Raw genomic sequence first — 57,671 nt, forward strand, 5'->3', positions numbered from 1 at the left:
CTTGCTGTTGTACGCGCACCTTCGACAAGATAGTAATCACATCGGTTTTTAAAGAATTCAGTAGTTCTTCAAACAGCTCAAATGACTCACGCTTGTACTCTTGTTTTGGGTTTTTCTGCGCGTAGCCACGTAGGTGGATGCCTTGGCGCAAATGATCCATCGCCGCTAGATGCTCTTTCCACAAGGTATCCAGAGTTTGTAGCATGACCGATTTTTCAAAATTACGCAGAACAGAAGCCCCAACTGCTTTCTCTTTTTCACGATACACACTAACCGCTTGTTCAAGAATACGTTCGCGCAGCGCTTCTTCGTACAATTTATCATCAGCATCTAGCCATTGCTGTAATGGCAGCTCTAAATCAAAATCGTTTTTCAAACGATCTTCCAATCCTTTAACATCCCACATATCCTCAAGTGATTGTGGCGGAATGTATTCGTCAATAACGGAAGTCAGAACATCTTGACGATTCTGCTCAATCATTTCGCTGATATCGTCTGCTTCCATGAGCTCATCACGCAGCTCATAAACTACTTTACGTTGATCGTTAGCAACATCATCGTATTCAAGAAGCTGTTTACGAATATCAAAGTTACGTCCTTCGACTTTACGTTGTGCTTTTTCAATCGAGCGAGAAAGCATCTTACTTTCGATCGCTTCACCTTCATCCATACCACTTTGGATAAGGCTTGCCATACGATCTGAGGTGAAGATACGCAGCAGTGAATCTTCCATCGATAGATAGAAACGTGAAGAACCCGCATCCCCTTGACGACCAGAACGACCACGTAACTGGTTATCGATACGACGAGATTCGTGGCGTTCAGTACCAATAATGTGCAGACCACCAGCGGCTAACACTTGGTTATGAACCTCTTTCCACTTCGCTTTGATCTCATCGATCTGCTCTTGTGTTGGATTCTCTAGCTGCTCAATTTGTGCCTGCCAGCTGCCGCCCAATACAATATCAGTACCACGACCAGCCATGTTAGTCGCAATCGTCACCGCGCCCGGAATACCCGCTTGCGCTACAATTTCTGCTTCTTTTTCATGGAATTTCGCGTTAAGCACGTTATGTTTCACTTTAGCTTGCTTCAACGCATTAGAAAGTAGTTCAGATTTCTCAATCGAAACCGTACCGACTAGGGTTGGTTGACCTTTTGCAACACGCGCTTTGATGTCTTCAATGATCGCCGCAAATTTTTCAGCTTCAGTGCGATACACCACATCAGGCATATCATCACGAACCATAGGTTTATTGGTTGGGATCACCACGGTTTCCAAACCGTAAATCGATTGGAATTCGAACGCTTCGGTATCGGCAGTGCCCGTCATACCAGAAAGTTTTTCGTATAAACGGAAATAGTTTTGGAAGGTGATCGACGCAAGAGTCTGGTTCTCGTTTTGGATTTTAACACCTTCTTTCGCCTCGACAGCTTGGTGTAAACCTTCAGACCAACGACGACCTGGCATGGTGCGGCCAGTGTGCTCATCAACGATGACCACTTCGCCCTCTTCTGTCACGATGTAATCAACGTTTTTCTCAAATAACACATGCGCACGCAATGCGGCATTGACGTGGTGAAGTAAGCTAATGTTCGTGGGTGAATAAAGAGTATCGCCCTCTTCCATCAAACCATTTTTCACCATTAACTCTTCAACAAATTCTTGACCCGTTTCAGTCAAATGGACTTGTTTTGATTTTTCGTCAACCGTGTAGTGACCATCACCACGATACTCTTCAGAATCTTCTTTATCTTGCTTTTGCAGAAGTGGAATGAGGGTATTAATGCGGATGTACAACTCAGAACTATCTTCTGCAGGACCTGAGATGATCAACGGCGTTCGCGCTTCATCAATAAGAATCGAGTCCACTTCATCGACTACAGCAAAGAAACGTTCACGCTGTACACGGTCTTCTTTGCGGAAAGCCATGTTGTCGCGTAAGTAATCGAAACCAAACTCGTTATTGGTCCCGTAAAGAATATCGGCTTGATAAGAAAGTTTTTTCTCTTGTGGTGGCATATTGGGTACGTTAATACCGACCGTCATGCCTAAAAACTCAAACAGTGGGCGGTTTGTTTCTGCGTCACGTTTAGCAAGATAATCGTTGACAGTAACAATGTGCACGCCTTTGCCAGGCAAGGCATTGAGATACGCAGGCAAAGTCGCGGTTAACGTTTTACCTTCACCAGTGCGCATTTCTGCGATTTGACCCGCATTGAGAACCATACCGCCGATCAACTGTACGTCGAAGTGACGCATACCATATACGCGCTTGGACGCTTCACGCACGGTGGCAAATGCTTCAGGAAGTAATTGGTCTAAGGTTTCACCTTGCTCTAAACGTTGACGAAACTCAACCGTTTTGGCTTTTAATTCTTCATCAGTTAGTGCTTCAAAAGTAGGCTCGTAGCTGTTGATCTCTTTGACAATTTTTTTAAGGCGGCGCAGCGTTCTGTCATTGCGACTGCCAATAACCTTTGTCAGTAGCTTAGTTATCATGTGTCAGGAATCTCTCTTTATTAGATCGTTTTCGATCTACTCTTAATGCCGTCAGTCTCTACCAGTTTTGAACTAAGGATACTGAGATAAATCATGTATCACAGATATTGTGACGGTGAGGTTTATTTTCAAGGTATTAAATAATTATGTAACGCATAGTGTAAGGAATTTTTGCGGCAACAACCAATAGCAAAACTATTTGTTTGAAGCACACTTAATATTTTTACGCTTTTTGAGCACTGTTTAAGCAATAAAATGGATTTATTACTATACGCATCATAGGCACCACAATAGAATTGAATGGCAACTTAAGAGGGAGACACCATGCGCGATCACCGTCCCACGTTAACGAAAGAGCTGATCAGCGATTCATCTCTGAAAAAAATACAGCAACATGCCACCGAGATCCTCGCTTTAAATAAAGTGCTCAATAAGTTGCTTCCTAAAGGTACGGCCGATCATGTCCGAGCCGCTAATGTGCGCGGTGGTCACTTAATCGTTGAAGTGGCCAGTGCATCAATAAAAATGAAGCTTGATTATGACCGATTACACATTTTGAATCAGTTACGCAACCAAGGATTTGCCAAATTGATCAGCATTGAGCTCAAGATAAACCCAGCGCTCTATCGTAATCGTGGTATGAAAGAAGAAAAAGAAACGGTCGCTCGCCCACCACTATCTGAAAATACGGCCCAGGCATTACTGATGGTGGCGAGTAGCGCTTCCCCTAAAGTCAAAAAACGTTTGGAAAATTTAGCGAAATTGGCTAGGCCCAAATAAGCGTCATCAATGAATTAGTACAAATAAAAAGGCCAGACAGTTGTCTGGCCTTTTTATTTAAAAATTGCGATTAAGCGATAACCATATTTGGTTCAGCAAACGCCACTGGAGAGCCAACTTCTTCTTCAAAAGTAGCCCATTCCCACGCCTCTTGGTCGGCTAAGACCGCACGCAGTAGCTGGTTATTTAAACCATGGCCTGATTTATAAGCACGGAACTCACCCACAATGGAATGACCACACATGTACAAGTCACCAATGGCATCCAATACTTTATGAGTGACAAACTCATTGGCAAAACGCAAACCTTCTTCATTAAGAATACGGTATTCATCTAATACGATGGCGCAATCAAAGCTACCACCTAAACAGAGGTTTTGCGATTGTAGGTACTCAATGTCACGCATGAAACCAAAAGTACGAGCTCTTGAAATTTCTTTGACGAAACCTTGCGAGGAAAAATCAAACACCATGCGTTGTTCATCAGAATCGATAGCAGGATGTTGAAAGTCAATCTCAAAATCCATACGAAAACCGTTATGGGGTACAAGTTCCGCCCACTTATCACCATCTTCAAATCGAACTGGTTTCTTAATTCGAATAAAACGTTTTGGTGTATTCAGCGTTTGAATGCCCGCTTGTTGTAGCAAGTAAACAAATGGGCTAGCACTACCATCCATAATAGGAATTTCAGGTGCGTCAACTTCGATGATAACGTTGTCGATTCCCATGCCCGCTAATGCTGCATTTAAGTGCTCAACAGTAGAGATACGAATACCTTCATCGTTGACCAAAGCAGTACATAGCATGGTATCGCGAACAGATTCAGGGTCCGCAGGGAAGTCTACTGGAGGATTGACATCAGTACGGCGGTAAATGATCCCAGTGTTTGCAGCAGCAGGGCGAAGCGTTAATGTGACTTTACGACCAGAGTGTAAGCCCACCCCAGTTGTTTTCACTATTTCTTTCAGAGTTCGTTGTCTGATCATCTACTTGCCTCTATGTCAGTGCGACAAAACACGGTCGGTAAAGCACCGACCGCGAATGCTACCATAATTTTGAACAGTGTCAAATTATGTCTAATTGTTAATCAGCCTGACGACGTAAAAATGCTGGGATATCAAGATATCCATTTTCCTTATCTGCTTTCGGTGCCGTATTTTGGCTTGCACCGGAAGAAGATGAAACAGTTGACGACGATGCTGATTGCGGTTTCACTTCTGCTCTTTCTTGCAAAGGCTGTGCCGTTTTTTCTTCGATTTTCGCTGCTTGTTGAACCATTTGTGGTTGAACTGCTGGTGCGACTTTGGCTTTACCGCCTGCAACTAAAGTAATGTCTGGCTTTTTTTCATTGCCAATACCCGTTGCAACGACAGTCACGCGAATTTCGTCTGCCATATCAGGATCTAACGAAGTACCGATGACAACTGTCGCATTGTCAGACGCAAACGCCTTAACAGTATTGCCGACGGTTTCAAATTCGTCTAGTCGCATATCCAAACCAGCAGTAATATTGACCAACACGCCACGAGCACCTGCAAGATCAATATCTTCCAAAAGAGGGCTAGAAATTGCCATCTCTGCCGCTTCTTCAGCACGATCTTCGCCGCGAGCCACTCCACTACCCATCATCGCGTGGCCCATTTCTGACATCACAGTACGTACGTCAGCAAAGTCCACGTTAATCATGCCTGGGCGTGTAATTAGCTCTGCAATACCTTGCACTGCATTTTTAAGCACATCATTCGCACTCGCAAATGCTTCAAGTAAGGTAATACCACGACCTAACACTTTCAGTAGTTTTTCATTAGGAATGGTAATCAAAGAGTCAACGTGTTTTGACAACTCTTCAATACCTTGCTCAGCAAATGCCAAACGTTTTTTTCCTTCAAAACTGAAAGGTTTCGTGACAACCGCTACGGTTAAGATACCCAGTTCTTTGGCAACTTCTGCAATAACAGGAGCAGCACCTGTACCTGTACCACCGCCCATACCAGCTGCGATAAATACCATATCGGCACCCATCAGAACTTCTTTAATTCTTTCTCGGTCTTCTAGAGCTGCATCACGTCCAACTTGCGGGTTTGCACCAGCACCCAAACCTTTAGTGATATCACCACCAATTTGAATGACGCTACTTACGCTTGTTTTACGAAGTGCTTGCGCATCGGTATTGACACTGATGAATTCCACGCCTTCGATGGACTCACGCACCATGTGTTCAACAGCGTTACCGCCACCACCACCAACTCCAACGACTTTAATTACAGCATCGTCAGACATTTCCATCATCGGTTCAAACATGTGTTATCTCCGTTTTCCCTGCAACTCAGGTTAAAACTCTTTTTGTATCCAGTTACGCAAACGACCAATTAAGCTCGACATGGATTGGCGTTTCGGTTCGCTGTATTCCGTGTCGTCATTAATTTGGCTCTCTTTCGCATAATGAAGTAAACCAACCGCCGTAGAATGATACGGCTCTTTTACATAATCTGTAAGACCACTCACCTCTAAAGGCTTGCCTACGCGAACTTGATTGCGGAAAACGCGTTCCGCACACTCAACCAAACCTTCAATTTGCGCAGCGCCGCCAGTTAAAACAACACCAGCCGCTAAATGGTGTTTAATACCATTTTTGCGCAATTTGTCTTGGACAGTATCTATAGTTTGGTTAACTAATCCCATTAATTCAGTGTAGCGAGGTTCAATCACTTCCGACAAGGTTTGTCTTTGCAAACTTCGCGAAGGTCTTCCTCCTACACTTGGGACGTTAACGGTATCATCCTTGCTTACCAATTCACTCAGCGCACAGCCATATTTTACTTTAATCTCTTCAGCATCACTGACTGGTGTGCCAAACGCAAAAGCAATATCACTGGTTACTGCGTTTCCTGCATAAGAAAACACTTCAGTATGTCGTAACGCACCACCGGTCCAGATAGCAACATCCATAGTGCCTGCGCCTATATCAATCACGCACACACCTAACTCTCGCTCATCTTCCGTAATAACTGCATTACTTGCCGCTAAACCAGAGTAAACCAGTTGTTCAACTTTTAAACCACAGCGTTCTACCGCTTTGATAATATTTCTCGCCATATCATTATGACAAGAAATAAGATGCACGCTCACTTCCATGCGCACACCTGATAAACCAAGCGGGTTTTTAATTCCCTCTTGGTAATCAATCGTAAATTCTTGAGGAATGACGTGCAATATTCTTTGCTCTTCCCCAATTTTTATTGATTTGGCGGTATGAATCGCTCGATCCATATCTTCTTGAGAAACTTCTTCATCTGAAATAGTTCCCATGCCTTTTTCAATACGGCTCGCAATATGTCGCCCAGATAGAGAGAGAAACACATTACTAATTTGGCATTCCGCCATTAATTCTGCTTGGTCAACCGCTCTTTGGACAGACTTAACGACCGATTCAAGATCATTAACTCCCCCTTTATCCATCCCACGGGATGGGCTCGTACCAGCGCCAATAATATTAATTTGACCGTCAGGCAGTATTTCACCGACTAAAGCTGACACGGTGGCTGTGCCTATATCAAGACCAACAATAATGTTGTCATCAGCGGTCTTAGTCATTTTTACTCTCTTGTGCTTCTTGTTCAGGGAACCAACCTACTGCGGCTCCTGTATCATATCTAAGATCGATATAGCTAACTTGTTCAGCTTTATTACCTAAATTCTTATACAGCGAAATAAAACGTGCAACTCGCTCATCTAGTGATTCTTTACCTAACTCTAAGCGGATGCCATTATCTAAAATTATTTGCCACGCTCGACGATCGTTGAGTAACAGTGACGATATATTTAAGTTTAATGATTGAAACTTAGGGTTCGTTTTATTCCAAACATCCAGTACTTCGTGACTGGTTCCTTGCGGGCCATAAAGTTTCACTCTATCGCCGTTCAATTGACCAATATCACCATTAAATACCGTGCCATATCCGTCTAACAAAGCGTTGCCATTCCAAATCGCTACCGCTCTATACTCTGTCAGAAACACTTTTATTGTGTCAGGCCATTGTTTACGAATCGATGCATGGGCCACCCACGGGATGACCTGTACACTCGATTGAAGTACGTTAATATCTTGCGACATGAAAGTACCGATATGATCCAACTGAGCAAAAGCGCGCTGCACATCTAGCGAAGATACGTATTGCAAGTCACCTTGTAGAACAATTTTTGAAAGCGGTAGCCTCTGTTCGTCCCACATCCAACTAAGTGTTGAATAAATGAGTGAACTTATCAGCAACAACACCACAAATAAAAAAATAGCGCCAGCGGCGTGATCTTTTATGAGTGGCGAACGGGACACAGCTCGGCTTTCATCGAACACATTCATTAACAAAGCCTGATGTTCCTGTTTCTAAATCGCAATCGCATGCCCTATTTGGTTCACAATAGAGGTAAAAGCACTGACTTTAACCTCCGGATTATACTGAGGTCGCTGAAAGTATCAAACATTGAAAGTAATAAATCTGGACTGGATACCATGTTATTCAATATTGATACACAAATAAGCCATTTAAATTAAACCTGTTGCATTTTACTGATATTCAGTTCGAGTCCCGCTAAATGTTTCGCTACCTTGCCGATATCCCCAGCACCTTGCGTCAGCACGAGGTCACCATCTTGTAATACATTAGCCAGAATCGAAGGCAGTATGGTGCTGTCGGGAACAAAAATAGGATCAATTTTACCGCGACTGCGTATCGTTCGGCACAACGATCGACCATCGGCTCCCGCAATCGGCTTTTCTCCTGCGGCATAGACATCGAGCATGATCAGCACATCGACTTGCTCCAGTACATTGGCAAAATCATCATACAGATCGCGAGTTCGACTGTAGCGATGAGGTTGGAAAATCATCACTAGCCGTTTTTCTTGCCAACCACTACGCGCCGCCTTAATAGTCACGCCCACCTCGGTCGGATGATGACCATAATCATCAACAAGCATCGCAACCCCATTGCCCGTATCAAACTCGCCCAGATGATCAAAACGACGTCCCGTACCTTGGGTGCTAGCCATCGCTTTTAAAATCGCTTCATCGCTGATGTCGTCTTCCGTTGCCACTGCAATAGCCGCGGAGGCATTAAGCGCATTATGACGACCTGGAATATTAAGCGTGATATCCAGATTGGCTCGTCCCTGTCTGACGACCGTAAACTGGCCTTGTTGCCCCTGCTGATGGTAATTCTCAATCCTGACATCTGCATCATCGGCAAAACCGTAGGTGATCACTTGACGGCTGATACGTGGGATGATTTCACGCACAACAGGATCATCAATACATAATATCGCCTGACCATAAAATGGCAGGTTGTGTAAGAAATCGATGAAGGTCTGTTTGAGCGTTTCAAAATCACCGCCATACGTATCCATGTGATCAGCTTCGATGTTGGTCACGATACTAACCATAGGCTGAAGATGAAGAAATGAAGCATCACTTTCGTCAGCTTCAGCAATCAAAATCCGACTTGAACCCAAACGCGCATTGGTGCCGGCGCTTTTGACTAACCCGCCATTAACAAACGTAGGATCTAAACCAGCCTCAGAATAAATTTGCGTAACCAATGCCGTAGTCGTTGTTTTACCATGCGTACCAGCCACTGCAATGCCATGACGAAAACGCATTAATTCCGCCAACATTTCTGCACGACGAACAATAGGAATGCGTCGCTCACGCGCCGCTTTCAGTTCAGGATTTAGCTCATCGATTGCAGTAGAGACTACCACCACGCTGGCGTGTTCAATATTAGTGGCTTGATGACCGATATAAATGATAGCCCCTTTATTTGCCAATCTTCCAGTCACAGGGTTGGAAGCGAGATCTGAGCCGGTAATTTGGTAGCCTTCATTGAGCAATACTTCTGCAATTCCGCTCATTCCCGCCCCACCAATACCGACAAAGTGAATACACTTGACGCGGCGCATCTCTGGCACCATGGCACGGATTTGAGCTAAATCTTGAGTATGTTTAATGGTCATGAAAAATTTCTCGTTATTGGGTAAGTGCGATGATAGCGTCGGCAACGACTTTATCAGCATCCAGTTGTGCGGCTGCACGCGCTTGTTGCGCCATCAACAGCAGATCATGACGCTCAAGAGAAGCAATCTCTTGCGCTAGTTTTTCTACTGTGAGCTGCGGCTGTTCAATCATTTTGGCCGCACCACAAGCGACTAAGTGATCCGCGTTAAGCGCTTGCTGTCGGTCTTTATGCATAAAAGGGATAAATATAGCGCCAACACCGGCCGCTGCCACTTCAGAAACCGTTAATGCTCCCGAGCGGCACACCAGTAAATCAGCCCACGCATAAGCGCCAGCCACATCCTCAATGAACTCAGTAACGTGTGCATTTTTGATCTGAAGCGCGCGATAAGCTTGCTCAACCGACTGTTGATTATTCTTGCCTGCTTGATGGCAAACTTGGTAATTATCGCCAAGCATAGCTAGCACATCAGGCAAAGTTTGATTGAGAATCTGCGCACCTTGGCTGCCGCCCATCACGAGAATGCGGATCGGTTCATTTCGCTCAGCAAAGCGTACTTGCGGTGCGGGTAATGTAGCGACATCTTGACGTACAGGGTTACCTACGACTTGTGCCTCAGTAAAGGCACCGGGGAAGGCTTGAAATACGCGTTTGGCAATTTTCGAAAGCCAACGGTTGGTTAACCCTGCTACGGCATTTTGCTCGTGAAGCACAACGGGAATTCCCATAGACCACGCTGCCACGCCACCGGGGCCACTGACGTATCCGCCCATGCCGAGCACCGCATCAGGTTGCCACTGCTTCAAATAACGACGCGCTTGAAAAATCGCGTTCACAATTTGAAAAGGCGCTTTCAGCAAACGCCCTATGCCTTGGCCACGTAAACCTTTGACCTGAATAAAGTCGATCTCAATACCATGTTTAGGCACTAATTCTGCTTCCATCCGATCCGCAGTCCCTAGCCAGCGGATCTGCCAACCTTGCTGTTGGAGCTGTTTAGCCACAGCGAGACCGGGAAAAACATGCCCCCCCGTGCCACCAGCCATAACCATTAAACGTTTATTGTTTATCATTGGATTCTTTTTCTATAGACACTCGATTGCGATCTTTGAGTCGACATTCATGATCAATTCTCAATAAGATCGACACCGCAACCGACATAATAATTAAGCTTGAACCGCCGTAACTGATCAAGGGCAGCGTTAGGCCCTTAGTCGGCACCATACCCGCTGCAGCACCCACATTGACGAGTGTTTGGAATGCAAACCAAATTCCAATACCAAAGGCCAAATAGCCACCAAATTGCTGATCATGCTCAAAGGCTTTTTTACCGATAAACACCGCTTTAAGCACCAGACTAAAAATCAGCAGTAGAACCAGTACAACGCCAACAAAACCGAGCTCTTCAGCCAGCACTGCAAATACGAAATCAGTGTGCGCTTCAGGTAAGTACTCTAGCTTTTGAATCGAGTTACCAAGCCCTTGACCAAACCACTCTCCACGACCAAAGGCCATCAAAGATTGAGTCAATTGATAACCGCTGCCAAACGGGTCTTCCCACGGGTCAAGAAATGAAGTCACACGGCGAATACGGTAAGGCTCTGCCGCAATCAGTGCGATTACCGCAACAATTCCAGCCACCATGAGCGCAATAAATTGTGACAGTTTGGCCCCAGCAATAAACAGCATACCAAACAGAGTCACTAGCATCACAACCACGGTTCCCAAATCTGGCTGACCAAGTAGCAAGATAGCCAAGGTTCCAAACACCATAATCGGTTTCATAAAACCACCAAAAAAGGTTTGCCTCACTTCATCTTGTTTACGAACTAAGTAACCAGCCATGAAAATAAACAGTGACAGTTTCGCGACCTCTGCTGGTTGCAGGTTAAATAACCCCAAAGGGATCCAACGCGAGGCACCATTGACCGATTTGCCCGCGAGCAAAACCACAATCAGCAGCATAAAAGAGACGCCAAGTAGCACCGAGCTGTATTGCATCCAACGTTTCATTGGCACTTGCAACACCACACTTGATGTTACGATGGCCAGCATCAAGAAAATGGCGTGACGAAACATAAAGTGAAACGGTTGATCCGTTAAACGCGAACTGATAGGAAACGAAGCCGATGTCACCATCACAAGCCCAGTAAGCATCAAACCTAAAGCAATCCATACCAATTGACGATCAAACAAGGCTTCAGGCGCTTGGCTCTGAAACCATTGACGAGTCATTTTGATGAGGCTTGAAAAGGACAAAATGCAATTTCCTGTTGATTAAGCGTAACGCTGCGCAAGCTCGGCAAAGGCGTCACCTCTGGCCATAAAGTTTTTAAACTGATCAAAACTGGCACAAGCAGGCGAAAGCATCACCATATCACCACGACGCAGCTGCGGTTTGATCGATACGATAATCTCTTCCATCGATGAATAAAACTGAGCCGATGGATGCAGTGGCATGAATTGCCCACCGTCAACGCCAAAACAGCACAGTTTTACGTTCAATGTTTTTAGTATCGGTGCTAATGGCGAGAAATCAGCGCCCTTGCCAACGCCCCCCACAAGCAGATACAAAGTCCCTTGGCAATTTAACCCCGACAACGCCGCTTGAGTGCTTGCGACATTGGTCGCTTTCGAGTCATTGACCCATTTTACGCCGTGATTATCAGCAACAACCTGACAACGATGTGTCAGCCCGCGGTAAGATTTCAATGCATCAAGCGCAGATGAGTAATCAACACCCGCCAAATCGAGCAGTGCGAGCACAGTGAGCACGTTAGCACTATTGTGTCGTCCCACTAAGCTGAGTTCTTCGCTTGCTAACAATGGCGTGCCTTTCGCCACTAAGAACGATTTGCCATCAATCATTTGCGTGCAATAGTCCGCGTCATGTTCAACGGAAAAACGTGCGATGTGACCTGAAAATGAGGGAGGTTCCGTCTGGCTATCATCGGCGTTCACGACCGCCGCTTGCGCATACTTAAAAATGCGCAATTTAGCTTGGCGATACGATTCCATACCATCGTAGCGATCCATATGATCTTCAGTCAGATTGAGAAAGGCAGCAGAGACGAGTTTTAAACTTGAGGTCGTTTCCAGCTGGAAGCTTGAGAGCTCCAGCACATAAAGATCGGCCTCTTGCTGAAGTAGATCTAAAACAGGCACACCAATATTGCCGCCAACGGCAACCTTAACCCCAGCAGCTTTAGCAAGTACTCCGGTTAAATCCGTCACAGTGCTCTTGCCGTTGGCTCCTGTGATAGCGATAACAGGCTTATCCACCTGCCAAGCAAAGAGCTCAATATCGCCCACCACGGGAATATGTCGTGCTAACGCCTGTTGAATCTCTGGCGTAGCTAAAGCAATACCCGGATTAGTCACAATCAGGTCAGCGTCAAATAGCCAAGCTTGGTTCCAGCCACCACAATGTAGCTCAACTTGCGAGCTTAAATGCTCTCGACCTGGCGGGTTTTCCCGTGTGTCGATCACCTTAATCGTGAGCGAGCGATCTAGGCTCAAAAGGTAGTTAACCACCGAGAGGCCCGTCATACCCAGCCCCACGACCACCACATTATTAACAGTTTGCCAACGATCCATCTTCATTCCATTCAACACCGTTTTGCTCTACACTAGCGCACTTTTAGTGTAGCCAAACCCACTAACACCAACACAATTGAGATAATCCAAAAACGGACGATCACGCGTGGTTCTGGCCAACCTTTCAATTCATAGTGGTGATGGATAGGAGCCATCCGGAAAATACGTTGACCACGCAATTTGTAGGAACCGACTTGTAAAATCACCGACAAGGTTTCCATCACAAACACGCCACCCATGATCACTAACACAAACTCTTGACGAACCAACACTGCAATTGTACCGAGTGCACCGCCTAAAGCGAGTGAACCCACATCGCCCATAAAGACTTGCGCAGGATAAGTGTTGAACCACAGAAAACCTAAACCGGCCCCCACAATTGCAGTACACACCACCACCAACTCTGAGGCATAAGGAACATAAGGAATATGCAGATAACTGGCGAAATTGACGTTCCCAGTTGCCCATGCAATCACAGCAAAACCGGCAGCAACCAAAACAGTCGGCATGATGGCTAAACCGTCCAGACCATCGGTTAAGTTCACCGCGTTACTGGTTCCGACGATGACAAAATAGGTCAGCACAATGTAGAGCAAGCCCAGTTGCGGCATCACATCTTTAAAGAAAGGCACCACAAGCTGAGTAGCTGCGGTATCGTTGCCATGTGCATAGAGAGCAAACGCCACTATCAACGCAATGGCCGACTGCCAAAAGTATTTCCAGCGTGCGATCAATCCATCACTGTTTTTACGCACCACTTTGCGATAATCATCCACAAAACCGACGACGCCATAACCAAGCAGCACCGCGAGTACAGCCCACACGTAAGGGTTTGAGAGATCAGTCCACAGCAGTACGGTAATAATGATAGAGGCGAGGATCATCACTCCGCCCATGGTTGGCGTACCGCGCTTACTAAAATGTGATTCTGGACCGTCGTTACGCACTACTTGACCAATTTGCAGTAGTTGCAAACGTTTAATCAAGCGCGGCCCCATCCATAACGACAGAGCAAGTGCGGTTAAAATACTGACGATGGCCCGAAATGAGAGATATTCGAACAGACGAAAAAAAGAGAAGTATGGCTGGAGTAGATCCGCGAGCCAAATAATCATGAGTATTTCTCCTTGAGAGCAGCCACAATTTTACTCATACCCGCACTGTTTGCACCTTTGACGAGTAAGGTATGAGACTCTTGATCGAATTGTGATAATTGCTGCTCGATATAAGCAATCATGTCCGCATGGCTTTCAAAATGGAGGCCATGGCATAGGTCACTGATCACTTTTGCATCGCGACCGTAAGTAAGGACATAGTCAAACTGGAATGGTGCAGCATGTTCACCGACTTGACGATGAAGTGCAAGGCTTTCATCGCCCAACTCAGCCATATTACCTAAAATTAACCAACGCCTTGCAGAGAAAGTGTTAAGTAGATCAACCGCCGCTTTCATCGCTGGAACACTGGCATTGTAACTGTCATCAATCAGTTTCACAGTCGTGCTCAATTGGGTGACATCAACACGCCCTTTCACCTGAGCTAGATGCGCAAGTCCGTACTGCACCTCTTCAAGATTTGCACCCAACTCAATGGCTAATGCCGCCGCCGCCAACGCATTGGAAACGTTATGTTCACCCACAATATTGAGCCCAATGTCAATATGACCGACGGGTGTGATCATTTCAAACCGGGCTTCACCTTGTTCATTAAGCCTAATACCACGGGCGTAAAAATCTGCAATTTGACGGCTGGAAAAGGTTTTAACGGTTTTGTCCGCTAAAATAGCACTCCACCGCTCACCACCGTGGCTTTCTAAATTAATAATGGCTGTCGCACCTGAAGCAAGGCCTTGATAAATTTCACCTTTCGCCTGTTTTACACCCTCAATTGAGCCAAAACCTTCCAGATGCGCCGCGGCAACATTGTTCACCAATGCGACATCCGGCTTCACTAAAGAGGTGGTATAAGCAATTTCACCAATATGGTTCGCCCCTAACTCAATCACCGCATACGCATCATTAAGATCAGAGCGAAGCAGAGTGAGCGGCACGCCGATATCATTATTAAAATTGCCAGCAGTAAAGAGCACGCGCCCTTTGGCTGATAAAATATTTGCCACCATCTCTTTAACTGTGGTTTTACCGCAACTGCCTGTAATCGCAGCGGTCGGTGTTTGACACTGTTGATGAACCCAAGCACCAAGCTGGCCTAACGCCAGTTTGGTGTCGGTGACCACCAGTTGAGGAACCGAAACCGCCAAAGGGCGCTGAACCAATAACGCCTTTGCACCAGACGCAACCGCTTGTGCAGCAAACTCATGAGCATCAAATTTATCACCGACCAAGGCAACAAAGAGCGCACCGGGTTTGATTTGACGCGTGTCGGTCGAGACCTCAGACACGGTGACATCACAACCAACCAATTGTGCCTGCAAAACGTGCGTCAATTGCTGTAAAGAGACTTCTATCATGCACTTATCTCCAGTAACGTTTGCGCCGTTTCGCGATCCGAATAGTGAATAGTTTGATGGGCCATCACTTGATAATCTTCATGCCCTTTGCCTGCCAATAAAATGATGTCTTGCTGATCAGCATGTTGCAGGGCGTATTGCACGGCAGCGTAACGATTGTGTTCAACGTGTGCGTGACTTGCAAACTCAAGCCCTGCCACCATATCTTGCACAATGTCTGCCGGTTTTTCGCTACGAGGGTTATCGTCGGTCAAAATGACCTTATCGGCGCAGCGCTCTGCAATTTCGGCCATCATCGGGCGTTTGCCTTTATCACGGTCGCCACCACAACCAAAAATCGCCCATAGCTGACCTTGGCAATGAACGCGAAGTGCTAATAGTGCTTTTTCCAAAGCATCAGGCGTGTGTGCATAATCGACGACGATCTTCGCACGATTTGGCGCTTGAAAGAGCTCCATTCGCCCTAAGACTGGCTGCAGTTGAGAAGCCGTTGTCATCAAGGCTTGTTTATCAAAACCTAAAGTCAGCATAGTGGCAAAAGCGAGTAGAAGATTGCTGGCGTTAAATTCGCCAATCAACGGCACGCTCAATTCACCTTGACCATAGTAGCCGTCGAAGGTTAATGAAATACCATTATCACTGTAAGAGACCGAGCTCGCCCACAGCGCTTTAGCGCATTGCGGTTGCTGCTTTAAAGAGACGGCAATCGGTGCTTTCAGCTGTGCTAACCAACTCGCCCCCACCGCATCGTCGGCATTAATGACAGCGTGTTGGCAGTGATGAGCGGTAAATAAGGAGAGCTTTGCTTTGGCGTACTCTTCCATGGTGCCATGATAATCGAGATGATCGCGGCTCAAGTTAGAAAACACGCCCACAGCGAACTTCAATGCTTGAACTCGCCCTTGAACTAATCCGTGCGAAGAGACTTCCAGAGCGGTATAGCGAGCGCCCTGTTGCGCTAATTGATAGAGTGTTTCTTGGACCTCAATGGCATTACCTGTGGTATTGGCGGCAGGCTGCAAATGGTTAAGAAAACCATTCCCCGTCGTACCCAGCACCGCCGCTTTCTCGCCCAACAAGTCAATCCACTGCGCAATTAATTGAGTAATGGTGGTTTTACCGTTGGTTCCCGTAACCCCAATCAACGTGTTGGTCTTCGAACGATAAAGCCGCGATGCCAGTTGAGATAGATGTTGGTTTAGATCAGCAAGGTAAATCACTAACACGCCATTGACGGTAGTCATACTGCCATGCGGATGCTGCCCACACGCTTGAGCCAATACCAGATTCGCCCCAGCTTGAGTGGCGTTATCAATAAACTGCCTTCCGTCGATGGTATGGCCGACCACTGCAATAAAGGTATCATTGGGTGATATTTTACGGCTATCGAGCACTAAACGAGTCACCGACAACGTTGAAATAGAATGGCCATCGAGGTCAAGCCAAGGGGCGATGAGATCTTGTAAACACATACTCGGCGTCATTGTGCTTCTCTCTTAATTATTTTTGGAATCGATTTTCATCAGGAGCGACATTGAGGATCTGCAACGCTCCTTTCATTATTTCGGCAAAGACAGGGCCGGCAACGGAACCGCCATAATATAAGTCACCTTGAGGTTCATTCACCATCACCACTAACGAGACTCGAGGGTCGCTCACTGGAGCCACTCCTGCCGTGTAAGCAAAATATTCATCACCATAACCGCCGGCAATCGCTTTGCGCGAAGTGCCTGACTTGGCCGCAATACGATAGCCCGGAACCGCGGCTTGAGTTGCTGTGCCACCGGGTTGGGTAACGGTTTCTAACATTTCCAACACTTTCTTAGCATTAGTTTTATCAACCACTTGGCGTGATAAATCTTGCTGGTTGCTGTCAATAATATGGATTGGTTGGTACTGACCTAAATTGCCTAAAGTGGCATAAGCATGAGCCAACTGAATGGGGGTAATTGACAAACCATAGCCAAATGCCAAGGTGGCAATTTCAAACGGTGACCAACGGCGGCGATTCGGGAAAATACCCAAAGTCTCACCGACGAGGTTTAAACCGGACATTTCACCAAGCCCTACAGAGGTATACATACCTAATAGGGCTTCGAGAGGCATTTCAAGCGCCAGCTTAGCCACTCCGATGTTACTCGATTTTTTCAGAATTAAGGTTAAATCGGCTTTGCCGACTTTTGAGGTATCACGCACTCGACTGCCGCCGATTTGCATGATGCCATTCCCTGTATCAATCACCGTTTTGTCATTCGCAACGCCATTTTCAAGCGCGGCCAATACCACAAAAGGTTTAACAGTTGAGCCCGGCTCAAAGGCGTCCGTGATCACGCGGTTACGCATTTTAAAACTTTGCCAATCGGAACGGTTATTGGGGTTGTATGAAGGGGCGTTAACCATCGCTAATACCGCACCCGTTTTCACGTCGAGCAAAATGGCCGATGCCGAAGTGGCACGATAGTCCGCCACAGCTTGCTTGACCGCACGAAAGGCGATCGCTTGCAAACGTTGGTCAATGGTCAACGCCAGTGGCTTGCCCTCTTCACGCTCTTCAAGCGAGATATTTTCCACCACTCGGCCATACCGATCTTTGCGGATCACCTGTTTGCCAGCTTCCCCCGTCAGCCATTTATCATAGCTGCGCTCAACCCCTTCTAAACCGTGGCCATCGATGCCCGTCACACCAATTAAGTGCGCACTCGCCTCACCGGCTGGATAGTAACGGCGAGATTCGGCCTTGAGCCCCACACCCGCTAATTTAAGTTCGCGAATATAATTGGCCATTGCAGGGCTAACTTGACGCTGCAAATAGATAAAACGGCGGGTTTGGTTCTCTTCAATTTTTTTCAGCAGCTCACTGCGCTTAATGCCTAACACATCAGCCAGTGCGTACCAGCGTTCACGTTCAACTAAGCCGCCGGCTTTAAAAATAGCTACAGGATCAGCCCATACTGCATCGACAGGAACACTGACTGCGAGAGGTTCACCATTACGATCTGAAATGATTCCGCGTGCCGATGGCAAGGTTTTGGCTCGGACAGAGCGCATATCCCCTTCGCGGATCAAATTATCCGGTTCGATAATTTGGATGAAGGCAACGCGCCCAACCAATAAAGCGAAAGCAACGAATACAAAAAAGAGGATGAGATAGAATCGCCAACGGATCAAAATAGGAGATGTCGCTTTTTCTTGACGAGGTGCCGCTTGGGCTTTGTCTTTGTTTTTTTTCATTTGAGCGTAATCACCACTTCTTTATCAGAATCAGGTCGCTTCATTTCCAGCTCTTGTTTGGCAAGGTTCTGCACGCGGCTATGTTCTGCGAGGGCCGTTTCCTCAAGAATGAGGTTACGCCATTCATTATCGAGCCGCTCGCGCTCAACTAAGGTTTGATCTTTTTCTGAAATCGCCTGCCTAGAATGGTGGGTAATAAACACCACTCCCATCGCACTGGCAAAAATTAACATTAACAAAATAAGCGGCACTCGACCCACCGTAAACAGGTCAAGTGCAATCAGTTTGGTTAAGTTAGGCGGCGACTTAGACATGGACTACAGTTTTTCAGCAACTCGTAATACTGAGCTGCGTGAGCGGGGATTGAGTTCCACTTCTTCTTTAGTTGGCATAATCGCTTTCCCAACTGGTTTTAAGTTGGCTGAGCCCAATGCCTGAATTTGTATTTCTGTTAACGGCAAACCATGTGGAACCTCTGGGCCTTTACTCTCTTTACGAATAAAGCGTTTGACCATGCGATCTTCAAGCGAATGGAAACTGATCACCGATAAGCGCCCTTGTGGGGCTAAGATCTTAGCTGCGCCTTTTAATGCAGTGTCGATCTCTTCTAATTCACTATTGATATAGATACGAAATGCTTGAAATGAGCGCGTAGCCGGGTGTTTTTTCTCTTTAAAGCTTTTCGGCGCGGCTTCTGAAATCAGTTTAGCCAATTGACTGGTACGCGTCAGAGGCTCTTTTTCATCGTCTTCACGGTAAGCGACAATCGCTTTGGCAATACGGCGCGCGTGCTTGTCTTCACCAAATTCACGAATCACCCAAGTAATGTCGTCCAAATCGGCTTGCGCAAGCCACTGCGAGACAGGGATCCCTGACGTCGGGTCCATACGCATATCAAGCGGGCCATCTTTCATGAAACTAAAACCGCGCTCGGCATCGTCCAATTGCGGCGAGGAAACGCCTAAATCAAGTAGTACTCCATCCACTTTCCCGACCAGATCGTAGCGCTCAGCGTATTGTGCCATGCCAGAAAATGGGCCATGGATGATAGTAAAACGCGGGTCGTTAATTTTTCCAGCTTCAGCAATCGCTTGTGGATCGCGATCTATGCTGTACAGACGACCATTGTCACCCAACTTAGAGAGAATTGTACGACTATGACCACCACGGCCAAACGTGCCGTCGATATAAATACCGTCTGGTTTGATAGCAAGGCCATCAATGGATTCATTCAGTAGTACAGAAATGTGTTGAAAAGGTTCAGTCATCGTTTTCTCATCGGGCTAAAGCTGAAATATAGCAATCGGCTACGGCGCAAGTATTCAGTTTACTGATTTAACGCCGCATCGCTACCACTTGACGTTGGCATCACGTGATATTGCGCTAAGTTTAGTGCTTACGAAATAATTTTCGTCAATAAAAAGCAAAAAACCCATCATAACCGCAAGAGTTATGATGGGTCTGCAATAGGTGGAGTTGACGTATAAGCCGGGTTCTGTTCCGCTTGCGCGGCAGTAGCCATTCGTCTAGGCCAGCAATCACTCACTGGCTCAAGCAACCTACCCGCTTCCTTACGCGAGCAACGCAATGTGGAAGCCTATTTGGTCTTGCTCCGGGTGGAGTTTACCTTGCTACGAACTGTTGCCAGACGCACGGTGCGCTCTTACCGCACCCTTTCACCCTTACCTGTGCTCATTCCGAAGAAATTGGGCCATCGGCGGTCTTCTCTCTGCTGCACTTGTCGTAGGCTTTCGCCCCCCAGGCGTTACCTGGCACCCTGCTCTATGGAGCCCGGACTTTCCTCCCCTCCATCAGTCTCCCCAGCACAAGGCTAAAGGACATCAATGAAGCAGCGACTACCCAGTCAACTCCGAGGGCGGATTGTATAGAGAAAGATAGGTACTGTCTAGGCTCAAACAACTTCTGTGTTTAATTCACGCTTAAGCGTTTAATTATCCATCGATTTAAAACATCAAGATGCCGCTGGCTAATTTAAGCAGATAGGTTTTCAAGCCCCCACTTATAAAGGGCATTTTTCTTAAGGTTATAAATTTCAGCCGCCAATGCGGCCGCTTTTTTCAGAGGCAGCTCTTTTGTCAAAATCGCTAAACTGCGCAACGCTTCGTCCGGCAAGCTATCGTCCACGCTTTCTCTGTAACCATGGATCAGTAACACCATTTCACCACGCTTGCGGTTCTCATCTTCATTAATCCAATTAATCAGTTCGCCTAACGGCAAACCTTGAATCGTCTCGAAGGTTTTGGTGAGCTCGCGGGCTAGCACCACGTTACGATCTGGCCCTAAGATAGCTAACATATCTTGCAGTGATTCGCTAATTCGGTGTGGTGACTCATAAAAAATACAGGTGCATTCAGCCTTAGCGATCTCTAGGAATTTATCTTTACGCCCTTTGCTTTTCGGCGGCAAAAAACCTTCAAAACTGAAACGATCAGAAGGCAAGCCTGATGCACTGAGCGCAGTAATCACAGCACAAGCGCCCGGAAGTGGCACAACTCTCACACCAGCTTGACGACATTGATTGACAAGATGGTACCCTGGATCACTGATCAGTGGCGTTCCTGCATCAGAAACCAACGCAATAGATTGCCCTGATAATAATTTATCGACTAACACTTGTGCTTTTTGCTGTTCGTTGTGATCATGCAAGGCAAAGGTTTTAGTCTGGATATTGAAGTGAGCGAGAAGTCTGCCAGTATGGCGTGTATCTTCCGCAGCGATAACATCAACACTTGAGAGTACTTCAATGGCTCGCTGGGTAATATCACCCAAATTGCCAATTGGCGTAGGAACAATGTAGAGAGTTGGGATCTCTGCTGGCAAGGTTTTGCTATCTGTCATTTGTTTACCATCACTTCAACGATTAATATAGAGACAATTTTACACGGAATAACGAAAGAACTCATGGCTATGAAGAACCATCCGAGACTCAGTGTACCACGCTTATTCACGCCCGTTGCATTAGCAATGGCTTTGGCGGCGTGTTCGTCTTCACCGTCGACGCCCACCTCAGTCGATATTACGCAAGATCCCACCAAGTCAGCGCAAACTTACTTGATGCAAGCAGATAGTAGCCAAGGTTCACTGCAAAATGATTGGTTGATCATGGCTCTTAAAGCCGCCATTAACGAAAACAACAGCGAACAAGCGCAACTGTTGATTATGCGCTTAGCCAAACAGTCGCTCTCTGAAGCGCAACAAGCTGAATGGCAAATGGCTAAGGCGCAGTTGTTGAGTAATGCGGAACAGTTTTCACAAGCGCTCTCTCAGCTTAATTTTCAGGCTTGGTGGAAGCTAAGCCCTGAAACATGGGCTCAATACCATCAAATGCGCGCCGATATTTTTACCGCGCTCAGCCGCCCTTTTGATTCAAGTAGGGAGCTTATTGCATTAAGCACTTACGTTGATGATGCCGAGCAAGAGGCGATTGCTGATCAAATTTGGCTCAATTTCAATCACTATAGCGAGCGTGAAATTACCCAATTAAATCCAGAGCCTAACGAAAACGTGCTCGATGGCTGGCTACAACTGGCTGTATATATGAAAACGCTCAATAGTAATATTCCGCAGTTGAAGAATACGCTCGAAAAATGGCTTGCGGAAAACAGCAATCACCCAGCGGCTCGTTATACACCTAAAGCGATACAAGATATTTTAGCGCTGGAAATCATCAAACCCACTAACACCGCGTTGTTACTTCCTCTTTCCGGAAAATTTGCCACGCAAGCTCAACTGATCCGTGATGGCTTTATCATGGCGATGATGAATGACCGTAACCGTGACCTCAATGCTACCTTGACTGTGATTGATACCAATGCCGAAGACGCCGCGCTCATAGACAAGCAACTGATTGAAAAAAACATTGATTTCATTGTTGGGCCACTCATCAAAGAGAACATCGAGAATCTACATAAGCTTCAACAAGCACGCTTAGCTTCTATCCCTACGCTGGCGTTGAATATTCCAGACCAAATTGAAGATCACCCCAACACTTGCTATCTTGCACTTTCGCCAGAGCAAGAGGTTGAACAAGCCGCTAAGTATCTGTTTAGCCAAGGCTATCAGTACCCTTTAATACTCGCTCCTCAAGGTAATTACGGCCAGCGTGTAGTAGAAGCGTTTAACGCAGAATGGCAAAAATACAGCAAGAATAAAGTATCGGTGAACCTATTTGGTGATAAGCGTCAATTGCAACGCAACATTAACTCAGTATTTGGTCTGCAAGATAGCCAACAAAATATCGCGCAAATGGATGCGTTGATGGGTATTGATTTACAAAGCCTGCCCCGCAGTCGTCGTGATATCGATTCGGTTTATATCGTGGCTAACAGCGCAGAATTGACTTTAATTAAACCCTTTATCGAGGTCGCAATTAACCCTGACACTAAGCCACCTAAACTGTTCTCAAACTCTCGTAGTAACAGTGGTAACACACAGTATGAAGACCTCTCTGGTGTAACTTATAGCGATATTCCATTACTCATTCATCCCAATTCAATGCTGGATAATGAAATGAACCAATTGTGGCCAAAGAACTCCAATAGCGAGCGACGCTTACAAGCATTAGGTATGGATGCTTATCAGTTAATGATTGAGTTACCACAAATGAAAGTCGTCGAGGGGTATAGTATCGATGGCAAAACAGGCACATTAAGTATTGATGAGCAATGCGTGGTACAGAGAGAGATCAGTTGGGCGGTGCATGGCGCTCTTTAGTCGCCGCGCAGTTGGTCAACAGTATGAAACCGCAGCCAAACACTATTTATTAGGTTGTGGTTTGGCTTTTATTGAACAAAACTTCAATACCAAAGTCGGTGAAATCGACCTCATTATGCGAGATAAAAACACCTTAGTGTTCGTAGAGGTTAAATACAGAAAAAACCAATGTCATGGGCATGCCGCAGAAATGGTTACTACCGCAAAAATGGCAAAGTTGATGAAAACCGCGAATTTATGGCTACTGAAACATGGCCTATCGCCCTATGACACCGATTTTCGTTTCGATGTGATCGCCATCCACCAAGATGTGCACCACATTGAGTGGATTAAAAACGCAATAACTCAAGGATAAACGATGCTCGACAGCATTAAAGACAGTTTTACCGAAAGCATCCAAATTCAAATTGCGGCTGCTGAAGCACTACCCCATGCGATCACGCATGCTGCACAAGCCATGGTGGCAACGCTACTTAACGGTCATAAAATTCTCTGTTGCGGTAATGGTGGCTCTTCGGCCAATGCCCAGCTTTTTTCTTCTTGCTTACTGAACCGTTTTGAAACTGAACGCCCGAGTTTACCCGCCATTGCATTAACCGCAGACAATACCACGTTAACCGCAGTTGCTAACGACTATCACTACCAAGAAATATTCTCGAAACAGGTACGTGCATTTGGTCAACCTGGTGATGTTTTGTTGGCTATTTCAACCAGTGGTAACAGCAAAAACATCATTAAAGCGATGGAAGCGGCTGTGACTCGTGATATGACGATTATCGCTCTCACAGGCAAAGACGGTGGAGAAATGGCTGGTCTTCTAGGTGAAAATGATGTGGAGATCCGCATCCCCTCGCAGCGGACGGCTCGAATCCATGAAGTTCATATGGTCACCCTACACTGCTTATGTGACTTGATTGATCAAGTCCTTTTCCCTTCTCATGAAGAATAGACAATGAATAGATTAAAACTTTCACTCATTCTACTGTTGAGCTTTGCTGTATCAGGTTGTGCAGGAGTTATCCTTGCTGGCGCGGCGACAACAGCGAGCCTAGTAACAGACCCTCGAACCACTCAAGAAATTTGGAATGATAATAACATCGAATTTGAAGTAGCAGGTATCGCCAATAAAGCCCCCTTTAACGGAAAAACTCGCATTACGGCCAGTTCTTATCAAGGGATTGTCGTATTGATGGGACAAGCTGAAAACTCCGGATTACTCAATGAGTTTGAAAATAAAGCACGTGAGACAAAAGGGGTCAAAACCATTCATAATCAAGTCAGAATAAAAGCGCCTTTATCAATTGGCGAAATCAGTAACGACAGTTGGATTACGACTAAAGTAAAATCAGCGCTGTTGGCCAATTCTGAACTGAACACAATCAAAATCAAAGTAATCACAGAAAATAGAGAAGTATTTTTACTTGGCTATGTCTCGGCAGAACAGGCTAATCTAGCCAGTGATATTGCCCGAAACATATCAGGCGTAAAACAGGTGATTAAGGCATTTCAATACAGCGAATAACCTCGGTTATCCTTTGTTTTTTTTAGAAAAAAAGCAGCGAATATCGCTGCTTTTTCGATCATGACTGCTTAATGTGTGAAAATGAGTTACTTAATAACTCTTAAGCTTGGTTTTCCCTTCGGCCGAGAGGTTTCTTGTGCTCGAGTCTCTGATAATTCCTCATCTTCTTGAGAAGCAACGCTTAACATCGGCTCTTGTTCAGATTCCTCTGTTATGCCCGCTTCTAGATAAGGGATATAGGCCTCTTCAGGTTCAAACATAGTACCTGCACCGTTTTCACGTGCATAGATAGCTTGCACTGCGTACAAAGGCACTATGACCGAATGAGGACGTCCACCAAAGCGAGCATTGAACGTAATCGCTTCATTGCCAAGCTCAAGGTTACCTATCGCTCTTGGGGCAAGATTAAGGATAATTTGTCCATCTTGCACAAACTCCATCGGCACTCGTACACCCGTAAGAGTGGCATCCACAACAACATGAGGAGTCAATTCATTTTCTAATAGCCAATCATAAAATGCTCTAAGCATATAAGGTCGGCGAGGAGTCATTTGAGAGATATCCATCAAACTGCCTTAACGAACTAAACGCATCTCACGTTCAGCTTCTGTTAAAGAAGCCAAGAATGAATCACGCTCAAAAACACGATTCATATATACTTTAAGCTCTTTAGAGCCAGGACCAATCAGATCAATACCCAAAATAGGTAAGCGCCATAGTAATGGAGCTAAATAACAGTCAATGAGGCTAAACTCTTCACTCATGAAATATTCGTATTCCGCGAACACAGGACCAAGAGTAAGCAGATCATTGCGTAATTTATTACGAGCTGCTTCTGACTCTTCCGCATTACCCTTCACGACTTTCTCAGCCAGTGAGTACCAGTTTTTCTCAATACGGTAAATCATCAAACGGCTATTACCACGAGCCACAGGATAAACAGGCATCAGCGGTGGATGAGGGAAACGCTCATCTAGGTATTCCATGATGATCTTTGAGTCATAAAGAGCAAGCTCACGATCAACTAACGTTGGTACTGTCTTATATGGGTTTAGCTCAATAAGGTCAGCTGGCAGATTGGTTTCATCAACTAATTCTACTTCAACACTGACACCTTTTTCCGCTAGAACAATACGTACCTGATGACTATACATATCAGATGCACTCGAAAATAGCGTCATCACAGAACGTTTATTGGCAGCTACAGCCATGGAGCCCTCCAGCACACTTACAGATATAAAAACAATGGAGGCCAAGCCTCCATTGAAGATTCTAAAAATTAGAAATTAACGCCGCATGGTAGCACAATTAATGCACATCACGCCAATATTCTTTCTTCAATAGAACAACCACGATAGTAAATAGCACAAGGAATGCCATTACCCACCAACCTAAAGTTTGACGTTCAAGCTTGACTGGTTCTGCTGAATATTCAAGGAAGTTAACAATGTCACGGACCGCTTGATCATACTCACTTTGGCTCAGCTCACCCGTTCCATCAGACTCGGCACCAATAACAGCCTTGACTTCCTCGCCATTGACAAGATGAGTACCATAAACTGGTTGTGGGATCCCTTGTAGCTCTTCAAGCACATGAGGCATACCGACACTTGGGAATACGATGTTGTTTACGCCAAAGGGCCGGCTAGGATCGGCATAAAATGAACGAAGGTAAGTATACAACCAATCTGTTCCTCGAACACGAGCCACAAGCGTTAAATCTGGTGGTGGTGCACCAAACCATTTCGCTGCCGACTTATCTGGAATCGCATTCTCCATCAGTTGACCAATTTTGGCATTCGGATCAAAAATCAAATTCTCTTTCATCAAATCCGAGGGAATATTCAAATCATTCGCTACACGCTCATAACGCTGGTACTGAGTTGAGTGGCAACCAAAACAGTAGTTCATGAATAGCTTTGCACCATGCTGCAGTGATGCTTGATCTGTTAAATCATTATTTGCTTTATCTAAATGTACATTTGCGCCAGCTGCCAAAGCAAGAGATGGCAGCATTGCAAACAAAATTACAATCCACTTTTTCATTTAAATGTCACCCTCTCTGGTAATGGTTTCGTTGCTTCATTTTTGCTGTAGAAGAACAACAAAACAAAGAACATGAAGTAACCAACGCTAAATATACGTGCAAGCATTGTGTAAGTGGCTGTCGCAGGTAACGCACCTAAAACACCTAACGCAATAAAGCAGATAGTGAACTGAATAATATTGATTAAGTGGAACTTACTACGATAACGGTAAGAACGAACCTTACAACGATCCAGCCATGGCAATAAGAACAACACCACAATCGATGCACCCATCGCAGCCACACCAATTAACTTATCAGGAACAGCACGTAAAATTGCATAGAAAGGCGTGAAATACCAAACAGGTGCGATGTGTGCTGGCGTTTTTAGTGGGTTTGCCGCTTCAAAGTTAGGCGGCTCAAGGAAGTAGCCCCCCATCTCTGGGTTAAAGAACAACACATAACAGAACAGGATTAAGAAACCGGCTACACCAATAAGATCTTTCACTGTCCCGTAAGGATGGAATGGAATCGAATCAATGATGTCGTATTTCTTGGTGTAGTAGTCGTGAAATTTAAACTGCGTTTTATAATCATCGCCCATCGACCCTTTTGGTACTTTGGTTTCGATACCGTCAGGGTTATTAGAACCGACTTCATGCAGTGCTAATATATGGAGAACAATTAGCAACAATAAAACAATAGGTAAAGCAATCACATGCAGTGCAAAGAAACGGTTCAGAGTGGCACCTGAAATAACGTAGTCACCACGTATCCATAGAGTTAAATCATCACCGATAACGGGGATTGCACCGAACAAAGAGATAATAACTTGCGCTCCCCAGTAGGACATTTGTCCCCATGGTAGCAAGTATCCCATAAAGGCTTCGGCCATCAACACTAAGAAGATCAGCATGCCAAATAGCCATAGCAGTTCACGAGGCTTCTGATAGGAACCGTAAATTAAGCCACGGAACATATGTAGATAAATCACCACAAAGAAAGCTGAAGCGCCAGTGGAGTGCATATAGCGCAGTAACCAACCATACTCAACATCACGCATTATGTATTCAACAGATGCAAAAGCCCCTTCACCTGATGGCACATAGTTCATGGTTAGCCACACACCAGTGAGCAGTTGGTTAACAAGAACCAACATGGCTAACGATCCAAACAAATACCAAAAGTTAAAGTTTTTCGGCATTGGATATTCAGATAGGTGTTTTTTGTAAGCGTTCATTGCAGGTAAACGCTTTTCTACCCAATCAAGTAAAACTTGCATTATGCAGCCTCCCCGGTCTCATCTAATCCTATGACAATACGAGTATCGCTAAGATACATATATTGAGGGATAACCAAGTTTAGTGGTGCCGGAACACCTTGAAAAACTCGACCCGCCATATCAAATTTCGAACCATGGCAAGGACAGAAAAAACCAGATTTAACCCCTTGAACTTGTTCACTAAAAGAATCAGGCAAATAAGTAGGTGAACAGCCAAGGTGAGTACAAATACCCACAGCAACGAAATATTCAGGTTTAATCGATCGATAAGCATTTTGCGCATAATTAGGCTGCTGCTGCTCATCCGATTGAGGATCTCGAAGTTGGTTTTCGATATCTTTTAGCCCATCGACCACTGATTGAGAACGACGAACAACCCAAACAGGTTTTCCTCGCCACTCAACACGAACCATTTGCCCCTCTTCAAGTTTACCGATTTCAACTTCAACGGGGGCTCCAGCCGCTTTGGCTTTGGCACTTGGGTTCCAAGATTTAATAAAAGGAACGGCGACAGCAGCGGCTCCTAACCCTCCGACAACGGCTGTTGTCGCGGTTAAGAAACGTCTGCGACCGTTATTTAAAGGCGCATTGCTCATCCAAACATTCTCCCATTTGCTCCCTGTGGATTATTATTATTCCGCTTATCAAGAGCATGGCTAACAAAATACGAATCTAGTTGTATTTATTTGATGGCAAATCATAAATAAAACCCTACTTTTTGACAAGATAAAGCTACCTTTTCGTAACATTCGTGAAGTAAATCGCACGTGAGGTCACAAAAGGAAGATTAAAGAGCAACAACCAAATGATGTGATTAAAAAAGTGAGTGTTTGCTAACACCAAAAAACAAAAAGCCCGGTATAAATACCGGGCTTTTGAACCACAATCCAGTAACACTGGAAGCGAATCTTTTGAAAAAAGATTAACGCTTAGAGAATTGTGGTTTACGACGTGCTTTACGCAGACCAACTTTCTTACGTTCAACGCAACGAGCGTCGCGAGTAACGTAGCCAGCTGCACGTAGAACAGGACGTAGTGATTCGTCGTATTCCATTAGAGCGCGAGTGATACCGTGACGGATAGCACCAGCTTGACCAGAAATACCACCACCTTTAACAGTGATGTATAGATCTAGTTTCTCAGTTAGTTCAACTAGCTCAAGAGGTTGTTTAACAACCATGCGAGAAGTTGGACGACCAAAGTAAACATCAAGGCTACGCTTGTTGATTACAATGTTGCCGCTGCCTGGTTTAATAAAAACGCGTGCAGCTGAGCTTTTGCGACGGCCAGTGCCGTAGTATTGATTCTCTGCCATTTTCGAAATCCCCAATTAGATGTCTAGTACTTTTGGTTGTTGAGCAGCATGGTTGTGCTCAGCGCCAGCGTAAACTTTCAGCTTACGGTACATAGCACGGCCTAGAGGACCACGTGGTAGCATACCTTTAACCGCTAGCTCAATAACCATCTCTGGCTTACGAATAATCAGCTTGTCGAAAGTGATTGATTTTAAGCCGCCTGGAAATTCAGTGTGACGGTAGTAAGTTTTAGCTGCTGCTTTGTTACCAGTTACAGTAACTTTCTCAGCGTTTACAACGATGATGTAATCACCAGTGTCTACGTGAGGAGTGTATTCAGCTTTATGTTTGCCACGTAGGCGAGATGCAATTTCACTTGCTAGACGACCTAGAGTTTTACCCTCAGCGTCTACGATATACCAGTCGCGTTTTACAGTTTCTGGTTTAGCAACGAAAGTTTTCATGCTAATAATAACCCGTTAAATAAAATTTACACTAAAAGGAGCATTAAAATGCCCCCACTGTCTAAGAGTCCAAAGTTGCCCCTTCGAGCGTTTGGTTTCTCTCGGCCTCTCGTTTCACAGAAACAGGCCTGCAGTAACGGTGGGTCGCAGGATTATAGGGAAGTCAGTAGAAAAAATCACCTCTTTTTGAACAAAATCACGAATTTTTTATTTTGCTTTAAAAGTGTTCGGATTGAGCTAGGCCAGATGTTCCCTTGATAAATACTCATGACTTTGCATTTCAATTAACCGCGACTGACAACGTTTGAATTCAAACTCCAGTTGCCCATGCAGATACAGATCGTCCAGCGCCACTTCGGCGGAGATAATTACTTTGACATGTCGTTCGTAAAATTCATCAATCAACGCAATAAAACGCCGCGCTGCATCATCGATGGCGCGATCCATTTGCTTCACATCAGCCAGCAGTACTGTATGGTAAATTTTGGACAACTCAATGTAATCGTTTTGGCTTCTCGCCGTTTGGCATAACTGTTCAAATGTCGCATGTAAAATACCATCACTAGCCTTTACAACAGGGAGGGTGCGATGGTTGATTTCAATCTCACTGCGTGCTTCTTTTTTCTCGTCACCAACCAATTGCCGATAGTAATGTTGTAAATTGTGGCTTGCTGCTTCATCCAATGGATAGTGGTAAATTTCCGCTTGCTCTAATGTTCTTAAGCGATAATCAATGCCACTATCGACGTTCAACACATGACAGTGTGATTCAATCAAAGCAATTGCAGGGAGAAAGCGTGCTCGCTGCAAGCCGTTGCGGTATAAGTCGTGCGGTGGAATGTTCGATGTCGCCACTAAGATAATACCGCGCTTAAACAGTGCTTGAAACAAGGTACCCAAAATCATCGCATCGGTAATATCTGATACAAAAAATTCATCAAAACAGATAATTTCCGTTTCAGACTTTAAAATATCGGCAACCTTTTCTAAGGGCTCTTCAACTCCAGCCAGCGCCTTCAGCTCATCATGAACTCGATACATAAAACGGTGGAAATGCACTCGCATTTTGCGAGTGGTTGGCAGAGCTTCAAAAAACGTATCCATTAGATAGGTTTTTCCTCGCCCGACACCGCCCCAAAAATAGAGCCCTTTAGGTAAGTTAGGCTGTTTAGGTTGGCGGCCAAGCCATTTGGTCCAAACCGCGGAGGGCTTAACTGGTTGGTTAAGATAATCCTGAAACTGATGGTAGAGTAAATCCAGCGCATCGACGGCGCTTTCTTGGGCAGAGTCTCGCTGAAAACCGAGTTTTTTTACATCGTGTTCATATCGCTGTTTTGGTGTCATGACCGCCTACTGCACTAAAGAAAATGGAAACTGCTATTTCGTGTATTTCGCTTTATTGGCTAGAGCAGTCATAGTAACATGTCCAAGCGACGTGTGTAACCAACAGGTAAAAAACATGTTAAATAACAACAATAAGGAGCTGTTATGCCTTGGATATATGCCATTGTAGGCTTGCTAGTAGGGGCCGTGTTGGGAATGGTCATTTCACGATTGACTACGCCTCAATATAAAAACCAAAAGTCTCTACAAAAAGAATTAGATAACGCGAAATTTAGTTTGGAACAACAACGCCAAGAATTGTCGGATCACTTTGCTCAAGCAGCAGAAATACTCGATACACTAGGTAAAGATTATACAAAACTGTATCAACACATGGCCAAAACATCGTCCGAAATTTTGCCGAATATGCCAGAGCAAGATAACCCATTTATCAAAAAAATCGCTCTGCATAATGATACAGATAAAAGCAACGATGACATTTTGGAACAGCCACCGAAAGATTATGCCAATGGCGCAACAGGGCTTTTTAATACCCCCAAAAAAGAGATCATTCATTCTGCAGACGTGGTTAAGGTGAAAGCCGTTTAATCTGAATTCATGAACTTTATAAAGGTTTTTGAGTCATAAACCTCACGAGAGTGTTGAAGTTTTGTCTTTCGTACAAATATTAAACTTCGAACACAGTTATTCCAAAGGAGCTTATGATGAAAAAACCTTTACTTCTTTTAACCGCTCTATCCTTAAGTTTAAGTTCAATCATCACCCCACTACCCGCAATGGCAGCGCTACCCTTTTCTGTCAGTGGTGAGCCATTGCCGAGCTTAGCACCGATGCTAGAGCAAGTGACACCGGCGGTTGTGAGTATCTCAGTTGAGGGAACTCAAGTTTCCCATCAACGTTTACCCGAGCAGTTTCGATTTTTCTTTGGTCCTGACTTCCCAATCGACCAATCGCAAGAGCGGCCATTTAGAGCATTAGGCTCTGGTGTCATTACTGACGCAGACAAAGGTTATGTTGTGACTAATTATCACGTCATCGATGGCGCTGATAAGATTCGCGTCAAATTATACGACGGCCGAGAATACGATGCGGAGCTCGTCGGTGGCGATAAAATGTCCGATGTCGCGCTGATCAAACTAAAAAAAGCAAAAAATTTAACCCAAATTCGTATCGCGGATTCAGACAAACTGCGTGTAGGTGATTTCACGGTCGCGATCGGGAACCCGTTTGGTCTTGGTCAAACGGTGACTTCCGGCATTGTTTCTGCGCTAGGACGAAGTGGACTTAATCTTGAAAACTTTGAGAACTTTATTCAGACCGATGCCGCGATTAACAGTGGCAACTCTGGTGGTGCCTTAGTCAATCTCAATGGTGAATTGATTGGGATTAATACCGCGATTCTTGGGCCGAATGGTGGCAACGTTGGGATCGGTTTTGCAATACCATCAAATATGATGAAAAACTTGACCGAACAGATCTTAGAATTTGGTGAGGTAAAACGTGGCGTGCTCGGCGTTCAAGGGGGTGAAATAACCTCTGAACTGGCTGAAGCGCTAGGCTATGAGTCAAGTAAAGGGGCGTTTGTTAGCCAAGTTATCAAAGATAGCGCCGCCGATAAAGCAGGGATCAAAGCGGGTGATGTCATCACAGCTATTAATGGAAAAAACGTTTCTACCTTCAATGAATTAAGAGCCAAAGTGGCAACATTAGGTGCAGGTAAAAAAATCACAATCGATGTTATCCGCGATGGTAAAAGCAAAACCTTCGACGTAACCTTGAGTGAAAACAACACCACAACCAAAGCAGAGCAACTTCACTCGGGGTTGACTGGTGCGGCACTGACCAATACGACGGATCAAGACCCAATCGCTGGCGTTAAAGTGACTGCTATAGAGAAAGGGTCAGCGGCAGAAGCGTATCAACTACAAAAAGAGGACATCATCATTGGTGTTAACCGCCAACGAGTGAAAAACCTCGCACAATTACGCGAAATTTTGGAGAAAAAGCCGAGCATACTTGCGCTGAATATCCAACGAGGTGATAGAACCATTTACTTGGTTATTCGCTAATTAGTGAGAATCTCTTGTCGAGCGATCAGGGCAGCATTTGAATGCTGCCCTTTTCTTATTCAATCATGTAGTGCTATTCTTCCTCTCTCAAGCTCAGGTGTAAAATAAGCTGAGTATATAGCGGGTTTTGTTTGGGGAAGATATGCTTAACTTTTTACTTCGTTCAGTGGGGCTTGGGCTTCTCGCTGCTGTTGTTATTTTACTAGCGGTTCCCTCGCTACGTTCAAATGTTCTCCCGCAAATCGCGGCCGAAGAGTCTCCCAATGCGCTCTCTTTGCAAATTTCGTTTAACCAAGCCGTTCGCCGCGCCGCACCTGCTGTAGTCAATATTTACAACCAAAAATACACCGAAAGCGATCGCAGTAAACTGTCGATTCAAGGGTTAGGCTCTGGTGTAATTGTGAGCGAGAAAGGGTACATCATTACCAACTATCACGTAGTAGCCCAAGCCGACCAAATCGTAGCGGCCTTACAAGATGGCCGTCTCGCAGCAGCGCAATTAGTAGGCAAAGATCGACGCACGGATATCGCAATTTTGCGAATCGAAGGAACGAACCTTCCCGTTATTCCACAAAATCCCAATTACTCGGTGAAAGTTGGCGATGTGGTACTGGCCATTGGCAATCCATACAACCTTGGACAAACCACTACTTTTGGTATCATTTCTGCCACTGAACGTTCATCAGTCAGTACCGATGGACGTCAAGCTTTCATCCAAACTGATGCGGCCATTAATGAAGGCAATTCCGGTGGAGCTTTGGTCAACACTCAAGGAGAGCTCGTAGGTATTAACACGGCTTCGTTTCAACAAGCAACTGAAATGAAAACCGATGGTATATCATTCGCGATTCCTTACAAATTAGCCAACACCATTATGGAAAAAATCATTGCTGATGGACGCGTGATTCGCGGCTATATCGGTATTGATGGGCAAGATATTACTCCAGTAACATCTCGCTTACTTGGCAGTGAACATATTGGCGGCATAGTTGTGTTGGGCATTGACCCCAATGGCCCTGCGGAAACGGCTGGTTTTAAAGAGCGGGACATTATTCTAAAAATTGGCGGTAAAAAAATTAATGGTCGCAAGAGTGTGATGGAAATTGTCACTGACTTGCGCCCAGGTACCGTTGTCGATGTGCTTATCTTACGTAAAGGTGAAGAGATGACACTTCCCGTGACAATTGTTGAAGACCTACGCGAATAAACTAAGCCACCAAAAACAAAGAGACATAAAAAAGCCCCCAACTCACGAAGGGGGCTTTTATTTATAGACTTTTACTCTTGCTCAAGATCTGAATCACTAAGTTCTGATTCAATCTCAATCGCAGTAACACGTTGTAGCCCTCTCGGCAGTAAGCTACCTCGACGTCCACGCTCACCACGGAAGTTCTCTAGATCGCTGGCTTTTAAACCAAGTTTGCGTTTGCCGGCATAGAGCGTAATAGCCGCTCCTTGAGGCAAGGAGATTAAATGTGACACAAACTCTTCACGCTCTTTGGACTTAGCCGCAGGAATATTGATTATTTTGTTGCCTTTGCCTTTGGTTAGCTGTGGTAAATCTTTGATTGGGAATAGCAACATTCGCCCCTGATTCGTGATCGCTAAAATGTCATCAGACTCCAAATTACCGATGGCCTGCGGCGTCATTACCTCTGAGTTCTCAGGCAAATTAACTAAGGCTTTACCACTACGGTTTTTCGACAGCAGTTCACCACCTTTACACACAAAACCATAACCGGCATCCGAGCCCACTAACCAGAGTTGATCCTCTTCCCCCATCACTACTTGGCGAATAGACGAGCCCTCTGTGATGTTGAGACGACCCGTAATCGGCTCACCTTGACTGCGCGCCGAAGGTAGCGAGTGAGCTTCAAGCGAATAACTTCGACCATCGCTACCCAAGAATACGACCTGTTGATTGCTCTTACCACAAGCATGAGCCAAATACTGATCGCCGGATTTATAGCTCAAACTTTGGCAATCCACATCATGCCCTTTGGCATGACGTACCCAGCCTTTTTCCGAAAGCACAACGGTGATCGCTTCACTTGGCACAAGGTCACGCTCAGTCAACGCTTTAGATTCAGCTCGCTCAATCAGTGGTGAACGGCGATCATCACCGTACTTCTCAGCATCCGCTTTGATCTCTTTCTTCAACAATGTGTTCAAGCGACGCTCAGAACCAAGCAACTGCTCTAATTTTTCGCGCTCTTTGGCAAGCTCATCTTGCTCACCACGAATCTTCATCTCTTCAAGTTTGGCTAAGTGGCGAAGTTTGGTATCTAAAATCGCATCGGCTTGAATAGCACTAATACCAAACCGGGCCATCAGTACCGCTTTAGGTTCATCTTCAGTACGAATGATTTCAATCACTTCATCAATATTCAGATAAGCAATGAGCAAACCTTCCAAGATGTGCAAACGCGCCATGACTTTATCAAGACGGTACTGTAAGCGGCGGCGAACCGTGGTGCGACGAAACTCAATCCACTCAGAAAGAATGGTCACTAAACCTTTCACTTCAGGACGATTGTTTAAGCCAATCATGTTCAAGTTAACACGGAAGCTTTTCTCTAGATCGGTTGATGCGAACAAGTGGCTCATCAACAAGTCACAATCTACGCGGTTAGAACGCGGCACAATAACAATACGCGTAGGGTTCTCGTGATCCGATTCATCGCGTAAATCTTCAACCATTGGCAATTTCTTCGCGCGCATTTGGTTAGCGATTTGTTCGAGCAATTTAGCGCCTGAGACTTGATGAGGTAATGCTGTGATCACAACATCACTCCCCTCTTTATGCCAAACCGCGCGCATTTTGATACTGCCGCGACCTGAGCGATATATTTTCTCAATTTCAATTCTGGGTGAAATAATTTCCGCTTCGGTCGGATAATCTGGCCCTTGCACGTACTGCATCACATCATGCAGTTGCGCTTCCGGGTTATCGATCAGGTGAATCGTCGCATCGGCAATTTCACGCACATTGTGTGGCGGGATATCGGTCGCCATACCCACCGCAATTCCCGTGACGCCATTGAGCAAAATATGAGGTAAACGCGCCGGCAGCATTTGTGGTTCTTGCATTGTGCCATCAAAGTTAGGCTGCCAATCAACGTTGCCTTGTCCAAGCTCACCCAGTAAAACTTCAGCGAATTTAGACAGTTTCGCTTCGGTATAACGCATCGCCGCGAAGGATTTTGGATCGTCCGGAGCACCCCAGTTACCTTGACCATCCACCAGTGGATAGCGGTAAGAAAAGGGTTGTGCCATTAATACCATCGCTTCGTAACAGGCCGAATCACCGTGCGGGTGGTATTTACCGAGCACGTCACCAACGGTACGCGCTGATTTTTTGTACTTGGCTGACGCCGAGAGTCCAAGCTCCGACATCGCATAAATAATACGTCGCTGTACCGGTTTTAAACCATCGCCAATATAAGGCAGTGCGCGGTCCATGATGACGTACATCGAATAATTGAGATAGGCGTCTTCAGTGAACTTACGCAGCGGCAGTTTCTCAACACCATCAAAGGTTATTTCAGTTGACATTTATTGCACCTCTGCCATATCGCCATAACGTTGCAACCATGCGCGGCGGTCATCTGCTCGCTTTTTACCTAGCAACATGTCCATCATTTCATCCGTTGCTTCAGCATCATCAATGGTCAGTTGCACCAAGCGGCGCGTGTTTGGATCCATCGTTGTTTCACGCAATTGAAGCGGATTCATTTCACCCAAACCTTTAAATCGCTGGACGTTGATTTTGGCTTTTTTCTGGCTAAGTCGCTCTAAAATGCCCTCTTTTTCAGCATCATCGAGTGCATAAAAGACCTCTTTGCCACAGTCGATCCGATACAAGGGAGGCATAGCAACAAAAATGTGGCCCGCTTTGACTAGTGCTCGGAAATGTTTGGTAAATAAGGCACAAAGCAAGGTGGCAATATGTAAACCATCAGAGTCAGCATCCGCGAGAATGCAGATTTTACCGTAACGCAATCCATCGAGATCGTCGTTATCAGGATCAATCCCAAGCGCAACAGAGATATCATGCACTTCTTGTGAAGCCAGCACTTGGTCTGCCGACACTTCCCACGTATTTAAAATTTTCCCACGCAGTGGCATAACCGCCTGAAATTCGCGATCGCGCGCTTGCTTAGCACTGCCACCTGCTGAATCCCCTTCGACAAAGAAGATTTCCGTGCGGCTCAGGTCTTGCACTGAACAATCGGTCAATTTACCGGGGAGCGCGGGGCCCGATGCGATTTTTTTCCGTACCACTTTTTTGCTGGCTCGCATGCGGCGATGCGCATTGGCAATGCACACTTCGGCAAGTAATTCAGCGAGTTGTGGTTTTTCATTCAGCCATAAACTAAAGGAGTCTTTTATCACACCTGAAACAAAAGCCGCGGTTTGACGTGAAGAAAGGCGCTCTTTGGTTTGCCCTGCAAACTGTGGGTCTTGCATCTTAACCGACAACACATAAGAACAGCGGTCAAAGACATCTTCACCAGTTAACTTAACGCCACGCGGCAACAGGTTGCGGAATTCACAGAATTCACGCATCGCATCGAGCAACCCTTGGCGTAAGCCGTTAACGTGCGTACCACCTTGTGCGGTCGGGATTAAGTTAACATAGCTTTCAGTGATCATCTCACCACCTTCAGGTAGCCAAATCACTGCCCAGTTGGCCGCTTCAGTTTCAGCGACAAACTCACCCGTAAATGGCTCTTCGGGTAATAAGGTGTAACCCTTTACGCCTTCTGCGAGATAATCTTTTAAGCCGTCTTCGTAGTACCAACGGTGCTCAAGATTGTTAACCTTATCACTAAAGGTGATCTCGAGCCCCGGGCAAAGTACCGCTTTAGCGCGCAAATTATTGATTAGGCGAGTCACTGAAAAGTTAGGCGAATCAAAGTAGCTGGTATCGGGCCAAAAGTGGACACTGGTCCCTTTATTGCGACGACCACAGGTGCCAGTTACCGTCAATTCCTCGACTTTATTACCGTGCTCAAACGCCATTTCATAGATTTGCCCATCACGGCGAACGGTCACTTCCACACGCTTGGATAGGGCATTCACTACGGAAATACCTACCCCATGTAAACCACCGGAGAACTGGTAGCTTTTGTTTGAAAACTTACCACCCGCATGCAATTTACAGAAGATAAGCTCAACGCCTGATATTTTCTCTTCAGGGTGAATATCAACAGGCATACCACGCCCATCATCGATCACTTCAAGTGATTGATCTGCGTGGAGAATAACTTGTACCTTGGAGGCATATCCGGCTAGCGCTTCATCGACACTGTTATCGATAACTTCTTGGCCTAAATGGTTAGGTCGCGCGGTGTCCGTATACATCCCAGGTCGGCGACGTACTGGTTCTAAACCATTAAGAACTTCAATGGCCCCAGCATTATATTGTTCAGTCATAATACGGAATGCTTTTATAGATAAATGATTCGTTACTTTTTCGGCAGTTTATCAATGATGTGCTTGTGATTAATTAACGACAACAACGCTGATTTTTTCAGCATTACAAACTGCAAAAGTATAGGTAGAACATAGTCTGGAAGAGCCTTGCTTATGTCAAGCGAGATAAGTAAGTTACAGGTAAAATTATGACTCCCCCCTCAATGAATCGGTCAGAGATCTAGGAATTCGATGATTTGTCGCGGATATCGCTCAAAGTTAACAAAACTATGATCGCCGCCAAATTCAACCGTCTGTTTTGCTCCCGCCAATTTAGCGACGGCTTGACGGTAATCTAAGACTTCATCACCCATTTGTTGCAACAACCAAAATGACGTGACGTCATTAATTTTAACCTCTAATGCTTTGAGCTCTTCAATATGTTTCGCCTCTAGCCGATAGTGCTCTTGCGTGTAGGGGTTGACTTGTTCGCCTAAAAAATTGACCAATAATTCATACGGTTTGATTGCTGGGTTTATCACCACGGCACGAAAACCAAACAAATGGTTTAACCAAATAGACAAATACCCGCCTAATGAACTCCCCACCAGCGCAATACGATATTGATCTTGATGTTGATGAATAAGATCAAGTAGATATTCCGCAGCTTGCGCGGGAAAACTGGGTAACTTAGGCACCATCACTTTGATATCAGGACGCTGCATTTGGCAATACTTCACCATCACTTGTGCTTTGTGCGACAGCGGCGAGCTATTAAAGCCGTGAATATAAAGCAGCATAGGTTGACGAGTAGGCATCTCAGTATCCATTAGCGTTAAAATCCGGTTGGAATGCGCCGTTAGCTAAACGTTTGACTTGAGTTTCTATTTGACCATCAGCAGATAGCGTCAATTCACGCCATCCTGGGGAAGTGCGATCCAAAGCAAAATCATCTGAATTGGGCTTAAATTGTACACAGGTCGAGGGAGTGGCCATCACTCTGACACCGTGATGGAGTTTATCCATATTTTGATGAACATGACCACACAGGACGGCTTTCACATTGCGATGTTGCGTGACGATATTCCAAAAAGCATCGCTGTCTTTAAGGCTATGTTGATCGAGCCAGGCGCTCCCCACCAATAGAGGATGATGATGCAGCACAATCAAGGTGTGTCGCTGATGGTGCGTCGATAATTTTTCGTCAAGTAAAGCCAATTGTTGATCGCTCAGCCGTCCGTGCGGTACGCCCACCACTTGAGAATCGAGCATCACCATCTGCCAGTGTTCACCGAGTAATACATGCTCCGACTGTTGAATCTGCTCTGACGGGAATACGGCGCCCATATTAGGTTTAAAGTCGTGATTACCGGGAAGCCAAAAACAAGTTTTTTCTAATGAGGAAATACCACGAGAGAAACGAAGATAAGACTCAGCACTATGATCTTGCGAGATGTCGCCCGTGGCTAGAATTGCATCAAATTCAACATGTTGTGCGCAAATCTCTGCCACAACAGCATGAAAGCTATCTACCGTATTAACACTCAACAGGCTGCCATCATCCGGCGCAAACAGATGCGTATCGGTAATTTGTAGCAGCTTGATGCTGTCTGAATTGTCTAGAGTTGGCGACACGTTCAAAATTTATTAATCCAAATTGAATGACTAATTTTCATCTATGACGAAGACTAAATTGGAGCTCGACTAATCCCGTGCTTTAAACAGAAAGTAAGCCAATCGCCTAAAAAGCGATTGATTTGCGCTTTCTCATCTTTTTGCATCATTTGTTCATTCGGGTAATCATAGCGAGCTTTGATCTGATTTATCCGCGCACTTGCACACACTTCAGAAACACGTGCATCGTGGTAAAGCCTGACAGACATCGACGGTAATGGAAATACTGAAACGTCATCACTCTGACAAATCTCCACTAAAGTTGTGTACTTTGTGACCTCTAGCACTTGTAATTGATAGGTCATTTGAGCAGCCTGATAACAGCGTAAGTCACCCACGCTCGGCTGACTTGGTAACAAAGCGTTCAATTTCGCGTAGTTAGTTTCGTACACACGCATTAGTTCCGATAAATCAACGTGATACGGTTTTTTCAATGCTAATTCTGCCATTGCAATTGTAACTGTTGATAGTTTAGCTCTAACCATTGTAAAGCGATAATTGAGGCACCATTCTCAATTTGGCCGTTTTTCACTAAGCGGTAAGCCTCTTCACGGCTCATGACATGAACTTTGATGTCTTCACCTTCATAGTCAAGCCCATGTACGCCTTTAGCTTGCGTTGCATCGATTTCACCAACAAAGACGTCGAGTAATTCAGAGCATCCACCAGATGATGGATAATAAGAGCTAATTTTTTCGATTCGGTTCACTTCAATTCCCGCCTCTTCCATCGCCTCTCGACGGATAACCTGCTCGGACGTTTCATCAGGGTCGATGACTCCAGCAACAATCTCCAGTTGCCAAGGATGGGCGTGCTCTAGTGCTCCAACTCGAATTTGCTCTATAATCACGACTTCATCACGCGCAGGATCATAAGGAAGCATAGCCGCAGCATGACCTCTTTCAAACATTTCTCTTTCAATCTCCTCACTCCATCCACCTTCAAACAACTTGTGTTTAAAGCGGTATTTCACCATGCGGAAAAAACCTTGGAACAGTGTTTCTTTTGAAATGACGTCCACATCTTGGGGCGTAAAAATGTTGTACCGTTTGTCAGACTGCTGCATTTGAAACCTCGCTCAGTGAATCTCATAGTTTAATCATGGAATTCATCCATCACCAAGGATATTGCTCAACTTTTTATATAAATTTTATATTTATTTTTAAACGAGCATCGAATTTTATTGCACAGATGGACAGTTATGTGTAAAAAAGTGCAAAGTTTCGAGTGAATTACCACCAATTTAAGTTAAACTCCTTAAAAGTAACCTTCTTACATATTAAGGCAGGGAATAGGACCAATGAAAAAACTGCTTCCACTATTCATCAGCGCAGCATTAGGCAGCCTGAGTTCTTCAGTATGGGCGGATACTCTTACTGAAATCTATAATCAAGCCAAAGAAAATGATCCTCAGCTACTGAGCTCTGCAGCTCAACGTGATGCTGCATTTGAAGCGGTAACATCTAGCCGTGGCGATCTGTTACCACAAATCAACCTGACCGCTGGTTACAATATCAACCGCAGTGATACTGATTCACGTGAAAGCGATAAGCTCACAGCAGGCATCAGTTTCTCTCAGCAGCTTTATCAACGTTCAAGTTGGGTTTCTTTAGACACGGCAGAAAAGAATGCACGCAAAGCGGATTCTGCCTATGCGGCCACCCAGCAAGGTCTAATTTTACGCGTTGCACAAGCCTATTTTGAAGTGCTTCGCGCCAAAGATAACTTAGCATTTGTCCGTGCAGAAAAAGCGGCAGTGGCTCGTCAATTAGAGCAAACGAAACAACGTTTTGAAGTCGGTCTTTCTGCGATTACTGACGTGCATGATGCACAAGCGCAATACGATGGCGTGCTTGCTGATGAAGTTTTGGCAAAAAATAGCCTCACCAATAGTTATGAAACCTTGCGTGAAATTACCGGCCAAGAACATTCTGATTTAAGTGTGTTGGATACTAATCGTTTTTCAGCCAGCAAAACAACGCAGCCGATTGATGCTCTGCTTGAAGAAGCCCAACAGAAAAATCTCTCTTTGCTGACCGCTCGTATTGCTCAAGATGTCGCGAAAGATAATATTTCATTAGCAAGTTCAGAGCACTTACCCTCACTGACTCTTGATGGCGGCTACAAGTACGGTGATGAAAGCAACGATAACAGCAACTCTCAAGGGGATTACAACGATTTCAATGTTGGGATCAACCTTAATGTGCCGCTGTACACCGGTGGAAAAACCACGTCGAAAACCAAACAAGCTGAATTTGCGTACGTTGCTGCAAGCCAAGATTTAGAACAGACGTATCGCAGCGTTGTGAAAGATGTACGCGCATTTAACAACAACATCAATGCCTCTATTGGCGCTTTACGTGCTTATGAACAGTCAGTTATTTCAGCGAAATCAGCACTGGAAGCGACCGAAGCAGGGTTTGATGTCGGTACGCGGACTATTGTTGATGTGCTTGATTCAACGCGCCGTCTCTACGATGCGAATAAAAATCTCTCTAACGCACGTTATGACTATGTGCTGAGCGTACTGCAATTGCGTCAAGCAGTAGGCACCTTGAGCGAGCAAGATATTTTAGATATCAACGCTGGCTTAAAAGCAGACAGCTAAAAAGTAAAAGCCGCTGACAATTCAGCGGCTTTTTTGTATTTTTTGTAGTGGTTGGCTCATTTTATACAAATGCCAAAGGACGCGACGCGATGTTAGCCTCTGCCGCCTTTAATTGCTTCAATAATTTCTGTGGTTGAGCAACCATCTTCAAAGTTCAACACTTTGACTTCTCCACCCGCAGCAATCACTTCTTCACCACCGGCGATATCTTCAGGTTTATAGTCACCACCTTTCACCAGTAAGTTAGGTAGTACAGCCGCAATCAAACGCTGTGGCGTATCTTCAGAAAAAGGAACCACCCAATCGACAGCGCCCAATGCAGCCAGTACCGCCATGCGGCGATCTGTTGTATTGACTGGGCGACCTGGGCCTTTTAAACGCTTAACCGACTCATCCGTGTTAACGGCAACAATCAGGCGATCGCCCAATTTGGCTGCGTGGTTAAGATAAGAAACATGTCCTGCATGCAAAATATCAAAGCAACCATTGGTCATCACCACCTTTTCGCCCTGAGCTTGAGCCACTTTTACCGCATCAATTAAGGCTTGTTCACTGATGACACCATAATCAGTATCTTTGCTACCGTGAACCGCTTCCGCTAGTTCAATGGTTGAAACGGTTGAAGTGCCCAATTTCCCAACCACAACACCCGCCGCCGCATTGGCTAATGCGCACGCTTCATCAAGTGGTTTACCTGCTGCAACTGATGCTGCAAGCACTGAAATCACCGTATCTCCAGCGCCCGTTACGTCATACACTTCTTTGGCTAATGTTGGTAAATGGAATGGCTTCTGATTGCGTTGTAACAGTGTCATGCCATGTTCGCTGCGAGTCACCAACAGTGCGCCAAGATCAAACTGTTCAATCAAGGCAAAGCCTTTTTCTACTAGCTCTTGCTCTGTTTTTACTTTGCCTACGACCTGTTCAAATTCAGACATGTTAGGTGTGAGCAATGTTGCGCCACGATAACGTTCGAAATCGGCTCCTTTAGGATCGATAAAAACGGGAATGTTGGCTGCACGTGCTTTTTGGATTAATTGCTGCACATGCTCTAATGCGCCTTTGGCGTAATCGGACAAGATCACCGCTTTTACTTTCGGTAACGCCAGCTCCATGCGAGATAAAATCAGTTCTGGATCGGTGTTCTCAAACTTATCTTCGAAATCCAAACGGATCAGTTGCTGGCCTCGGCTTAGCACGCGTAATTTTGTAATGGTTGGATAATTTGGCAGAGCAACAAAATCACAACTCACTTTCAACGCTGTTAACGTTTCAGTCAGAACGTTAGCAGGCTCATCCACGCCAGTTAAACCAACAATGTGCGCATGACCGCCCAGCGAAGCAATGTTCATTGCAACGTTTGCCGCGCCGCCTGGACGTTCTTCGCTATTCTCTACTTTTACTACAGGAACGGGGGCTTCTGGTGAGATGCGACCAGTTGGGCCATACCAGTAGCGATCAAGCATCACATCGCCAATAATCAATACACCTGCATCATTGTAGTCAGGTAGGATTGGTTTCATTGTGGATCTCCAATTTTTGTTATTGCGCTGAGTGTAACACAGCTCATTGAGTCTCTAAAACACTCAACCTAGCCACTGCTGCCAAGCGTTTGTGACTCGTTTTCGCAGGTCAACAAACTTACTTTCGTCAACATCCGCATCCAAGTTAAGCAAGTTTCGATGATGGATCTGATTGCGCATCGAAGTATAGGCATCGGTGAGAGCCTGCGCTTGTTCTTCCTCCATAACACCTTGGTTCAGTAGTGACTCAAAAATTCGTACGTTGTCTGACCAAAATGTCAACTTTGGCTTTTCATGACTAAAACGCAGCACTAGATATTGAGCTAAAAACTCAATATCAGTGATGCCACCAGCATCTTGTTTAAGCATAAAGCGGCCACTTTTCTTTCCCCCCAAATGATCGCGCATTTTTATCCGCATCGCGACTACATCCTGCTTGAGCTTGGTTTCATCTCTTGCCAATGACAAAATCTCATGGCGGGTGCGATGGAAAGCCAGTTGCAGTGGCTCATCACCATAAATCATTCGGGCACGAACTAAGGCTTGGTGTTCCCACGTCCACGCTTCATTGCGCTGGTATTCATCAAACGCTTCAGCGGGGCTAACTAACAAACCGGACGCTCCAGACGGGCGCAAACGAGTATCAACTTCATACAAAATACCAGAAGCGGTACGAGTAGCAAAAATGTGGATCACGCGCTGGGCTAAGCGCAAATAAAACTGACGGCCATCAATCTCTTTTGCGCCATCGGTATAACAATCCACCGGGCAGTCATGGAGAAACACGATATCAAGATCGGAATTGTAACCCAACTCCCAGCCCCCCACTTTGCCATAGCCAACGACTGCAAACCCTTTACCATCCCTCTCTTTTAAATGAGTGGGTTGGCCGTATTTTGCACTGACTTGCTGCCAAGCTTGGTTGATCACGGCTTCAACGATGGCTTCAGCAAGGTAGGTTAAGTGATCGCTCACTTTCATCACAGGCAAAGCACCGGCAATATCAGCAGCAGCAATACGCAAAATGCAGATCTGCTTAAATTGGCGTAATCCTTCCATTTGCTGCTCCATATCCTCTTCGGGAATACGAGCAAGAAAATCACGCAGTTCAGTTTTATAAGCGGACAACGCCATTGGATTATAGAGATGCTGCGGGTCGATAAGTTCATCGAGTAAAATGGGGTAACGACTAAGCTGTTCCGAAATCATCGGGCTTGCGGTGCATAAACGCACCAGTTGCGTCAATGCCGCAGGGTGTTCATCTAGCAGCTCAAGGTAAGTGGTTCGAGTCACAATTTTGTACATCAAATGCAGCACACGAGGTAAGCCAAACTGCGCATCTGGGTGAATGAAAATCGCTTGGAACAGTTTTGGCATCAACCGGTTTAATACATCTCGTCCGCGTGGGCCCAGCGTTTTTTTCGCCAAATCCTCTTTAAATTGGATCAATACATGCGCCATGCCGGCAGGATCATCACAGGTAAGCTCTTGTTGAAAAATCGTTTCAAGCACATCAGGCTTGTGCGCCATATCCCACAGCTCGTGAAAATGTTTAGCAACGCACTGGTCATCATCTTCTTCATCATCGCCAATCAGAGTTGCAAATACTTGATGTACTTTGGTCATGTGTTGATGCGTTTCGTGAAGCAGCGTTACCCAGTCAGTGCATTGCATAGCAACAGCTAAGCGAAGTTGATCCAGTTCATTGTCTGGCAAGGTTTGCGTCTGCTTGTCGGCCATCGCTTGCAATAGGTTTTCAAGGCGACGTAAAAACAGATAAGCTTGTCGTAAATCGGCCACTTCTTGCGGTTTGAGCAGGGCAAGTTCTTCTATTGCAACCAGTGTTTCTAATAGTCCACGCTGACGTAAACTGGGTTCTCGTCCACCACGAATTAACTGAAATACTTGTGCGATGAATTCAATTTCGCGGATCCCGCCTGCGCCTAATTTGATGTTGTTATGCAGCCCTCGACGTCTCACTTCGCTGCTGATCATCGATTTCATACGGCGCAGAGATTGAATGGCACTAAAATCGATGTAGCGGCGGAACACAAATGGTCGCAGCATTTGACGCAGCTCTTGGTACTGCGGATACATTTCCCGCCCCATTACTCGAGCTTTGATCATCGCATAACGCTCCCAATCACGCCCTTGCTCTTGGTAATAATCTTCGAGCGCCGCATAGCTCATCACCAGTGGGCCACTTTCACCAAAAGGACGCAAACGCATATCAACTCGGTAGCAAAAACCGTCAAAGGTATGTTGATCCAACGCTTTGATGATTCGCTGGCCTAAACGGGTAAAAAATTGCGCATTCGCGATGCTGCGGCGAGCGCCTTGTGTTTCACCGTTTTCAGGATAAGTAAAAATGAGGTCGATATCCGACGAGAAGTTCAACTCACCGCCACCTAACTTGCCCATGCCGATGATCAGCATAGGTTGTGCTTCACCTTGGTCGTTAGTTGGCGTTCCCCACTCGAAGCAGCAAACAGCGTACTGCCACTGGTAAGTCTCAAAAATGAGTGCTTCCGCCAGTGCTGAAAGATGTGCAAGGCTCTCTTCTAACGTCCAACTGGCGGTGAAATCTCGCCAAGCGATGTACACCATTTCCCGGTTACGAAACTGACGCAAAATACGATGCCCTGACATTTCATCTTTGCACTCTTCTAGCTGTATAGCGAGATCGTCTCGGTAATGATCTAGCCTTGACTCTCCCGCCAACATTTCCGGTAATTGCATACACAACCGTTCATCTCGCAATAATGCTTCATTGATAAACTGGCTCATCCCGACCACATACAACAGCTGTTTTTTCAATGGCTCGGACCACTGTGCAATGCTCGGTTGTTGCTCTAGCAAATGTTGATAGGTTGTGTGCGCAAAAGCGTGAAGTGATGAAGGCAGTAACATGATACATCCTTGTGAATTGAGACCAATGCAGTCGCTAGAAGGCTATTTATAGCAAACTTATATCAATAAAAAACGCCCAACAACAAGAATTGTGGGCGTTGATTAAAGGATCGAATTTCTACAGAGTTAGACTTTGAACATCGTGATTTTCCGATCTAACTCTTCGGCGTTGCTTTGCATGATCTCTGATGTTTCAAGCAACTCACCAACCACTGTTACTGAAGCTTCAACGAGCTCCCTCACATTGGTTAGATTTTGGTCCATTTCCTGAGCCACGCTAGTTTGCTGCCCAGCGGCCGTTGCGATTTGGATATTCATGTCATTGATCCGTTGCACTTGATTCACAATACCATCTAATTCAGTGCCCGCATTCGTAACCAGCTCAACTCCTTCAGCCGCTTCAACTACACTTTTTTCCATTAAATCAACAGCTGAATTGGCACTATTTTGTAATTGAGAAATCATCTCTTGGATCTCAATCGTCGCTTTTTGGGTGCGCTGCGCTAAGTTACGCACTTCATCGGCTACCACCGCAAAACCACGCCCAGCTTCACCAGCCCGAGCCGCTTCAATAGCTGCATTGAGCGCGAGTAGGTTGGTTTGCTCGGAAATACTTTGGATGGTTCCAACAACACTGCCAATCGCAACCACTCGTTCTTCAACTTGGTTGACGGCTTGCGCTGATGCCGCGATATCCTTCGATAGCTCACTCATCTTAGTGATGGTGCCTTTGACAAAACGCTGACCAGTTTCTGCTTGACCTGACGCTTGCTCGGTTAGTGCTGATGCATTTTGTGCATGCTCTGCGACCGTTTGCACCGTGGATGTCATTTCACTCATGGCGGTGGCCAATTGGTCAATTTCGTTAAACTCTTCTTGAGCCGAATCTTTGGTTTCTGACATGCTGATGGTCATGACTTCAGTAAGTGAAGAGAGTTCTTGTGAGGCATCCACTTGCATCTTAATGACGTCTTGCAACTGGCGGCGGGTTTTCTCAAGCTCTCGCGCAACGTCGCCGTACTCATCTTTACATTCCATATTAATCGGTGTGGAAAGATCACGACTTGCCATCAACTTAATTGAATCACTTAAATATTGTGTTTGGCGTAGCATGACTTTCGCTGCGGCGAGTAAAAGCACAACAAAAACGATGATCATGAATGCCGTTTGCCATACTACTTGAGTCAAATAAGCATCATAGTGTTGCTGAGCGATTTCGGTATTCTGAGTTGCTGCAAGCAGTGATTCGTAAAAAGTACGAGCATCCCAAAGCTGCTTTGCGATGATCAATACTGTACTAAACACCATCAGCATAACCATTTTAGGAACGAGACGAATATCGGTAATCAAACGTTCCCATGGCTTAAATGCCATTGTTGCCATTGTCAGTTCTCCACTATGTCTTATATGTTGAAATTTCGGTAAGTAAGCAAACTCAAAAACTAAAAAAGCTATTTATTTTGAGCTTCGTATGAAAAAAGATGATATCAAAGATGAGACAAATCCAATGTGTTTATTGTTGCTGATCCACTCACTCATGGCATTATTTGTGATCTCAGGCTTGTTGTTCATCCCTGTCAATCATGATACCTGTTAGGTTTCTATCGACCCTGATTTTTTGAACTGTAGTCGTTTCGTTGTGCAACCTGTTGGAGATTTGATCTCATCCACAAATCAATTGCAATTAATGAAACTAAATGAGCAGAGATATAAAAAAGAGACACCGCAGTATCTCTTTTTCATTTTGGCTGTGAGCCATGTTGATTAGCGACTTTTACGCCAATAAGGCTCGGCTTCAATGCCAATTTGTCGCGTCTGCTCCATCGCATGAACAATGGAGTTTTGTTGGCGAATCAGCCATCGCTTGAGTTGTTCTTGTTCGTCTTCTTGCAACTTGTCGATCAAATTCTCTAGCGGCTTGAGCATTAATAAATCATCTATTCCTTGCAGTAAATCAGCCCAAGGGAGACGGAAGTTTTTGCGTTCTTCAATATCATAAAGGCTCGCAAAACCAATGCCAGTGTAGAGATTACGCATTAAACGATACTGCTGATCAATATACTCTTGAGGGCTTAGCTCAACTTTAGGAGGAAAAGCTTCCATTAACTCGGCCCATGTGCGATCCAACTGCTTCACCGAAAACGAACCGACGTTACGCGCCATTTTTTCTCTGGCTTTATCGTCCAAGAAGGGTTGCCATCCACGGCTCAAAATCCAACGACTGAGATCAAGCAGTAACCCTGTATACCGCGCCGAACTGAGCAGCTTTAAGTTTTCTTCCCGATTAGGTAGTGCCTCTTGCTGCTCTTTTAACTCGGCGATGATAAATTTACGAGCGTCCAGTTTACGCAGTGCGTGGCCTTTATCTTCAAGCAGATTGGTTAGGTAGTCATGAGTTTTTAACCACGATAACTCTTGCTCCAACCATTTCAATTCCTGACGTAAAATAGCGCTAGCGCGACGTGGCACAATGCCGCCATAAATGCTCAGGATCTGACGTAAAAAACTGGTGGCGTGGCTTATCTCATGTAACGCTGGAATTGAATCGCGCTCGGTGTAGATCTGTTCATGGTGATGCCAATGGGATAATGCATGTTCTAGCGAGTGAATAAAACACTCTTCCACGCTGTCAGTACTGACTGTATTGACCAAGGTTAAGGCGTGAACTTCATCACCTTGATAACCAGACGCAAGACGATAGCCTCGCGCCGCTTTACTCAAGTTACCCAGACGCATACCACCGTGCTCACAAAACTGGCGAGCTAACGTAAACAAGGCATCCGTTTGCCCCGATTTCAACTCCAGCTCCACTTCGCAGATAGGTTCTTGTTTTTCACCTGCAACGACAAAGCCTTGATCGAAAGCCACTTCAACTTGGCTGCCATCGGCCATGCCAATCAACCACTGCTCGCGTGTGAAGTTGGTCGAAAATAGAGGCATAAGTTCAGATTGTAAGGTCGTAATATCTTTACCTTGTGGCCAGATATCTTCCGGATGAAGCGTCAAGTTCGGTTCATTGCTGTTGTGCTCAGCATTGTATTCTGGTCTTTGGTGCAACCCTGCAACGACTCGACCCGCCGTTTTAACAGTTTGAACATACACATCATCAAAGCGACGAATACGAAGCCCTGTGTCGTGTTGACGCAACCAGTTGTCAGGTGTATCGAAGTAAGTGTTCCCTAACGCTCGACAACTGTGCTGAAGTACTTTGATTTCAGAGATCTTGTAACGCAAAATTTCCGAAAATTCTGGTGAAACAAAAAACTTCAGTTCTATCTCGGTTTCCATAACTAACCCTTTCAAAGCAGATAGCGAAAGAATATGGCCTAATGCACAGTGGGGCAAGTAACAAATATCACCGGAATGATGATCTAAAACAGTTTTAATGAGAGATTTAATGGGTTAACATGCGCGCCTTTATAGCCATCGCTCAACATTTCGCCATGAATGGTGTATGTTATTTTAAGGTTATATTTTTTAGGTTGAACGACCATGCCAGTAAATACAATTATGGGGTTATTTGCAAAGTCCCCTATAAAGCCTTTGCAGCGCCACGTTGTGTGTGTGAATGAATGTTGCTCTCACTTAGTCAATTTCTTTGAAGTTTGTTCAAAGGGTGACTGGGAGAAAGCAGGTGAAATTCGAGCCCAAATTTCTCATTTAGAGAAAGAAGCGGACGTACTCAAGCGTGAAATTCGTCTTAAACTACCACGCGGTTTATTTATGCCTGTCGATCGTACTGACATGCTAGAGCTGTTAACTCAGCAAGATAAACTGGCCAACCTTGCAAAAGATATTGCAGGCCGTGTCTACGGTCGTCAATTGATCATCCCAGAGCCTCTTCAAGAAAACTTCATTGCCTACGTAAAACGCTGCCTTGATGCAGCAAATCAAGCGCAAAAAGTGATCAATGAGCTCGATGAGTTATTGGAAACAGGATTTAAAGGTCGTGAAGTCACACTGGTGGCGGAAATGATCAATCAACTGGATGTGATTGAAGATGACACCGATGCGATGCAGGTTCGACTCCGCCAACAATTAATGGCTATTGAGTCGAAAATGAATCCGATCGATGTAATGTTCTTGTACAAAATTCTAGAATGGGTGGGCGGCATTGCCGATCAAGCTCAGCGCGTTGGCGCTCGTCTTGAACTAATGCTTTCTCGCTCTTAAATCAGTAAGTTAACCAAATAACGAAGAGCAAAACTTGATCCATCAGCTTAGGCGTTGATTATTTTCTCCGCTGATGGTTTTGACTCGCTTCGAGAAAATGAGTCCAGTTATGCTCCGCTTGTTATCAAAAGACTAGGTATTACGATGGATATCCTTGCGAACTACGGCACTGTCCTGATTCTTGTTGCAGCCGCTTTTGGCTTCATGATGGCGATTGGTATTGGTGCAAATGATGTTGCTAATGCAATGGGAACTTCAGTAGGCTCAAAAGCGCTAACCGTAAAACAAGCTATTATCATTGCGATGATTTTTGAATTCGCTGGTGCATATTTAGCGGGTGGTGAAGTAACCGAAACCATTCGTAACAGCGTCATCGAACCCGCACTTTTTGCTCACCAACCCGACGTTCTTGTTTATGGCATGATGTCTGCACTTCTCGCCGCCGGAACATGGTTATTGTTGGCTTCATACATGGGTTGGCCTGTATCAACGACTCACTCTATCATCGGCGCCATTATCGGATTTGCCTGCATATCTGTCGGCCCAGAAGCGGTTGATTGGGCCTCAGTAAAAGGCATCGTAGGCAGTTGGATTGTCACCCCAGTCATTTCTGGTTTGTTCGCCTACTTAATCTTCGTCAGTGCTCAACGATTGATTTTCGATACTGAAAATCCACTGATGAATGCCAAACGCTTTGTTCCTATTTATATGTTCATCACCACTATGGTGATCGCACTGGTTACCATCAAAAAAGGCCTTAAACATATAGGCTTACACTTGAGTACCGGTGAAGCATGGTTATGTTCTGCGGCGTTATCAGGCCTTGTTATGGTCGGTGGTTACTACTACATCAAGAGAAAATTTGCCAACCGCGAAGAAGACCATGGGTTTTCCGGTGTTGAGAGCATCTTTAGCGTATTGATGGTGATCACTGCGTGTGCAATGGCTTTTGCGCATGGTTCAAATGATGTAGCTAACGCGATTGGTCCTCTGTCTGCGGTGGTTTCAACTGTTGAAAGCTTGGGTGCTGTTAGTGCTAAAAGCTCAATTGCTTGGTGGATTTTGCCACTGGGTGGTTTTGGTATTGTGGTTGGCCTAGCTACCCTTGGTCACAAAGTGATGGCGACGGTCGGTACGGGTATCACTGAACTGACGCCAAGCCGTGGCTTTGCCGCTCAGTTGGCAACAGCGTCAACGGTCGTATTGGCATCAGGTACTGGCCTTCCAATCTCAACCACACAAACACTTGTTGGTGCGGTATTAGGGGTTGGTTTTGCTCGTGGAATTGCGGCATTGAATCTAGGTGTGGTGCGTAATATCGTTGCTTCATGGATTGTCACCTTGCCAGCAGGCGCTTTACTTGCAGTAATTTTCTTCTATGCCCTGCAAGCAATATTTGGCTAATACAATAAGTCAATAGATTGTAAGTGCAATGTCATTAATTGACTCAAACGCACAGAAAGGGAGGCTTAGCCTCCCTTCTTTGTTGCACCAATCAACGAAACTTCTTAATATTTGTCGAAAGCATTTTAATACCTCATTTGATAGCTAAAGGACTTATCGTGAAAAAACTGATCTGCATGGTTTTACTGACCATGTTGGCTGCGCCAACGTTTGCGCAAGACCGCTATATTGCGGACAAACTCTTTACTTATATTCATTCAGGTCCAAGTAACCAATTTCGCATTCTCGGTAGCATCGATGCAGGAGACAAAGTAAAGCTGCTTGATGTTAATAACGATACTGGTTATAGCCAGATTGCCGATGAGAAAGGCCGCACGGGTTGGGTTGAAAGCCGTTTTGTCACTCGCCAAGAAAGCATGGCGATGCGTTTGCCGAAATTGGAGAGTGAGCTGGCCGAAGTGAAAAGTAAATTGGCCAATGCAAAGCAAAATGCAGACAGTGAAAAAGCCGGATTGGCCAATTCATTAGAGGCTCGCAATCAACAAATTTCAGAGTTAGAACAAAACTACAGTGATATCAGTAAGCAGCTCACTGATTCACAAACTGAAATTCGCGAACTGCGCGCTAAGCTGGATACTCAGAAAGAGGATCTACTGCTTAAATACTTTACTTACGGTGGCGGCGTAGCGGGTATTGGTCTGTTACTTGGACTAATTTTGCCACACATTATCCCACGCCGTAAGAAACACCCTTCTGGTTGGGCATAATCTCCCTAACTGACTGGATCTATCACTTGAAAAACGGTCACCAGAGAAAGGTGGCCGTTTTTCATCCTTTCCAATCATAAAGAGCTGGGATTTCAATCAATTCACCATCGAAACGTATCAAGGTTGATTGCGGATTGATCTCGACTAATTGCACGCCATTCACCACATCATCACCTACCTTTCGCTCTACGCCATTAATTTTTACCCATCGTTTATCTGTGCGACTTGAATAAACGTGAGTCTGGAAATTCAGCGCTGGGATACGACCTGAAAAGGTATCAAGATGTTCTGTGAGCAGAAGATGATCTTTTGATGTGTCTCCTATAAGTACGACTTGATCTTTGCCTTGAATCGCCAACTCAACTCGTTGTACCAATTCCGGGGATAATTGACTTAAGTCGAGATCATTAAGGCCAAACTCCTGATCTGCGTTTTTATCTCGCGGCTCACGAGTCGTCAACTGAGTACCATGTAAAGGAGTAAATGGCGGCGTAGAGCTTGTCTCGGTAAGTGTTTTCACTCGTGGTGTATTGGTTTGTAACTCACCAAAGTCAGGGTATTCCAGAACTTGGTAAGCCCCCTCTTGTTGCACAACTTGTAGCGCATTGTGCTTCAATTGTTCTAGCTCATCGATTCGAGCTTGGTATGAATGATAAACAAGATAACCGCAACAAAGCAGCGATGGAGCAAACAACGCGGTAAGTGATGATTTCGAGCACCATGAAGATGGCAAGGATTGATTAAACACTGCTACATGAGAAGAGTGAGGCAAGCTTTTGCTCTGGTGGCTCAGCTCTGATTGCTCTAATGCTTTAAGCACTTGCGACATTATCCTTGCTCCTTAGTAATAAGAAGACGAGGTGCGTTGTGTTGAGTCAATAGCTCAAGCCGACTTATAGTGCGAGCCCCAGCAATACCATCGCTGTCAATTTTCTGCCAGCGCTGGAAAAACGCTACTTTGCGCTTTACCTCACCATCAAATTGTTGATGCCCTGTGGCTTGCTCTCCAAGTAACTGAGACAATTTTTGGTCAAGCAGTTCAACATCATCTCCTTGCATGCCCTGTTTCAACGTTCGAAGTAAATCGTGCTGCCAAATGTAGTGATATTCTCCTGTCCATACATCATTGAGCTGACTTTGGTTAATTTGCACATGCTTTCCTGCCATTAACAATTGCACCTGCTCAGCATTGATCTGGTACAACACCGCATAAGCTTGTGTTTGCTCCGCAGCTAAAGTAAGCACCACTGGCAAATTTAACTGCTTTAATTGGTTGAAATCACCCTGCATACGCTGACATTGAAAGCGTCCTTGTGCTTGAGCATCACAAAAACTATCGGCCAAAGATGCGCTGTAACCCCACACTTTATAAAGATCGCTAATGGCCGCTTCCAATGCCTTCGAGCGTTCTAGATCTTGTTCCAATTGAGCACTGATAACCACTTGAGTGATCGGTTTAGGTAATTCAGGGGAAGGCAATGCAAAGCGCATCATGCGATCAATCCATGGCGGGCTAAACCACGCAATGAACACAGCTAACACTAAGCCCGCAATGAGAGGAGAGCGATACGATATTGAAGACGGTACGAGGCGAGCATGAGGCGACTGATAGACCGAAGACTGAAAATTCATGACCTCTTGACCCGCGGTACGCACTAATTCAAATGAGAGCGCTTTCACGCCCTGCTGATAGGCTAACTTGAAACTCGCATCGCATACTAAGTTAATTAAACGCGGAATACCGTGGGTCTGTTCCGCTATCCATTTGATACTTTTCTGATCAAACCAATCCTTGTGACCGCCGGCTAACGCTAAACGAAAGTGGATGTACTGCTCTGTCTCTTGAACATTGAGAGGCAGCAAGTGATAACGACCGGTAATACGTTGCGCAAGTTGGCGTAATTGAGGTAATTGCAATTTTTGTTGTAACTCAGGCTGACCAATCAGTAAAACCTTAAGTAACTTACGGCTCTCCGTTTCAAGGTTAGTCAGTAGTCGCAACTGTTCCAGTACATCGGCGGCCAGATGCTGCGCCTCATCTATCACTAATAGCGTCTGTTTCCCTTGCGCGTGGTTATGCAGTAAATGATGATAAATTACTTGGCTAAGCGCCTTTAAACTCCCTGAAGATGGGTAAGACAGCGCAAACTCATCACAAATCGCTTCAAGCAACTCGATGTTCGAAAAAGTTGGATTTAAAATAAACCCCGCCTGAGTACTATCATCGAGTGCCGCAAGCATCGCTCTTGCGATGGTTGTTTTGCCAGTCCCCACTTCGCCAGTTAATAGCGCAAAACCACCACCATCACCCAGCCCTGCTTGTAAATGTTGCATCGCTTCACGATGACGATGGCTCAAAAATAGGTAACGAGAGCTCGGTACAATTGAAAATGGCGGCTCGGTAAATCCAAAAAATTCCTTATACATTCTCTCGTCTCTATCATTTCACTGTGATGAAAAGTACCATTACTAACATCAATCGCCAATGGCGTTTCAGCATATTTAAGGTAATCCGGTGCAAGTATACTTAGTTGGGGGCGCGGTACGCGATCAGTTGCTCCATATTGATATCTATGACAAAGATTGGGTTGTAGTAGGCAGCAGCCCAGAGCAAATGCTGGCCACTGGTTTTACTCCTGTAGGAAAAGATTTTCCCGTATTTCTTCACCCGAAAACGAAACAAGAGTATGCCCTTGCTCGCACTGAGCGCAAAACTGGCGCTGGCTACACAGGCTTTGCCTGCTACTACGCACCCGATGTGACTTTGGAAGAGGATCTCGCCCGCCGCGATCTGACCATTAACGCCATTGCACAAGATAACGCTGGTAAGCTTATTGACCCCTATGGCGGCCAGCGCGATCTGCACAATCGCCTACTGCGCCATGTTTCTGATGCCTTTATCGAAGATCCACTACGCGTCCTTCGCGTGGCTCGTTTTGCGGCCAAATTCGCACATTTAGATTTTACCATTGCCGATGAAACCATGGCACTGATGAAACAAATAACGCAATCAGGTGAGTTGCAACACTTAACCGCCGAGCGCGTATGGCAAGAGTGGCAGAAATCACTGGCCACTCGGCATCCAGAAATATTTCTTTCTGTTTTATATGAATGCGGTGCACTTAAAGTGGTATTACCCGAACTGGATCGCCTGTTTGGTGTTCCTCAACCGGAAAAATGGCATCCAGAAATTGATACCGGAGTACACACCTTAATGGTTGCAGCGCAAGCGGCGAAGCTCTCTTCATCGATAGCGGTTCGTTTTGCAGCGCAAGTGCATGACTTAGGCAAAGGAGTCACACCTAAAAGCGAATGGCCCAGCCATAAAATGCACTGTCACACAGGAATTAACATCATTAAAGCCTTGTGCGAGCGGGTGCGTATTCCAAATGAGTTTAAAGAGTTGGCACTGCTCGTCTGCGAGCAGCACTCCAATATTCATCGAGCGGCAGAATTAAAACCCAGCACCAAACTCAAAATACTCGATAAACTCGATGCATGGCGCAAGCCGGAGCGCTTGCTGGACGTTTTACTTTGTTGTCAGGCCGATCATGCGGGTCGATTAGGTTACGAAGAGACCCCTTATCCGCAACGCGATATTTTTCTCAAAGCCTATCAAGCCGCACTGAGTGTCGATGTACAACAGGTGATCCGTGATGGTTTTCAAGGGAAAGCGATCAAAGAAGAGCTGGATAAACGACGGATCGCAGCGATTAGCGCGGTGTAAATCTTTCCCTTCTTAACTCGCAATTCAAAATGCGAGTTGCGATAGCAGAAAAAACAAAACGCCCTGCATTGCAGGGCGTTCTTTAAAGTAATGATGCTAAGCTGTATCCAGTGGGATTAAGCTTGGCCTTTCACTTC

At 45.4% G+C, this 57,671-nt stretch carries 50 protein-coding genes and 1 other RNA gene (2 of these 51 cut by a window edge); 13 read left to right on the forward strand and 38 right to left on the reverse strand.

Annotation, left to right across the window (positions count from 1 at the left end; genetic code table 11):
- On the reverse strand, positions 1–2,503 hold the 5' portion of the coding sequence (gene secA, locus AACV12_RS05465; RefSeq protein WP_013856087.1) for a preprotein translocase subunit SecA. It extends 224 nt beyond the left edge of the window; 2,503 of the gene's 2,727 nt are visible here — the first part of the coding sequence; the start codon lies at positions 2,501–2,503; the stop codon falls past the left edge of the window.
- A gap of 324 nt (positions 2,504–2,827) precedes the next feature.
- On the opposite strand from secA, the gene AACV12_RS05470 reads away from it, so the two are divergent.
- Positions 2,828–3,283, forward strand: a complete 456-nt coding sequence (locus AACV12_RS05470; RefSeq protein ID WP_017046518.1) for a DUF721 domain-containing protein — start codon at positions 2,828–2,830, stop codon at positions 3,281–3,283.
- Between the two features lie 70 nt (positions 3,284–3,353).
- On the opposite strand, the gene lpxC is transcribed toward AACV12_RS05470, so the two are convergent.
- From lpxC to rsmI, 16 genes are all read right to left on the reverse strand, one after another.
- A complete protein-coding gene (lpxC, locus tag AACV12_RS05475; RefSeq protein WP_094163217.1) occupies positions 3,354–4,271 on the reverse strand; it encodes a UDP-3-O-acyl-N-acetylglucosamine deacetylase in 918 nt (305 codons plus the stop codon).
- 97 nt (positions 4,272–4,368) lie between these two features.
- On the reverse strand, positions 4,369–5,586 hold the full coding sequence (gene ftsZ, locus AACV12_RS05480) for a cell division protein FtsZ (protein ID WP_017042647.1): 1,218 nt from the start codon (positions 5,584–5,586) through the stop codon (positions 4,369–4,371).
- 30 nt (positions 5,587–5,616) lie between these two features.
- Positions 5,617–6,879 (reverse strand): cell division protein FtsA, encoded by a 1,263-nt coding sequence (gene ftsA / locus AACV12_RS05485; RefSeq protein ID WP_010317995.1) that lies wholly within the window; start codon positions 6,877–6,879, stop codon positions 5,617–5,619.
- Complete coding sequence (locus AACV12_RS05490; protein ID WP_088718004.1) at positions 6,872–7,645, reverse strand: cell division protein FtsQ/DivIB; 774 nt, start codon at positions 7,643–7,645, stop codon at positions 6,872–6,874. The genes ftsA and AACV12_RS05490 overlap by 8 nt, the downstream gene beginning before the upstream one ends.
- A gap of 188 nt (positions 7,646–7,833) precedes the next feature.
- Positions 7,834–9,294 (reverse strand): UDP-N-acetylmuramate--L-alanine ligase, encoded by a 1,461-nt coding sequence (gene murC, locus AACV12_RS05495; RefSeq protein WP_170900021.1) that lies wholly within the window; start codon positions 9,292–9,294, stop codon positions 7,834–7,836.
- 13 nt (positions 9,295–9,307) lie between these two features.
- Complete coding sequence (gene murG, locus AACV12_RS05500) at positions 9,308–10,369, reverse strand: undecaprenyldiphospho-muramoylpentapeptide beta-N-acetylglucosaminyltransferase (RefSeq protein WP_170895626.1); 1,062 nt, start codon at positions 10,367–10,369, stop codon at positions 9,308–9,310.
- Entirely contained in the window at positions 10,356–11,531 is a 1,176-nt protein-coding gene (gene ftsW / locus AACV12_RS05505) for a cell division protein FtsW (RefSeq protein WP_038148764.1), read from the reverse strand. The genes murG and ftsW overlap by 14 nt, the downstream gene beginning before the upstream one ends.
- A 42-nt stretch (positions 11,532–11,573) precedes the next feature.
- Complete coding sequence (gene murD / locus AACV12_RS05510; protein WP_445286163.1) at positions 11,574–12,911, reverse strand: UDP-N-acetylmuramoyl-L-alanine--D-glutamate ligase; 1,338 nt, start codon at positions 12,909–12,911, stop codon at positions 11,574–11,576.
- Between the two features lie 14 nt (positions 12,912–12,925).
- Complete coding sequence (gene mraY, locus AACV12_RS05515) at positions 12,926–14,008, reverse strand: phospho-N-acetylmuramoyl-pentapeptide-transferase (protein WP_017046513.1); 1,083 nt, start codon at positions 14,006–14,008, stop codon at positions 12,926–12,928.
- Positions 14,005–15,363: a UDP-N-acetylmuramoyl-tripeptide--D-alanyl-D-alanine ligase gene (locus tag AACV12_RS05520; protein ID WP_170900023.1), complete on the reverse strand. Its 1,359-nt coding sequence runs from the start codon at positions 15,361–15,363 to the stop codon at positions 14,005–14,007. Before AACV12_RS05520 ends, mraY begins: the two co-directional genes overlap by 4 nt.
- Positions 15,360–16,847 (reverse strand): UDP-N-acetylmuramoyl-L-alanyl-D-glutamate--2,6-diaminopimelate ligase, encoded by a 1,488-nt coding sequence (murE, locus tag AACV12_RS05525; RefSeq protein ID WP_170900024.1) that lies wholly within the window; start codon positions 16,845–16,847, stop codon positions 15,360–15,362. The genes AACV12_RS05520 and murE overlap by 4 nt, the downstream gene beginning before the upstream one ends.
- 16 nt (positions 16,848–16,863) lie before the next feature.
- Positions 16,864–18,594: a peptidoglycan glycosyltransferase FtsI gene (locus tag AACV12_RS05530; RefSeq protein ID WP_013856076.1), complete on the reverse strand. Its 1,731-nt coding sequence runs from the start codon at positions 18,592–18,594 to the stop codon at positions 16,864–16,866.
- Positions 18,591–18,908: a cell division protein FtsL gene (gene ftsL / locus AACV12_RS05535; RefSeq protein ID WP_010318013.1), complete on the reverse strand. Its 318-nt coding sequence runs from the start codon at positions 18,906–18,908 to the stop codon at positions 18,591–18,593. The genes AACV12_RS05530 and ftsL overlap by 4 nt, the downstream gene beginning before the upstream one ends.
- 3 nt (positions 18,909–18,911) lie before the next feature.
- Positions 18,912–19,862: a 16S rRNA (cytosine(1402)-N(4))-methyltransferase RsmH gene (gene rsmH, locus AACV12_RS05540; protein WP_010318016.1), complete on the reverse strand. Its 951-nt coding sequence runs from the start codon at positions 19,860–19,862 to the stop codon at positions 18,912–18,914.
- Positions 19,863–20,062: 200 nt separating this feature from the next.
- Positions 20,063–20,466, reverse strand: an RNA gene (rnpB, locus tag AACV12_RS05545) — RNase P RNA component class A.
- A gap of 120 nt (positions 20,467–20,586) precedes the next feature.
- Positions 20,587–21,453, reverse strand: coding sequence for a 16S rRNA (cytidine(1402)-2'-O)-methyltransferase (gene rsmI / locus AACV12_RS05550; RefSeq protein WP_170900025.1), 867 nt, complete (start codon positions 21,451–21,453; stop codon positions 20,587–20,589).
- A 69-nt stretch (positions 21,454–21,522) separates the two neighbouring features.
- Between rsmI and AACV12_RS05555 the strand changes: the two genes are divergently transcribed.
- The 4 genes from AACV12_RS05555 to AACV12_RS05570 are packed head-to-tail and all read left to right on the forward strand — an operon-like array spanning position 21,523 to position 24,850.
- Positions 21,523–23,328 carry a penicillin-binding protein activator gene (locus AACV12_RS05555; RefSeq protein ID WP_029388462.1) on the forward strand — a complete coding sequence of 602 codons (1,806 nt, stop codon included), beginning with the start codon at positions 21,523–21,525 and terminating at the stop codon, positions 23,326–23,328.
- Positions 23,315–23,683 carry a YraN family protein gene (locus AACV12_RS05560; protein ID WP_017046509.1) on the forward strand — a complete coding sequence of 123 codons (369 nt, stop codon included), beginning with the start codon at positions 23,315–23,317 and terminating at the stop codon, positions 23,681–23,683. The genes AACV12_RS05555 and AACV12_RS05560 overlap by 14 nt, the downstream gene beginning before the upstream one ends.
- A 3-nt stretch (positions 23,684–23,686) precedes the next feature.
- Positions 23,687–24,277: a phosphoheptose isomerase gene (locus tag AACV12_RS05565; RefSeq protein WP_010318025.1), complete on the forward strand. Its 591-nt coding sequence runs from the start codon at positions 23,687–23,689 to the stop codon at positions 24,275–24,277.
- A 3-nt stretch (positions 24,278–24,280) separates the two neighbouring features.
- The gene (locus AACV12_RS05570) at positions 24,281–24,850 is read left to right on the forward strand and encodes a BON domain-containing protein (protein ID WP_017042658.1); all 570 of its coding nucleotides are present in this window, start codon (positions 24,281–24,283) and stop codon (positions 24,848–24,850) included.
- 86 nt (positions 24,851–24,936) lie between these two features.
- On the opposite strand, the gene sspB is transcribed toward AACV12_RS05570, so the two are convergent.
- From sspB to zapE, 8 genes are all read right to left on the reverse strand, one after another.
- The gene (sspB, locus tag AACV12_RS05575; protein WP_170900026.1) at positions 24,937–25,416 is read right to left on the reverse strand and encodes a ClpXP protease specificity-enhancing factor; all 480 of its coding nucleotides are present in this window, start codon (positions 25,414–25,416) and stop codon (positions 24,937–24,939) included.
- Between the two features lie 9 nt (positions 25,417–25,425).
- The gene (gene sspA, locus AACV12_RS05580; protein ID WP_026027272.1) at positions 25,426–26,061 is read right to left on the reverse strand and encodes a stringent starvation protein SspA; all 636 of its coding nucleotides are present in this window, start codon (positions 26,059–26,061) and stop codon (positions 25,426–25,428) included.
- 97 nt (positions 26,062–26,158) lie between these two features.
- A complete protein-coding gene (locus AACV12_RS05585; RefSeq protein ID WP_017046506.1) occupies positions 26,159–26,896 on the reverse strand; it encodes a cytochrome c1 in 738 nt (245 codons plus the stop codon).
- On the reverse strand, positions 26,893–28,158 hold the full coding sequence (locus tag AACV12_RS05590; protein ID WP_017046505.1) for a cytochrome b: 1,266 nt from the start codon (positions 28,156–28,158) through the stop codon (positions 26,893–26,895). Before AACV12_RS05590 ends, AACV12_RS05585 begins: the two co-directional genes overlap by 4 nt.
- Positions 28,158–28,754, reverse strand: a complete 597-nt coding sequence (gene petA / locus AACV12_RS05595) for a ubiquinol-cytochrome c reductase iron-sulfur subunit (RefSeq protein WP_010318038.1) — start codon at positions 28,752–28,754, stop codon at positions 28,158–28,160. Before petA ends, AACV12_RS05590 begins: the two co-directional genes overlap by 1 nt.
- Before the next feature lie 326 nt (positions 28,755–29,080).
- On the reverse strand, positions 29,081–29,473 hold the full coding sequence (gene rpsI / locus AACV12_RS05600) for a 30S ribosomal protein S9 (protein WP_010318040.1): 393 nt from the start codon (positions 29,471–29,473) through the stop codon (positions 29,081–29,083).
- A 15-nt stretch (positions 29,474–29,488) separates the two neighbouring features.
- Positions 29,489–29,917, reverse strand: coding sequence for a 50S ribosomal protein L13 (rplM, locus tag AACV12_RS05605; RefSeq protein ID WP_013856066.1), 429 nt, complete (start codon positions 29,915–29,917; stop codon positions 29,489–29,491).
- Positions 29,918–30,154: 237 nt separating this feature from the next.
- Positions 30,155–31,261 carry a cell division protein ZapE gene (gene zapE, locus AACV12_RS05610; RefSeq protein ID WP_170900027.1) on the reverse strand — a complete coding sequence of 369 codons (1,107 nt, stop codon included), beginning with the start codon at positions 31,259–31,261 and terminating at the stop codon, positions 30,155–30,157.
- 144 nt (positions 31,262–31,405) lie between these two features.
- On the opposite strand from zapE, the gene zapG reads away from it, so the two are divergent.
- From zapG to degS, 3 genes are all read left to right on the forward strand, one after another.
- The gene (gene zapG, locus AACV12_RS05615; RefSeq protein WP_013856064.1) at positions 31,406–31,849 is read left to right on the forward strand and encodes a Z-ring associated protein ZapG; all 444 of its coding nucleotides are present in this window, start codon (positions 31,406–31,408) and stop codon (positions 31,847–31,849) included.
- A gap of 116 nt (positions 31,850–31,965) precedes the next feature.
- Positions 31,966–33,330 carry a Do family serine endopeptidase gene (locus tag AACV12_RS05620; protein ID WP_026027948.1) on the forward strand — a complete coding sequence of 455 codons (1,365 nt, stop codon included), beginning with the start codon at positions 31,966–31,968 and terminating at the stop codon, positions 33,328–33,330.
- 142 nt (positions 33,331–33,472) lie between these two features.
- A complete protein-coding gene (gene degS / locus AACV12_RS05625) occupies positions 33,473–34,537 on the forward strand; it encodes an outer membrane-stress sensor serine endopeptidase DegS (RefSeq protein WP_026027274.1) in 1,065 nt (354 codons plus the stop codon).
- Between the two features lie 71 nt (positions 34,538–34,608).
- Here the strand turns inward: degS and parC are convergent, their stop codons facing one another.
- The 6 genes from parC to nudF form a co-directional block, all read right to left on the reverse strand.
- Complete coding sequence (parC, locus tag AACV12_RS05630) at positions 34,609–36,885, reverse strand: DNA topoisomerase IV subunit A (protein ID WP_017042665.1); 2,277 nt, start codon at positions 36,883–36,885, stop codon at positions 34,609–34,611.
- Positions 36,886–38,769 (reverse strand): DNA topoisomerase IV subunit B, encoded by a 1,884-nt coding sequence (gene parE / locus AACV12_RS05635; protein ID WP_017042666.1) that lies wholly within the window; start codon positions 38,767–38,769, stop codon positions 36,886–36,888. It abuts the gene before it with no gap.
- 212 nt (positions 38,770–38,981) lie between these two features.
- Complete coding sequence (gene yqiA, locus AACV12_RS05640) at positions 38,982–39,578, reverse strand: esterase YqiA (protein ID WP_013856059.1); 597 nt, start codon at positions 39,576–39,578, stop codon at positions 38,982–38,984.
- A complete protein-coding gene (gene cpdA / locus AACV12_RS05645; protein ID WP_013856058.1) occupies positions 39,568–40,389 on the reverse strand; it encodes a 3',5'-cyclic-AMP phosphodiesterase in 822 nt (273 codons plus the stop codon). Before cpdA ends, yqiA begins: the two co-directional genes overlap by 11 nt.
- Before the next feature lie 47 nt (positions 40,390–40,436).
- Complete coding sequence (locus tag AACV12_RS05650) at positions 40,437–40,871, reverse strand: DUF1249 family protein (protein WP_017042669.1); 435 nt, start codon at positions 40,869–40,871, stop codon at positions 40,437–40,439.
- Positions 40,859–41,488, reverse strand: a complete 630-nt coding sequence (gene nudF / locus AACV12_RS05655) for an ADP-ribose diphosphatase (protein ID WP_170900028.1) — start codon at positions 41,486–41,488, stop codon at positions 40,859–40,861. The genes AACV12_RS05650 and nudF overlap by 13 nt, the downstream gene beginning before the upstream one ends.
- Positions 41,489–41,722: 234 nt before the next feature.
- On the opposite strand from nudF, the gene tolC reads away from it, so the two are divergent.
- On the forward strand, positions 41,723–43,030 hold the full coding sequence (gene tolC, locus AACV12_RS05660) for an outer membrane channel protein TolC (protein WP_170900029.1): 1,308 nt from the start codon (positions 41,723–41,725) through the stop codon (positions 43,028–43,030).
- A gap of 92 nt (positions 43,031–43,122) precedes the next feature.
- On the opposite strand, the gene hldE is transcribed toward tolC, so the two are convergent.
- The 4 genes from hldE to AACV12_RS05680 form a co-directional block, all read right to left on the reverse strand.
- Positions 43,123–44,553, reverse strand: coding sequence for a bifunctional D-glycero-beta-D-manno-heptose-7-phosphate kinase/D-glycero-beta-D-manno-heptose 1-phosphate adenylyltransferase HldE (hldE, locus tag AACV12_RS05665; protein ID WP_017050463.1), 1,431 nt, complete (start codon positions 44,551–44,553; stop codon positions 43,123–43,125).
- A 63-nt stretch (positions 44,554–44,616) separates the two neighbouring features.
- A complete protein-coding gene (gene glnE / locus AACV12_RS05670; RefSeq protein ID WP_170900030.1) occupies positions 44,617–47,463 on the reverse strand; it encodes a bifunctional [glutamate--ammonia ligase]-adenylyl-L-tyrosine phosphorylase/[glutamate--ammonia-ligase] adenylyltransferase in 2,847 nt (948 codons plus the stop codon).
- Between the two features lie 126 nt (positions 47,464–47,589).
- On the reverse strand, positions 47,590–48,846 hold the full coding sequence (locus AACV12_RS05675) for a methyl-accepting chemotaxis protein (protein ID WP_013856051.1): 1,257 nt from the start codon (positions 48,844–48,846) through the stop codon (positions 47,590–47,592).
- A gap of 381 nt (positions 48,847–49,227) precedes the next feature.
- Complete coding sequence (locus tag AACV12_RS05680) at positions 49,228–50,751, reverse strand: CYTH and CHAD domain-containing protein (protein ID WP_029189885.1); 1,524 nt, start codon at positions 50,749–50,751, stop codon at positions 49,228–49,230.
- Between the two features lie 204 nt (positions 50,752–50,955).
- Here AACV12_RS05680 and AACV12_RS05685 point away from each other — a divergent pair, with 204 nt between their 5' ends.
- The 3 genes from AACV12_RS05685 (at position 50,956) to AACV12_RS05695 (ending at position 53,807) form a co-directional block, all read left to right on the forward strand.
- A complete protein-coding gene (locus AACV12_RS05685) occupies positions 50,956–51,636 on the forward strand; it encodes a TIGR00153 family protein (protein ID WP_013856047.1) in 681 nt (226 codons plus the stop codon).
- A 144-nt stretch (positions 51,637–51,780) separates the two neighbouring features.
- Positions 51,781–53,040, forward strand: coding sequence for an inorganic phosphate transporter (locus AACV12_RS05690; RefSeq protein WP_026027278.1), 1,260 nt, complete (start codon positions 51,781–51,783; stop codon positions 53,038–53,040).
- Positions 53,041–53,198: 158 nt separating this feature from the next.
- Positions 53,199–53,807, forward strand: a complete 609-nt coding sequence (locus AACV12_RS05695) for a TIGR04211 family SH3 domain-containing protein (protein WP_026029138.1) — start codon at positions 53,199–53,201, stop codon at positions 53,805–53,807.
- Positions 53,808–53,868: 61 nt separating this feature from the next.
- Here AACV12_RS05695 and AACV12_RS05700 read toward each other — a convergent pair whose 3' ends face one another.
- Together AACV12_RS05700 and AACV12_RS05705 are read right to left on the reverse strand one after the other, a co-directional pair.
- Positions 53,869–54,636 carry a general secretion pathway protein GspB gene (locus tag AACV12_RS05700; RefSeq protein ID WP_170900031.1) on the reverse strand — a complete coding sequence of 256 codons (768 nt, stop codon included), beginning with the start codon at positions 54,634–54,636 and terminating at the stop codon, positions 53,869–53,871.
- Positions 54,636–56,234, reverse strand: coding sequence for an AAA family ATPase (locus tag AACV12_RS05705; protein ID WP_170900032.1), 1,599 nt, complete (start codon positions 56,232–56,234; stop codon positions 54,636–54,638). The genes AACV12_RS05700 and AACV12_RS05705 overlap by 1 nt, the downstream gene beginning before the upstream one ends.
- A gap of 88 nt (positions 56,235–56,322) precedes the next feature.
- On the opposite strand from AACV12_RS05705, the gene AACV12_RS05710 reads away from it, so the two are divergent.
- Positions 56,323–57,534, forward strand: a complete 1,212-nt coding sequence (locus tag AACV12_RS05710; RefSeq protein WP_170900033.1) for a multifunctional CCA addition/repair protein — start codon at positions 56,323–56,325, stop codon at positions 57,532–57,534.
- A gap of 116 nt (positions 57,535–57,650) precedes the next feature.
- Here AACV12_RS05710 and eno read toward each other — a convergent pair whose 3' ends face one another.
- Positions 57,651–57,671: the 3' end of a phosphopyruvate hydratase gene (gene eno, locus AACV12_RS05715; protein WP_013856041.1), read on the reverse strand. 1,281 nt of this gene lie beyond the right edge of the window; 21 of the gene's 1,302 nt are visible here — the last part of the coding sequence; its start codon lies beyond the right edge, outside the window — the gene reads right to left on this strand; the stop codon is at positions 57,651–57,653.

The organism is Vibrio sp. 2-2(8) (assembly GCF_963888495.1).
Taxonomy (GTDB): Bacteria; Pseudomonadota; Gammaproteobacteria; order Enterobacterales; family Vibrionaceae; genus Vibrio; species Vibrio anguillarum.

What these genes read in the sequence shown, in the direction of transcription:
- rsmH (WP_010318016.1), bottom strand. Translation starts at nt 19,862, where the DNA reads ATGACTGAACCTTTTCAACACATTTCTGTACTACTGAATGAATCCATT.
- degS (WP_026027274.1), top strand. Translation starts at nt 33,473, where the DNA reads ATGCTTAACTTTTTACTTCGTTCAGTGGGGCTTGGGCTTCTCGCTGCT.
- AACV12_RS05705 (WP_170900032.1), bottom strand. Translation starts at nt 56,234, where the DNA reads ATGTATAAGGAATTTTTTGGATTTACCGAGCCGCCATTTTCAATTGTA.
- AACV12_RS05685 (WP_013856047.1), top strand. Translation starts at nt 50,956, where the DNA reads ATGCCAGTAAATACAATTATGGGGTTATTTGCAAAGTCCCCTATAAAG.
- AACV12_RS05570 (WP_017042658.1), top strand. Translation starts at nt 24,281, where the DNA reads ATGAATAGATTAAAACTTTCACTCATTCTACTGTTGAGCTTTGCTGTA.
- AACV12_RS05620 (WP_026027948.1), top strand. Translation starts at nt 31,966, where the DNA reads ATGAAAAAACCTTTACTTCTTTTAACCGCTCTATCCTTAAGTTTAAGT.
- rsmI (WP_170900025.1), bottom strand. Translation starts at nt 21,453, where the DNA reads ATGACAGATAGCAAAACCTTGCCAGCAGAGATCCCAACTCTCTACATT.
- murC (WP_170900021.1), bottom strand. Translation starts at nt 9,294, where the DNA reads ATGACCATTAAACATACTCAAGATTTAGCTCAAATCCGTGCCATGGTG.
- ftsA (WP_010317995.1), bottom strand. Translation starts at nt 6,879, where the DNA reads ATGACTAAGACCGCTGATGACAACATTATTGTTGGTCTTGATATAGGC.
- yqiA (WP_013856059.1), bottom strand. Translation starts at nt 39,578, where the DNA reads ATGGATACTGAGATGCCTACTCGTCAACCTATGCTGCTTTATATTCAC.
- ftsZ (WP_017042647.1), bottom strand. Translation starts at nt 5,586, where the DNA reads ATGTTTGAACCGATGATGGAAATGTCTGACGATGCTGTAATTAAAGTC.
- rpsI (WP_010318040.1), bottom strand. Translation starts at nt 29,473, where the DNA reads ATGGCAGAGAATCAATACTACGGCACTGGCCGTCGCAAAAGCTCAGCT.
- zapE (WP_170900027.1), bottom strand. Translation starts at nt 31,261, where the DNA reads ATGACACCAAAACAGCGATATGAACACGATGTAAAAAAACTCGGTTTT.
- glnE (WP_170900030.1), bottom strand. Translation starts at nt 47,463, where the DNA reads ATGTTACTGCCTTCATCACTTCACGCTTTTGCGCACACAACCTATCAA.
- AACV12_RS05555 (WP_029388462.1), top strand. Translation starts at nt 21,523, where the DNA reads ATGAAGAACCATCCGAGACTCAGTGTACCACGCTTATTCACGCCCGTT.
- murG (WP_170895626.1), bottom strand. Translation starts at nt 10,369, where the DNA reads ATGATAAACAATAAACGTTTAATGGTTATGGCTGGTGGCACGGGGGGG.
- AACV12_RS05650 (WP_017042669.1), bottom strand. Translation starts at nt 40,871, where the DNA reads ATGGCAGAATTAGCATTGAAAAAACCGTATCACGTTGATTTATCGGAA.
- zapG (WP_013856064.1), top strand. Translation starts at nt 31,406, where the DNA reads ATGCCTTGGATATATGCCATTGTAGGCTTGCTAGTAGGGGCCGTGTTG.
- AACV12_RS05585 (WP_017046506.1), bottom strand. Translation starts at nt 26,896, where the DNA reads ATGAAAAAGTGGATTGTAATTTTGTTTGCAATGCTGCCATCTCTTGCT.
- mraY (WP_017046513.1), bottom strand. Translation starts at nt 14,008, where the DNA reads ATGATTATTTGGCTCGCGGATCTACTCCAGCCATACTTCTCTTTTTTT.
- nudF (WP_170900028.1), bottom strand. Translation starts at nt 41,488, where the DNA reads ATGCAGCAGTCTGACAAACGGTACAACATTTTTACGCCCCAAGATGTG.
- hldE (WP_017050463.1), bottom strand. Translation starts at nt 44,553, where the DNA reads ATGAAACCAATCCTACCTGACTACAATGATGCAGGTGTATTGATTATT.
- AACV12_RS05590 (WP_017046505.1), bottom strand. Translation starts at nt 28,158, where the DNA reads ATGCAAGTTTTACTTGATTGGGTAGAAAAGCGTTTACCTGCAATGAAC.
- AACV12_RS05565 (WP_010318025.1), top strand. Translation starts at nt 23,687, where the DNA reads ATGCTCGACAGCATTAAAGACAGTTTTACCGAAAGCATCCAAATTCAA.
- petA (WP_010318038.1), bottom strand. Translation starts at nt 28,754, where the DNA reads ATGAGCAATGCGCCTTTAAATAACGGTCGCAGACGTTTCTTAACCGCG.
- parC (WP_017042665.1), bottom strand. Translation starts at nt 36,885, where the DNA reads ATGTCAACTGAAATAACCTTTGATGGTGTTGAGAAACTGCCGCTGCGT.
- AACV12_RS05690 (WP_026027278.1), top strand. Translation starts at nt 51,781, where the DNA reads ATGGATATCCTTGCGAACTACGGCACTGTCCTGATTCTTGTTGCAGCC.
- AACV12_RS05520 (WP_170900023.1), bottom strand. Translation starts at nt 15,363, where the DNA reads ATGATAGAAGTCTCTTTACAGCAATTGACGCACGTTTTGCAGGCACAA.
- murE (WP_170900024.1), bottom strand. Translation starts at nt 16,847, where the DNA reads ATGACGCCGAGTATGTGTTTACAAGATCTCATCGCCCCTTGGCTTGAC.
- ftsW (WP_038148764.1), bottom strand. Translation starts at nt 11,531, where the DNA reads ATGACTCGTCAATGGTTTCAGAGCCAAGCGCCTGAAGCCTTGTTTGAT.
- AACV12_RS05700 (WP_170900031.1), bottom strand. Translation starts at nt 54,636, where the DNA reads ATGTCGCAAGTGCTTAAAGCATTAGAGCAATCAGAGCTGAGCCACCAG.
- tolC (WP_170900029.1), top strand. Translation starts at nt 41,723, where the DNA reads ATGAAAAAACTGCTTCCACTATTCATCAGCGCAGCATTAGGCAGCCTG.
- AACV12_RS05490 (WP_088718004.1), bottom strand. Translation starts at nt 7,645, where the DNA reads ATGAATGTGTTCGATGAAAGCCGAGCTGTGTCCCGTTCGCCACTCATA.
- AACV12_RS05470 (WP_017046518.1), top strand. Translation starts at nt 2,828, where the DNA reads ATGCGCGATCACCGTCCCACGTTAACGAAAGAGCTGATCAGCGATTCA.
- AACV12_RS05560 (WP_017046509.1), top strand. Translation starts at nt 23,315, where the DNA reads ATGGCGCTCTTTAGTCGCCGCGCAGTTGGTCAACAGTATGAAACCGCA.
- sspB (WP_170900026.1), bottom strand. Translation starts at nt 25,416, where the DNA reads ATGGATATCTCTCAAATGACTCCTCGCCGACCTTATATGCTTAGAGCA.
- sspA (WP_026027272.1), bottom strand. Translation starts at nt 26,061, where the DNA reads ATGGCTGTAGCTGCCAATAAACGTTCTGTGATGACGCTATTTTCGAGT.
- AACV12_RS05680 (WP_029189885.1), bottom strand. Translation starts at nt 50,751, where the DNA reads ATGGAAACCGAGATAGAACTGAAGTTTTTTGTTTCACCAGAATTTTCG.
- AACV12_RS05530 (WP_013856076.1), bottom strand. Translation starts at nt 18,594, where the DNA reads ATGAAAAAAAACAAAGACAAAGCCCAAGCGGCACCTCGTCAAGAAAAA.
- parE (WP_017042666.1), bottom strand. Translation starts at nt 38,769, where the DNA reads ATGACTGAACAATATAATGCTGGGGCCATTGAAGTTCTTAATGGTTTA.
- lpxC (WP_094163217.1), bottom strand. Translation starts at nt 4,271, where the DNA reads ATGATCAGACAACGAACTCTGAAAGAAATAGTGAAAACAACTGGGGTG.
- AACV12_RS05675 (WP_013856051.1), bottom strand. Translation starts at nt 48,846, where the DNA reads ATGGCAACAATGGCATTTAAGCCATGGGAACGTTTGATTACCGATATT.
- ftsL (WP_010318013.1), bottom strand. Translation starts at nt 18,908, where the DNA reads ATGTCTAAGTCGCCGCCTAACTTAACCAAACTGATTGCACTTGACCTG.
- rplM (WP_013856066.1), bottom strand. Translation starts at nt 29,917, where the DNA reads ATGAAAACTTTCGTTGCTAAACCAGAAACTGTAAAACGCGACTGGTAT.